The sequence below is a fragment of the Gorillibacterium sp. CAU 1737 genome (assembly GCF_039888655.1).
Lineage (GTDB): Bacteria > Bacillota > Bacilli > Paenibacillales > NBRC-103111 > Gorillibacterium.
In genome coordinates, this window is the sequence record NZ_JBDQQO010000001.1 from 230,687 (window position 1) to 287,495 (window position 56,809).

Annotated in this window: 53 protein-coding genes, 4 tRNA genes and 1 riboswitch (2 of these 58 cut by a window edge); of the genes, 44 read left to right on the forward strand and 13 right to left on the reverse strand. The window is 54.9% G+C overall.

All coding sequences use genetic code 11. From position 1 onward, the window contains the following. From AAFN83_RS01050 to icd, 8 genes are all read left to right on the forward strand, one after another. Positions 1 to 594: the 3' end of a DNA polymerase III subunit alpha gene (locus AAFN83_RS01050; RefSeq protein WP_347766483.1), read on the forward strand. It extends 3,165 nt beyond the left edge of the window; only the last 594 of its 3,759 coding nucleotides appear in the window; the start codon falls outside the window, past its left edge; the stop codon is at positions 592 to 594. A gap of 182 nt (positions 595 to 776) precedes the next feature. After that, complete coding sequence (locus AAFN83_RS01055; RefSeq protein ID WP_347766485.1) at positions 777 to 965, forward strand: glutamate decarboxylase; 189 nt, start codon at positions 777 to 779, stop codon at positions 963 to 965. A 55-nt stretch (positions 966 to 1,020) separates the two neighbouring features. Continuing rightward, a complete protein-coding gene (accD, locus tag AAFN83_RS01060; protein WP_347766487.1) occupies positions 1,021 to 1,878 on the forward strand; it encodes an acetyl-CoA carboxylase, carboxyltransferase subunit beta in 858 nt (285 codons plus the stop codon). Then, positions 1,868 to 2,836, forward strand: a complete 969-nt coding sequence (locus tag AAFN83_RS01065) for an acetyl-CoA carboxylase carboxyltransferase subunit alpha (RefSeq protein WP_347766488.1) — start codon at positions 1,868 to 1,870, stop codon at positions 2,834 to 2,836. Before accD ends, AAFN83_RS01065 begins: the two co-directional genes overlap by 11 nt. Positions 2,837 to 3,024: 188 nt before the next feature. After that, positions 3,025 to 4,779, forward strand: coding sequence for a pyruvate kinase (gene pyk, locus AAFN83_RS01070; RefSeq protein ID WP_347766489.1), 1,755 nt, complete (start codon positions 3,025 to 3,027; stop codon positions 4,777 to 4,779). Between the two features lie 101 nt (positions 4,780 to 4,880). Further along, a complete protein-coding gene (locus AAFN83_RS01075) occupies positions 4,881 to 5,273 on the forward strand; it encodes an FxsA family protein (RefSeq protein ID WP_347766490.1) in 393 nt (130 codons plus the stop codon). Between the two features lie 226 nt (positions 5,274 to 5,499). After that, on the forward strand, positions 5,500 to 6,612 hold the full coding sequence (gene citZ, locus AAFN83_RS01080; RefSeq protein ID WP_347766491.1) for a citrate synthase: 1,113 nt from the start codon (positions 5,500 to 5,502) through the stop codon (positions 6,610 to 6,612). A 75-nt stretch (positions 6,613 to 6,687) separates the two neighbouring features. Continuing rightward, a complete protein-coding gene (gene icd / locus AAFN83_RS01085) occupies positions 6,688 to 7,995 on the forward strand; it encodes an NADP-dependent isocitrate dehydrogenase (protein WP_347766492.1) in 1,308 nt (435 codons plus the stop codon). 277 nt (positions 7,996 to 8,272) lie between these two features. Here icd and AAFN83_RS01090 read toward each other — a convergent pair whose 3' ends face one another. After that, a complete protein-coding gene (locus AAFN83_RS01090) occupies positions 8,273 to 9,154 on the reverse strand; it encodes a MerR family transcriptional regulator (RefSeq protein ID WP_347766494.1) in 882 nt (293 codons plus the stop codon). 142 nt (positions 9,155 to 9,296) lie between these two features. Between AAFN83_RS01090 and AAFN83_RS01095 the strand changes: the two genes are divergently transcribed. The 4 genes from AAFN83_RS01095 to AAFN83_RS01110 all read left to right on the forward strand — a co-directional run bounded on the left by AAFN83_RS01095 (position 9,297) and on the right by AAFN83_RS01110 (position 13,246). Further along, positions 9,297 to 10,238: a polysaccharide deacetylase family protein gene (locus AAFN83_RS01095; RefSeq protein WP_347766495.1), complete on the forward strand. Its 942-nt coding sequence runs from the start codon at positions 9,297 to 9,299 to the stop codon at positions 10,236 to 10,238. 395 nt (positions 10,239 to 10,633) lie between these two features. Then, positions 10,634 to 11,662 (forward strand): ABC transporter ATP-binding protein, encoded by a 1,029-nt coding sequence (locus AAFN83_RS01100; RefSeq protein ID WP_347766496.1) that lies wholly within the window; start codon positions 10,634 to 10,636, stop codon positions 11,660 to 11,662. After that, positions 11,659 to 12,465, forward strand: a complete 807-nt coding sequence (locus AAFN83_RS01105) for an ABC transporter permease (RefSeq protein WP_347766498.1) — start codon at positions 11,659 to 11,661, stop codon at positions 12,463 to 12,465. The genes AAFN83_RS01100 and AAFN83_RS01105 overlap by 4 nt, the downstream gene beginning before the upstream one ends. Beyond that, positions 12,449 to 13,246 carry an ABC transporter permease gene (locus AAFN83_RS01110; RefSeq protein ID WP_347766500.1) on the forward strand — a complete coding sequence of 266 codons (798 nt, stop codon included), beginning with the start codon at positions 12,449 to 12,451 and terminating at the stop codon, positions 13,244 to 13,246. The genes AAFN83_RS01105 and AAFN83_RS01110 overlap by 17 nt, the downstream gene beginning before the upstream one ends. A 79-nt stretch (positions 13,247 to 13,325) precedes the next feature. On the opposite strand, the gene AAFN83_RS01115 is transcribed toward AAFN83_RS01110, so the two are convergent. Beyond that, entirely contained in the window at positions 13,326 to 14,180 is an 855-nt protein-coding gene (locus AAFN83_RS01115; protein WP_347766501.1) for a polysaccharide deacetylase family protein, read from the reverse strand. 208 nt (positions 14,181 to 14,388) lie between these two features. Between AAFN83_RS01115 and pnpS the strand changes: the two genes are divergently transcribed. From pnpS to AAFN83_RS01130, 3 genes are all read left to right on the forward strand, one after another. Beyond that, complete coding sequence (gene pnpS / locus AAFN83_RS01120; RefSeq protein WP_347766502.1) at positions 14,389 to 16,185, forward strand: two-component system histidine kinase PnpS; 1,797 nt, start codon at positions 14,389 to 14,391, stop codon at positions 16,183 to 16,185. Between the two features lie 70 nt (positions 16,186 to 16,255). Next, positions 16,256 to 16,966 carry a response regulator transcription factor gene (locus AAFN83_RS01125; protein ID WP_347766503.1) on the forward strand — a complete coding sequence of 237 codons (711 nt, stop codon included), beginning with the start codon at positions 16,256 to 16,258 and terminating at the stop codon, positions 16,964 to 16,966. Positions 16,967 to 17,064: 98 nt separating this feature from the next. After that, positions 17,065 to 17,832 carry a class I SAM-dependent methyltransferase gene (locus tag AAFN83_RS01130; protein WP_347766504.1) on the forward strand — a complete coding sequence of 256 codons (768 nt, stop codon included), beginning with the start codon at positions 17,065 to 17,067 and terminating at the stop codon, positions 17,830 to 17,832. Between the two features lie 23 nt (positions 17,833 to 17,855). Here the strand turns inward: AAFN83_RS01130 and AAFN83_RS01135 are convergent, their stop codons facing one another. Continuing rightward, positions 17,856 to 19,094, reverse strand: coding sequence for an MFS transporter (locus AAFN83_RS01135; RefSeq protein ID WP_347766506.1), 1,239 nt, complete (start codon positions 19,092 to 19,094; stop codon positions 17,856 to 17,858). A 162-nt stretch (positions 19,095 to 19,256) separates the two neighbouring features. Between AAFN83_RS01135 and AAFN83_RS01140 the strand changes: the two genes are divergently transcribed. Continuing rightward, positions 19,257 to 20,150, forward strand: a complete 894-nt coding sequence (locus AAFN83_RS01140; RefSeq protein WP_347766507.1) for a LysR family transcriptional regulator — start codon at positions 19,257 to 19,259, stop codon at positions 20,148 to 20,150. 72 nt (positions 20,151 to 20,222) lie between these two features. Here AAFN83_RS01140 and AAFN83_RS01145 read toward each other — a convergent pair whose 3' ends face one another. After that, the gene (locus tag AAFN83_RS01145) at positions 20,223 to 21,089 is read right to left on the reverse strand and encodes a helix-turn-helix domain-containing protein (RefSeq protein ID WP_347766508.1); all 867 of its coding nucleotides are present in this window, start codon (positions 21,087 to 21,089) and stop codon (positions 20,223 to 20,225) included. A gap of 142 nt (positions 21,090 to 21,231) precedes the next feature. On the opposite strand from AAFN83_RS01145, the gene AAFN83_RS01150 reads away from it, so the two are divergent. The 3 genes from AAFN83_RS01150 (at position 21,232) to AAFN83_RS01160 (ending at position 25,363) form a co-directional block, all read left to right on the forward strand. Next, positions 21,232 to 22,320, forward strand: a complete 1,089-nt coding sequence (locus AAFN83_RS01150; protein ID WP_347766510.1) for a Gfo/Idh/MocA family protein — start codon at positions 21,232 to 21,234, stop codon at positions 22,318 to 22,320. Between the two features lie 209 nt (positions 22,321 to 22,529). Beyond that, positions 22,530 to 23,600 carry an undecaprenyldiphospho-muramoylpentapeptide beta-N-acetylglucosaminyltransferase gene (locus tag AAFN83_RS01155; RefSeq protein ID WP_347766511.1) on the forward strand — a complete coding sequence of 357 codons (1,071 nt, stop codon included), beginning with the start codon at positions 22,530 to 22,532 and terminating at the stop codon, positions 23,598 to 23,600. A gap of 38 nt (positions 23,601 to 23,638) precedes the next feature. Beyond that, positions 23,639 to 25,363, forward strand: coding sequence for an ABC transporter ATP-binding protein (locus tag AAFN83_RS01160; protein WP_347766513.1), 1,725 nt, complete (start codon positions 23,639 to 23,641; stop codon positions 25,361 to 25,363). 16 nt (positions 25,364 to 25,379) lie between these two features. Here the strand turns inward: AAFN83_RS01160 and AAFN83_RS01165 are convergent, their stop codons facing one another. Genes AAFN83_RS01165 through AAFN83_RS01180 form a run of 4 tightly spaced genes read right to left on the reverse strand, consistent with a single transcriptional unit; the run spans position 25,380 to position 30,952 of the window. Next, entirely contained in the window at positions 25,380 to 26,555 is a 1,176-nt protein-coding gene (locus AAFN83_RS01165; protein WP_347766514.1) for a Ger(x)C family spore germination protein, read from the reverse strand. After that, positions 26,552 to 27,655, reverse strand: coding sequence for a GerAB/ArcD/ProY family transporter (locus AAFN83_RS01170; RefSeq protein WP_347766516.1), 1,104 nt, complete (start codon positions 27,653 to 27,655; stop codon positions 26,552 to 26,554). The genes AAFN83_RS01165 and AAFN83_RS01170 overlap by 4 nt, the downstream gene beginning before the upstream one ends. Further along, a complete protein-coding gene (locus AAFN83_RS01175; protein ID WP_347766518.1) occupies positions 27,652 to 29,157 on the reverse strand; it encodes a spore germination protein in 1,506 nt (501 codons plus the stop codon). The genes AAFN83_RS01170 and AAFN83_RS01175 overlap by 4 nt, the downstream gene beginning before the upstream one ends. 55 nt (positions 29,158 to 29,212) lie before the next feature. Then, on the reverse strand, positions 29,213 to 30,952 hold the full coding sequence (locus AAFN83_RS01180) for a methyl-accepting chemotaxis protein (RefSeq protein WP_347766519.1): 1,740 nt from the start codon (positions 30,950 to 30,952) through the stop codon (positions 29,213 to 29,215). A gap of 220 nt (positions 30,953 to 31,172) precedes the next feature. Between AAFN83_RS01180 and AAFN83_RS01185 the strand changes: the two genes are divergently transcribed. The 5 genes from AAFN83_RS01185 to phoU all read left to right on the forward strand — a co-directional run bounded on the left by AAFN83_RS01185 (position 31,173) and on the right by phoU (position 35,583). After that, positions 31,173 to 32,072 (forward strand): phosphate ABC transporter substrate-binding protein, encoded by a 900-nt coding sequence (locus AAFN83_RS01185; RefSeq protein WP_347766520.1) that lies wholly within the window; start codon positions 31,173 to 31,175, stop codon positions 32,070 to 32,072. Between the two features lie 357 nt (positions 32,073 to 32,429). Beyond that, a complete protein-coding gene (pstC, locus tag AAFN83_RS01190) occupies positions 32,430 to 33,281 on the forward strand; it encodes a phosphate ABC transporter permease subunit PstC (RefSeq protein WP_481810468.1) in 852 nt (283 codons plus the stop codon). Then, entirely contained in the window at positions 33,278 to 34,144 is an 867-nt protein-coding gene (pstA, locus tag AAFN83_RS01195) for a phosphate ABC transporter permease PstA (protein WP_347766522.1), read from the forward strand. Before pstC ends, pstA begins: the two co-directional genes overlap by 4 nt. Before the next feature lie 3 nt (positions 34,145 to 34,147). Next, complete coding sequence (gene pstB, locus AAFN83_RS01200) at positions 34,148 to 34,909, forward strand: phosphate ABC transporter ATP-binding protein PstB (RefSeq protein WP_347766523.1); 762 nt, start codon at positions 34,148 to 34,150, stop codon at positions 34,907 to 34,909. 14 nt (positions 34,910 to 34,923) lie between these two features. Then, a complete protein-coding gene (gene phoU, locus AAFN83_RS01205; protein WP_347766525.1) occupies positions 34,924 to 35,583 on the forward strand; it encodes a phosphate signaling complex protein PhoU in 660 nt (219 codons plus the stop codon). Between the two features lie 288 nt (positions 35,584 to 35,871). Here phoU and AAFN83_RS01210 read toward each other — a convergent pair whose 3' ends face one another. After that, positions 35,872 to 36,636, reverse strand: a complete 765-nt coding sequence (locus AAFN83_RS01210) for an HAD family hydrolase (RefSeq protein ID WP_347766526.1) — start codon at positions 36,634 to 36,636, stop codon at positions 35,872 to 35,874. A gap of 135 nt (positions 36,637 to 36,771) precedes the next feature. On the opposite strand from AAFN83_RS01210, the gene polA reads away from it, so the two are divergent. The 5 genes from polA (at position 36,772) to AAFN83_RS01235 (ending at position 42,397) form a co-directional block, all read left to right on the forward strand. Continuing rightward, entirely contained in the window at positions 36,772 to 39,456 is a 2,685-nt protein-coding gene (gene polA / locus AAFN83_RS01215; RefSeq protein WP_347766527.1) for a DNA polymerase I, read from the forward strand. 105 nt (positions 39,457 to 39,561) lie between these two features. Beyond that, positions 39,562 to 40,395, forward strand: coding sequence for a DNA-formamidopyrimidine glycosylase (gene mutM, locus AAFN83_RS01220; RefSeq protein ID WP_347766529.1), 834 nt, complete (start codon positions 39,562 to 39,564; stop codon positions 40,393 to 40,395). Between the two features lie 144 nt (positions 40,396 to 40,539). After that, positions 40,540 to 41,229 (forward strand): sporulation membrane protein YtaF, encoded by a 690-nt coding sequence (gene ytaF, locus AAFN83_RS01225; RefSeq protein ID WP_347766530.1) that lies wholly within the window; start codon positions 40,540 to 40,542, stop codon positions 41,227 to 41,229. A 20-nt stretch (positions 41,230 to 41,249) separates the two neighbouring features. Then, the gene (gene coaE, locus AAFN83_RS01230) at positions 41,250 to 41,840 is read left to right on the forward strand and encodes a dephospho-CoA kinase (RefSeq protein WP_347767352.1); all 591 of its coding nucleotides are present in this window, start codon (positions 41,250 to 41,252) and stop codon (positions 41,838 to 41,840) included. Next, positions 41,837 to 42,397, forward strand: a complete 561-nt coding sequence (locus tag AAFN83_RS01235) for a lytic transglycosylase domain-containing protein (RefSeq protein WP_347766531.1) — start codon at positions 41,837 to 41,839, stop codon at positions 42,395 to 42,397. Before coaE ends, AAFN83_RS01235 begins: the two co-directional genes overlap by 4 nt. 68 nt (positions 42,398 to 42,465) lie before the next feature. On the opposite strand, the gene AAFN83_RS01240 is transcribed toward AAFN83_RS01235, so the two are convergent. Next, complete coding sequence (locus AAFN83_RS01240) at positions 42,466 to 42,681, reverse strand: alpha/beta-type small acid-soluble spore protein (RefSeq protein WP_347766532.1); 216 nt, start codon at positions 42,679 to 42,681, stop codon at positions 42,466 to 42,468. Between the two features lie 140 nt (positions 42,682 to 42,821). Between AAFN83_RS01240 and nrdR the strand changes: the two genes are divergently transcribed. The 3 genes from nrdR to AAFN83_RS01255 all read left to right on the forward strand — a co-directional run bounded on the left by nrdR (position 42,822) and on the right by AAFN83_RS01255 (position 44,365). Next, complete coding sequence (gene nrdR, locus AAFN83_RS01245) at positions 42,822 to 43,313, forward strand: transcriptional regulator NrdR (RefSeq protein ID WP_347766533.1); 492 nt, start codon at positions 42,822 to 42,824, stop codon at positions 43,311 to 43,313. 105 nt (positions 43,314 to 43,418) lie between these two features. Continuing rightward, positions 43,419 to 43,820, forward strand: a complete 402-nt coding sequence (locus AAFN83_RS01250) for a DUF6508 domain-containing protein (protein WP_347766534.1) — start codon at positions 43,419 to 43,421, stop codon at positions 43,818 to 43,820. After that, positions 43,817 to 44,365 (forward strand): AAA family ATPase, encoded by a 549-nt coding sequence (locus tag AAFN83_RS01255; RefSeq protein ID WP_347766535.1) that lies wholly within the window; start codon positions 43,817 to 43,819, stop codon positions 44,363 to 44,365. Before AAFN83_RS01250 ends, AAFN83_RS01255 begins: the two co-directional genes overlap by 4 nt. A gap of 85 nt (positions 44,366 to 44,450) precedes the next feature. On the opposite strand, the gene AAFN83_RS01260 is transcribed toward AAFN83_RS01255, so the two are convergent. Then, the gene (locus AAFN83_RS01260; RefSeq protein ID WP_347766536.1) at positions 44,451 to 45,380 is read right to left on the reverse strand and encodes a hypothetical protein; all 930 of its coding nucleotides are present in this window, start codon (positions 45,378 to 45,380) and stop codon (positions 44,451 to 44,453) included. A gap of 181 nt (positions 45,381 to 45,561) precedes the next feature. Between AAFN83_RS01260 and AAFN83_RS01265 the strand changes: the two genes are divergently transcribed. From AAFN83_RS01265 to AAFN83_RS01315, 11 genes are all read left to right on the forward strand, one after another. Continuing rightward, positions 45,562 to 46,368 (forward strand): HAD family hydrolase, encoded by an 807-nt coding sequence (locus AAFN83_RS01265; protein ID WP_347766537.1) that lies wholly within the window; start codon positions 45,562 to 45,564, stop codon positions 46,366 to 46,368. Between the two features lie 2 nt (positions 46,369 to 46,370). Next, positions 46,371 to 47,204, forward strand: a complete 834-nt coding sequence (locus AAFN83_RS01270; protein ID WP_347766538.1) for a GNAT family N-acetyltransferase — start codon at positions 46,371 to 46,373, stop codon at positions 47,202 to 47,204. Continuing rightward, positions 47,188 to 47,751 carry a hypothetical protein gene (locus tag AAFN83_RS01275; protein WP_347766539.1) on the forward strand — a complete coding sequence of 188 codons (564 nt, stop codon included), beginning with the start codon at positions 47,188 to 47,190 and terminating at the stop codon, positions 47,749 to 47,751. The genes AAFN83_RS01270 and AAFN83_RS01275 overlap by 17 nt, the downstream gene beginning before the upstream one ends. 105 nt (positions 47,752 to 47,856) lie before the next feature. After that, positions 47,857 to 47,932 (forward strand) — tRNA-Ala (locus tag AAFN83_RS01280). A gap of 15 nt (positions 47,933 to 47,947) precedes the next feature. Further along, positions 47,948 to 48,020 (forward strand) — tRNA-Lys (locus AAFN83_RS01285). Between the two features lie 248 nt (positions 48,021 to 48,268). Then, the gene (locus AAFN83_RS01290; RefSeq protein WP_347766540.1) at positions 48,269 to 48,508 is read left to right on the forward strand and encodes a hypothetical protein; all 240 of its coding nucleotides are present in this window, start codon (positions 48,269 to 48,271) and stop codon (positions 48,506 to 48,508) included. Between the two features lie 357 nt (positions 48,509 to 48,865). Further along, positions 48,866 to 48,950: riboswitch (cyclic di-GMP riboswitch) on the forward strand. Positions 48,951 to 49,032: 82 nt separating this feature from the next. Then, a complete protein-coding gene (locus AAFN83_RS01295; RefSeq protein ID WP_481810461.1) occupies positions 49,033 to 50,706 on the forward strand; it encodes a pyridoxal phosphate-dependent decarboxylase family protein in 1,674 nt (557 codons plus the stop codon). 2 nt (positions 50,707 to 50,708) lie between these two features. Continuing rightward, the gene (locus AAFN83_RS01300; protein WP_347766542.1) at positions 50,709 to 52,445 is read left to right on the forward strand and encodes a methyl-accepting chemotaxis protein; all 1,737 of its coding nucleotides are present in this window, start codon (positions 50,709 to 50,711) and stop codon (positions 52,443 to 52,445) included. A gap of 188 nt (positions 52,446 to 52,633) precedes the next feature. Next, positions 52,634 to 52,709, forward strand: a tRNA-Ala gene (locus AAFN83_RS01305). 15 nt (positions 52,710 to 52,724) lie between these two features. Then, a tRNA-Lys gene (locus AAFN83_RS01310) sits at positions 52,725 to 52,797 on the forward strand. A 162-nt stretch (positions 52,798 to 52,959) separates the two neighbouring features. After that, the gene (locus tag AAFN83_RS01315; RefSeq protein WP_347766543.1) at positions 52,960 to 53,787 is read left to right on the forward strand and encodes a methyl-accepting chemotaxis protein; all 828 of its coding nucleotides are present in this window, start codon (positions 52,960 to 52,962) and stop codon (positions 53,785 to 53,787) included. 134 nt (positions 53,788 to 53,921) lie between these two features. Here the strand turns inward: AAFN83_RS01315 and AAFN83_RS01320 are convergent, their stop codons facing one another. Then, positions 53,922 to 54,500, reverse strand: a complete 579-nt coding sequence (locus AAFN83_RS01320) for a TetR/AcrR family transcriptional regulator (RefSeq protein ID WP_347766544.1) — start codon at positions 54,498 to 54,500, stop codon at positions 53,922 to 53,924. A gap of 195 nt (positions 54,501 to 54,695) precedes the next feature. On the opposite strand from AAFN83_RS01320, the gene AAFN83_RS01325 reads away from it, so the two are divergent. Next, positions 54,696 to 55,883, forward strand: coding sequence for an MFS transporter (locus tag AAFN83_RS01325; protein WP_347767354.1), 1,188 nt, complete (start codon positions 54,696 to 54,698; stop codon positions 55,881 to 55,883). An 85-nt stretch (positions 55,884 to 55,968) separates the two neighbouring features. Here the strand turns inward: AAFN83_RS01325 and AAFN83_RS01330 are convergent, their stop codons facing one another. After that, positions 55,969 to 56,809 carry the 3' portion of a fructose bisphosphate aldolase gene (locus AAFN83_RS01330; RefSeq protein WP_347766545.1) on the reverse strand. The gene runs 47 nt beyond the window's last position, so only the last 841 of its 888 coding nucleotides appear in the window; its start codon lies off the right edge, out of view; its stop codon occupies positions 55,969 to 55,971.

A 56,809-nucleotide genomic window follows, 5' to 3' on the forward strand; every position in this document is an offset into this window, starting at 1 on the left:
CAGCTGGTGAAGATCGACGAAAGTGTCGATCCCCGAGAGCTTCGCTTCCTTCGTCGGGCGAGCAACCGAAGCGCTGTTTCGGCATCCGGCGGAGCTTTGAGTGCAGGCAGGGGCTCGGCAGCAAGCCGAGGCGGCGAGCCATCTCCGGCTTCTCAGGCAGCCGGACGAACGGTTCCCCCGACTGGACGCACCCAGACGCAGGCTCCGCTACGAACGGAGCCTTCCCGAGGCGGCGTTCGCCAGACGGCGGCCGCTGCCCAGACGGCTGCTGCGGGAGAGCGCTCCTCACAGAGCGAGCCGCGCAAGCCGGTACAGCCAGCCGCCGGAGCTTCATCCCTGCGGACGACCTCTCCAAAGCCCGCGCGCAGCCAGAAGGTGTTCATCAAGATCAGGCTGGATCGGGAAGAGCCGGATCGCCTCGTGCAGCTGCAGGAGCTTTTGCAGGCCAACAGCGGTCCTCTGCCGGTGGTGCTCTTCTACGAGCGGCAGCAGAAAACGATGGCCTTGAACGACAAGTACAACGTTAAACCGTCGCCGGAACTGATCTTGGCGATCGAGAGGCTGATGGGAGAAGAATCTGCGAGAGTCAATTAAGAAAGTTTCCTCCACGCAAGAAAAACCCGAAAAAACCATGCGAATAGACCCCATACGGGATCACACCCGCTGAACAGAGGCTCCCTCTGCCGTTTTGTTTTCTTGCGGCTGAAATAGCGGTTGTGCTATGATGACTCTATTGTACAGGCTTACGAAGCAGGGTTCGGGGAGGTTATATACGCATGTGGACGGTCATTTACATCGCTCAGACCGCCAAGATTGCCGAGCGTATCAAAACCAAATTGACGGAGGAAGGGTTCCTGGTCAAGGTGAATGCCATCAACCTGACCAAGACACAGTTTGAAATTCTCGTGCCCGAAGGAGAAGTCTTGGAGGTACAGGAAGTGCTCGGCACGATCCTGCACCGATGATTTCTTGCGGTTGAAATAAGCCTTGCGAGGTGTCTTTGTGCTAAAGGTAAAGGACTTGTTACAGAAAAAACGCAAGTACGCAACGATCCCTTCAGAGAAGACCCGGCGCGAGATTCCGGAAGGGCTCATGAACAAGTGCCCCAAGTGCGGGGCCATTCAATTCAATATGGAGCTCATGAAGAATTACAAGGTGTGCTCCAGCTGCGGCTATCATTTCGTCCTCAATGCCATGGAGCGGGTAGATATGCTGCTCGACGGCGGAAGGATCTTCGAATATGATGAAGACATGATATCAAAGGATCCGCTGTCTTTTCCTGGATATCCGCAAAAGACGGAACAGATGATGGAGAAGACCGGCATGCGGGACGCCGTCATCACCGGAGAAGGGACCATCGGGGGTTTCCCTGTCGTGGTTTGCATCATGAGTTTTGAGTTTTTCAGCGGAACGCTGGGCAGTGTGGTCGGCGAGAAGATCGTCCGGGCTGCCGAAGCCGCCATGCAGAAGCAGTATCCCTTGATCATCTTCTCTACCTCTGGTGGAGCACGCATGCAGGAGAGCATTCTCTCCCTCATGCAGATGGCCAAGACGAGTGCAGCGCTTGGCCGGTTCAGCGAGTCGGGGGGGCTCTACATATCCATCCTGACCGATCCTACCCTGGGAGGCGTCAGCGCGAGCTTTGCCACCTTGGGCGATATTATCTTGGCGGAGCCGGGAGCCGTTATCGGGTTCGCGGGACGGCGGGTCATCGAACAGACGATTCGTCAAAAGCTGCCGGATAATTTCCAAACATCGGAATTCAATCTTCAGCACGGCCATCTGGACAAGGTTGTGCATCGGAAGGACCTTCGTGCCACGTTGATCAAGCTCCTCGACTTCCACACGGTGAAGGAGGTTCCGATCCATGGCCGGTGAACTGCCCTTTGAGCAGCCGATTGCGGAGCTTCGCGGCAAGATCGACGAACTGGTCAAGTTCGGAGCCGAGAAGCAGATCGATTTTTCCGACGAAATCGCCCGTCTCGAAGAGAGATACAAGGCTTTGGAAGAAGAAATCTACTCCAGCTTAAGCGTCAAGCAGAAGATTCAGATCGTCAAGAGTCCACAGCGTCCTACGACGCTTGACTATATCCAATCCGTCTTCACTGATTTTATTGAGCTTCACGGCGATCGACTGTTCGGCGACGACCAGGCGATCGTAGGCGGCATCGCCAAACTGGGGGAAATCCCCGTCACGGTGATGGGCCATCAGAAGGGCAGGGACACGAAGGACAACCTCGCCCGTAACTTCGGCATGCCTCACCCAGAGGGCTTCCGCAAGGCTCTGCGCCTGATGAAGCAAGCGGACAAGTTCCGTCGGCCGATTGTTACCTTCATTGACGTAACAGGCGCCTATCCCGGCTCATCGGCGGAGGAGCGCGGCCAATCGGAAGCAATCGCCCGCAATCTGTTGGAGATGTCGCTTCTTCGCGTGCCCGTGATCTGCGTGGTGATCGGGGAGGGCGGAAGCGGCGGAGCGCTGGCGCTGGGCGTCGGCAACCGGGTGCTCATGCTCGAGCATGCGATCTATTCCGTCATCTCGCCCGAGGGGGCTGCTTCCATCCTGTACAAGGATTCGAGTCGCGCTATGGAGGCGGCGGAATCGATGAAGATCACGGCTCAGGATATTCTCGAGCTAGGTGTGATCGACGACATCGTTCCCGAGCCTCGCGGCGGAGCTCATCGCGATTTGAAGAAGCAGGCAGAGCTCTTAAGAGGCAAGCTGCTGGAGCATTTACAAGTGCTCTCGCAGATGAGCCCCGACGAGCTGAAGGAGGACCGCTACCGGAAATTCCGGCAGATCGGGGCCTACGACTTCCTGCAAGCCCCCCTGTAATCCCATAGGAAATGCTCCGAAGGTCCCCTCTGCGAAGACCCCGGAGCTTCAGCAGAACGGACGAGTCTCCCGCATGACGGGGGACGCGGACCGTTTGTTCTGCGGTAAGCCTGCTCGATATTTTCGCTCCCCCAAGCGTAAAATATATATTATGCCCGTGTAAGTGCAAACTTTAGGAGGAAACCTACATGCGAAAAACAAAGATCGTCTGCACCATCGGTCCGTCCAGCGAATCCGAAGAAATGCTTACCAAGCTGCTCCAAGCCGGCATGAACGTCATGCGCCTCAACTTCTCCCACGGAGACTTTGAAGAGCACGGCAACCGGATCATTAACCTTCGCAAGGCATGCGCTAAGCTCAACAAGAGCGCTTCGATCCTGCTCGACACGAAGGGACCGGAAATCCGGACCGGTAAGCTGAAGGAAGAGCCGATTGAACTCGTGACCGGCGAAACCCTGACCCTCACCACCGAAGAAATTCTGGGTGACAAGAACCGCATCACCGTGACCTACACCGACCTGCCGAAGGACGTTGAAGTTGGATCCACGATCCTGATCGACGACGGCCTGATCGGTCTGGAAGTTACCGACGTTCAAGGCACCGAAATCGTTTGCCGCATTGCCAACGGCGGTACGATCAAGAGCAAGAAGGGCGTCAACGTTCCGAACGTGAAGATCTCCCTGCCGGGGATCACCGAGAAGGACGCGAACGACATCATCTTCGGGATCGAACAAGGCATCGACTTTATCGCAGCTTCCTTCGTTCGTAAGGCAAGCGACGTTCTCGAAATCCGCGAGCTGCTCGAAAAGCACAACGCGACTCATATTCAAATCATCTCCAAGATCGAAAGCCAAGAAGGCGTAGACAACCTCGACGAAATCATCGAAGTGTCCGACGGCATCATGGTTGCTCGCGGCGACCTCGGCGTAGAAATTCCGGCTGAAGAAGTTCCGCACGTTCAAAAGGAAATCATCCGCAAGTGTAACGCACTGGGCAAGCCGGTTATCACCGCTACCCAAATGCTCGACTCCATGCAACGCAACCCGCGCCCGACGCGCGCCGAAGCCAACGACGTGGCCAATGCCATCCTCGACGGAACCGACGCCGTTATGCTGTCCGGGGAATCCGCTGCTGGGAAATACCCGATCGAATCCGTCACCACGATGGCTCGCATCGCAGAGCGCGCTGAACAAGCTCTCGAGCACCGTGAGATCTTCCTGAAACGTGCCGGTCAACAACAAACGACCGTAACCGAAGCCATCAGCCAAGCCGTTGCCAACTCCGCGATCGACCTCGATGCCAAGGCTATCGTGACGATCACCGAGACCGGCTACACCGCTCGCATGGTCTCCAAATATCGTCCGGCTGCTCCGATCATCGCTTACACGACGAGCGATAAGATCGCTCGCCGCCTGAACCTCGTATGGGGCGTGTTCCCGGTTCTCGGCGAACTGTCCGGTTCCTCCGACGAAATGGTCGAAACCGCTCTGGACGCAGCTCGCAAGCTCGGACATGTCAACCTGGGTGACCTCGTCATCGTCGCTGCCGGTGTACCGGTAGGCGGATCGGGCTCCACGAACCTGATCAAGGTCAACCATGTCGGCGAACTGATCGCCAAGGCTCAAGGCATCGGAAGCCAATCCGCTACGGGTAAAGTAGTGGTGGCCAACAACGCCAAGGAAGCGATTGAGAAAGTAACCGAAGGCTCCATCCTGGTTGCTCCGGGTACGGACAAGGACTACATGCCTGCTTTTGAAAAGGCAGCCGGTGTCATCACAGTAGCTGGAGGCATTACCTCCCACGCAGCTGTCGTTGGCCTGAACCTGAGCAAGCCGGTTATCATCGGAGTTGAAAACGCACTGTCCCTGTTCAAGGATGGACAAGAAGTATCCATCTACGCAGAACAAGGCTTCATCTACTCCGGCAAAGCAAACGTTCTTTAATTCAACACCATAAGCTTTCCCTATGAGTGAAAACCGACCGGCAGAATACCGCTGCCGGTCGGTTTTTTATCCACAGGCCGGAAGCGGCAAGGAGGACGGTTATGATTCGATTGCTGCCCGCTCTGTTCATCGTCGTTCCCGCTGTAGAAGTGTGGGGCCTCGTTACGGTTGGCCGCTGGCTAGGTGGCTGGCAGACGCTGCTCCTGCTCTTGCTCATGGCAGTGGCGGGCCTTTACATGGCAAAGAGAGAAGGGTCCTACGTCTGGAAGGAGCTCTCTCAGGATTTGGCACAGGGTCGGGTTCCAGCGGATAAACTGCTGGACGGTATGTGTGTCATTATCGGGGGAATCCTTCTCGTGGTTCCTGGATTTTTGAGCGATGTGATCGGCCTTGTTTTGCTGCTTCCGCTTACCCGACCGCTCGCCAAACGCCTGTTTGTGCTATACCTGAATCACCTCATTCGCAAAGGACGCATGAAATTCGACCGCTGGTAACAGCGGTCGTTCCTATATACCCGATTCAAAATCAGCTCGTTCGGGGTAAGAAGGTAGAATGAGCAAGAAAACGTTCACAGTTTTGAAACAATTTTCTTTTATCACGCGATAATGAAGTTTTATGTTCGTTTCATTCACAAGATTGTAAAAATCCTTTATGATGAGTAGTGAGCTACCGTTCGTTCATGCTGCTCCAGCATGAGACCAGGGAAAAGGAGTGAGAAGGATGACAGCCACGAAAGGGTTGGAAGGAATCGTTGCCGCGACTACGTCGGTTAGCTCCATTGTGGACGGTGTGTTAACCTATCGCGGATACGACATCGACGATTTGGCGGATCACGCCACCTTCGAGGAAGTAATATACCTCCTCTGGTACGGCAAGCTGCCCAGTCACTCCGAATTGATTCAACTGAAGGCGGAGTTGAGTGCCAGTGCGGCCGTCCCGGCTCCCGTTATCGACATTCTAAAGCTGGTTCCGCGGAATACTACCCCCATGGCCGTTCTTCGCACGGCGGTTTCTTCGCTTGCCATCTATGACCCCGAGGCAGAGGACATGAGCCCGGAAGCAAACTATCGCAAAGCCGCACGGCTGCAGGCTCAAATTCCGACAATCGTAGCCGCCTATGCTAGATTACGCAACCAGGATGACCCTATATCTCCAAAAGAAGGCGCTTCCATTGCAGAGAATTTCCTGTACATGCTGACGGGCTCCGAACCCGATGCCGTAGCGATCAAGGCGCTGGATAAAGCCCTTGTCCTGCACGCGGACCATGAATTAAATGCTTCTACCTTTGCCAGCCGGGTGACGGTCGCGACATTGTCCGATATCTATTCCGGCGTGACCTCGGCCATCGGTACCTTGAAGGGTCCTCTGCACGGGGGTGCCAATGAAGGAGTCATGGCGATGCTGGAGGAGATCGGCTCCATCGATCAGATCGATGACTATGTTCGGGGCAAGCTGGAGCGCCGGGAGAAGCTGATGGGGTTTGGGCATCGGGTGTACAAGGGAGGCGACCCTCGGGCCAAGCATCTCCAGCGGATGTCCTATGAATTGGGCAAGCGGACGGAGAACCTGAAATGGTACGACATGTCCGTGAAGATTGAAGGCCTGGTATTCGGGCTCAAAGGATTGAGGCCGAATGTGGACTTCTATTCGGCATCTGTCTATACCATTCTCGGTATTCCGCGTGATTTGTTCACGCCGATCTTTGCCATCAGCCGTTGCTCCGGTTGGACCGCACATATTTTAGAGCAATATGAGAATAATCGCATCATTCGTCCCCGAGCCGAATACGTCGGGAAGGCGGACCAGAAGTACGTTCCAGTCGACTACCGGTAAAGTGCCGCCGAGCGCTGCTTGCTCCCATGATACATAGGGGCGGGACCTGCCGATTTTCAAGGAGGATAAGTGGAGATGCCGCAATTTGAAAAGTACGCCCTTCCAACGGAAGGAGAACGCATTACGATTGAGTCCGGCAAGCTGAAGGTGCCGAATCATCCGATCATTCCGTTCATCGAAGGGGATGGAACGGGGCGCGACATTTGGAAAGCTTCTCGCCGTGTACTCGATGCAGCCGTTGACATCGCTTACGGCGGGCAAAAGAAGATCGCCTGGTACGAAGTATTTGCCGGTGAGAAAGCATTCAACGAGTTTGGAGAATGGCTGCCTAAGGATACGCTGACGGCCATTGATGAGTACATTGTCGCGATTAAGGGACCGCTCACAACACCGATCGGAGGCGGGATTCGCTCGCTGAACGTGGCCCTGCGCCAAGAGCTGGATCTCTATGTCTGCCTGCGTCCCGTCCGGTACTTTGATGGAGTTCCATCTCCGGTCAAACATCCGGAGCATGTCGATATGGTCATCTTCCGGGAGAACACGGAAGATATCTACGCCGGGATCGAATACAAGGAAGGCTCCGAAGAAGTGAAGAAAGTCATTCGCTTCCTTCAGGAAGAGATGGGCGTGAACAAGATTCGCTTCCCGGAGACGTCCGGCATCGGCATCAAGCCGGTTTCGCGAGAAGGCTCCGAGCGGCTTGTGCGCGCAGCCATTGAGTATGCGATCAAGCATGACCGCAAGAGCGTGACCCTTGTCCACAAGGGGAACATCATGAAGTTCACGGAAGGCGCCTTCAAGAACTGGGGCTACGAGTTGGCCGAGAAGGAATTCGGCGACAAGACCTTCACCTGGAACGAATATGACCGCATCAAGGCGGAATCGGGTACGGAAGCGGCGGATCAAGCGCAAAAGGCCGCGGAAGACGCCGGCAAGGTCATCATCAAGGATGCGATCGCCGACATAACCCTCCAACAGGTGCTTACCAGGCCAAAGGATTTCGATGTCATCGCCACGTTGAATCTGAACGGCGATTACTTGTCCGATGCCCTGGCTGCACAGGTGGGCGGGATCGGAATTGCCCCCGGCGCAAACATTAACTACGTGACGGGGCACGCCATCTTCGAAGCGACGCATGGTACGGCGCCGAAATACGCGGATCAAGACGTGGTGAATCCGGGTTCGGTTATCCTGTCAGGCGTCATGATGCTGGAGCATCTGGGCTGGCAGGAAGCAGCGGACTTGATCTACAAGGGGCTGGAGAAGTCCATTGATGCCAAGACCGTAACCTATGATTTTGCTCGCTTGATGGAAGGGGCGACGAAGGTGAAGACCTCTGAATTCGCCGATGCCGTCATCCATCATATGCAGCAAGGCAAGTAACGCTAAGACTACAGGGAAGATAAGACGGAAGGGACGCATGCCCTTGATAAGAATAGCGGTGCCGCAGCATCCGACCGGGTAAGCTGGGGGAGCGGCCCGGGTCGGCCATGCGGCTCGATCGGGAAAAGAACAAGACGCGTTCACCGCGTCTTATTCTTCATCTGGATGCAAGAGTTATTCTTATTTAATAATCAAAGTGATGAATAACGAAAGCCCTTGCCTCTCCGGAATTACGGAGAAGCGAGGGCTTTCGTTGTCTGGAACCGGTAGGGTATTCTCAAATCAGGTTCTTCGCCTCCGGGTACATCTCCAACAGCTTCTCATTGGCCGCAGCCATCTGTTCACAGAAAACCTGATAGGAGGGACTCAGTATGCACAGGTTGGCGAGGAAACGCTCTTTATAGCCGGTCGCTTGCTGGAAGGCGGTGAGCTGCTGCTGGAGGCGGTAAGCTGGACTGGATCGAAACTCCTCTGTTTGTTGATAGGCGATATAGGCGGACAAGTCTGGCCCTGTTTCCTGCAGGAAGGTATCCACATGTTCGATTTGCCGATTGCGATTCTCCATGATGGCTTTGAGGTCATCCTCCGTTAACCCCTCGAATGCAGCCTCCAGCTCACGGGCCAAGTCCTCTGGAAACCCGGCAGCTTCCACCTGATCCAGATACGAAACGATCTCGGTATAGGCTTGCTTTTGTTGGTCGGTACGGAGCGGCTCCAGCAGGAAGGAGCCGAAGTGAAAACGGAGGAGAAGGCCATAGCTTCCGGGAAAAGCAAGCGTAAGGCGCTGACCTACGCTGAGCGACTCATCCAGTGTCTCCTCGGCATAGCGGCGGGCTCTCTCGATATCATCCGGATGATCGAGCCAAAACGCAATCACCTCTTCTTGCGCTTTTCGCCGAGCGAATTCGCTGACGACCTGTTCGCGGAACCCCCGCAGCGCTTGCTCCTTGTTCTCTGCGTCGAGGATCTGCCGAATGATCGGAATGCCGGCTCCCAGCTTGCGGAGGAGGGCCACCTCTCTCAATCGTATCGCGTCCTCGGTTGTAAACCGGTAGTAGCCGCTCTCATCCTTTTCCGCGCTCAATAAGCCTTGCTCCAGGTAATAGTGAATGGCTTTCTTGGTCAGTCCGCACTCCTTGCACAGCTCGTGCATCAACATGGGATCATCACCTCTGAAGCCATTGTAGGGTGAACCCTTGGGGGCCAGTCAAGCCATTTTGTGCTAAACTGAAGAGCGGCTGGAACCGTAGTTTCAAGTATGAGCATGAGCACGGGTAACAGCTCAAGAGAGGATGATCGGCATGAAGGTAGGAGAAGCGTTGGGGTATGGACCGGAGGACCGTCTCCTCCTGGTCAATGCAGACGATTTCGGCATGTGCCGGGCCGGCAATGAAGCCATCAAGCAGCTTCTGGAGGAGAAAGCGATCTCCTCCACGACCCTCATGATGCCTTGTCCCTGGGCAAAGGAAGCGGCGCTCTGGAGCGCATCCCATCCGAATATCGACGTGGGCGTGCATCTTACGTTGACGAGTGAGTGGGCCGCCTACAAGTGGGGACCGGTCACACGGGATGCCGCAACAGATTCCCTTGTTACACAAGAAGGGTATTTTCCTGAATCTGTTCTGCCTATCGAGCAAAACGCCGAAGATGGCCAGCTTGCCCGGGAATTGCGCAATCAAATCGAGCTTGCGCTGCGGATGGGCGTTGATGTGACGCACCTGGATAATCACATGCTGAGTGTATACGGGCCGGCTACCGGCCGTCATTTCCTGCATCCGGTGCTTGATCTGTGCCGCGAATACGGGCTGCCGTTTCGGATGTCCCGCCATCCGCGTGTTTCTCCCGGTGAGCTCCCTTCGCCGGAGCTGGTGGAACGAACCCGGGAGCAGGCCGGGATGGCGGATGAGAGGGGAGTCGTAATCGTCGACTATATACGGGCTTTGCCGTTCTCAACCGAACCCGAAGAAGCATACGAGTCCTTTCGGAATCAGATGGTGGAGCTGATCCGCTCCATGCAGCCGGGGGTGAGTGAGATCATCCTTCATCCGGCAAGAGCGACGGAGGAGCTTGCCGCGATTCACGAGCATGCAGCAAGACGCGAGATGGAATTCCATGTCTTTCGCGATCCGCTGGTCCAAGCTGTCCTCCAGGAGGAGAACATCCGCTTGATCCAGTGGCGCGACCTTCGGAACCTTCAGCGCGGGAAAGGCGCTGGACGAGCAGAGGCTCACAGCGACTCATAGCGGCTTATAGCTGCAGAGTATGAGAGAGCACACGGGCTGGCTGTCCATAGGCTCAAGAAGATCAGGCTTGCGAAGATCATGCAGCGAGCGTTATCTATTGAATCTGTCTTCTCTGGAAGGACGATTGTAATACCTGACAAGACATGTAAAAAATCGTTGCTCCTCTGGAAAAAACATGATAGTATGTTGAACAATCAAAGGGGAAGGGCTTCTAGGGCCGCGCAGCTTGCTGCAGGCGGACCGAGCGAAGCCAGGCGCCGCCGCGATACGCTGGCGCTACACCGTAGGGATAAAAGACCTTCGGCAAGTTCCGCCATACCGGGCGGAACGGCCGGAGGTCTTTTTGACTTTAGTGCAAGAAAGTGGATTTGGAACCAAAATAAGGGGGGCATCACATGGCAGTCATTCAAGTGGAAGGATTAACGAAGACGTTTCGCGTCAAGGACAAGGAACCGGGTTTATCGGGCAGCGTTCGGTCGCTCTTTCATCCGCGGTTCCAGGAGAAACAGGCGGTTCATTCCATCGGCTTTGAGGTGAATCGGGGAGAGACGCTTGCCTTTCTAGGCCCGAACGGGGCTGGCAAGTCAACGACCATCAAGATGCTGTCGGGGATTCTCCACCCTTCCGCCGGTACAGCCGATGTGCTGGGGTTCTGTCCGTGGAAAGACCGAAAGCAGCTCGCCTACAAGATCGGCTGCGTCTTCGGGCAGAAGTCTCAGCTGTGGTACCACCTGCCGCCGGAGGATACGTTCGAGCTCATGGGCCGCATCTATGACCTTCCGCGGGCGGACTTCTTGGCGAGGCGCCAGCTCCTTGTCGATCGCTTTGAGCTGGGACCTTATCTGAAGACGCCGGTCCGCAAGCTTTCACTCGGCGAGCGCATGCGTTGCGAAATTGCATCCTCACTGCTTCACCGACCGGAGGTCCTGTTCCTCGACGAGCCGACGATCGGCCTCGACGTCGTAGTCAAGCAGCGCATTCGGGAACTGATCCGGGAGCTGAATCGCGAGGAGGGAACCACGGTGTTTCTAACCTCTCACGATCCGGGCGATGTGGAACAGCTGTGCAAGCGGGTCATCGTCATCAACCACGGAACGGTCATTCTGGACGATTCGGTCGGGAACATGAAGCGCGATTTTCTCGGGAAGAAGACCCTTCACCTGAAGCTGCGAGAAGAAGCACCCGATCTCCAACTGCCCGGCGTTGAGGTCGTGAAGCGCAAAGGCACGGGCATCCGGTTATCGGTTGACACCACTTTGATCTCCATGGATGAACTCCTTGGGCGAATGGTACAGGATTGGCGCATTGTCGACATCACCATCGAAGACCCGGCGATGGAGGAGATCATCACCTTCATCTATTCGCGGGATTCGCAGAACGATGAGCTAAAAGAACGATGTAGGAGAGAGGGGGAGCTGGCATGAGAGCCGCCGTCCAATCGGCTTTTGGCAAATACACCGCCATCGGCAAAGTAACCATCAAGAATCAGGTCGCGTATATCATGGACTTCCTCATGCGGACCTCCTTTCTGGTCATCATCATCTACGTCTTCATGCAGCTCTGGGGAGCCACCTACAGCGGGGAAGGACGAACGATCGCCGGATACACCTTCACTCAAATGATCTGGTATCTGATCATCTCCGAGTCGATCACCTTGGCGACACCGAGCCTGTCTGGCCGTATCGAGGAGGAGGTCAAATCCGGCGATGTAGGGTACCGGTTAATCCGGCCCGTTCATTACATCGGCTATCATTACTCGGCTTATTTGGGCGAAGTGTACTTCCGCCTTGGAGTAAACCTGCTTGTCGGGTTTGTGCTCGGGCTTGTCGTACTCGGGTTTCCCTCCTTCGGCATGGGCTGGCTCGGTCTACTGGCGGTTTCCCTCGGCTCCTTCACCGTCAATTTCCTGCTGAACCTGATGATTGCCTTGTGCGCCTTCTGGATCGAGGAGACGAGAGGCCTGGAGTTCGTTTACCGGAAGCTGCTGTTCACCATCGGGGGAATGATGATGCCGCTCGACATCTTCCCGCCGCTGCTTCGCCGGGTGAGCGAATGGCTTCCTTTTCAGACAGTCTTGTACTATCCGGCGAAGATGGCCGTGGCGTTGGATGCTTCCGAGCTGCCGCGTATGCTCGCCACTCAGCTCGGGTGGATCCTCCTGCTGGGCGCTCTGGCACTGCTTCTGTATGGGAAAGGAGTGAAAAAGCTTCATGTCAACGGCGGCTAAAACCCTCTCCTTCATCAAGCTCTGCTGGAAGCTCAATCTGGCGGGTGCCATGGAGTTTCGCTTCAGCTTCCTGATCACGGTGGGCACGATGATGATCAACAACGCGGTCTGGCTGTTCTTCTGGTGGGTTTATTTCGACCGGTTTCAGCTCGTGAATGGCTGGGGCCTGAACGATGTCATGCTCATGTGGGCGATCAGCGCCGGCGGCTTCGGCCTTCTGGCAACCTTCTTCGGCAACGTGCTTCGGCTCCCTAACCTGATTGCAACTGGGCAAGTGGATGCCTATCTCACGCAGCCCAAGCCGGTTCTGCTGAACGTGTTGGCCTCCCGTATGCACGTGAGTGCGGTAGGCGACCTGCTTTTCTCTTTCCTGGTCTATTTCTGGGCGGGAGATGTGAGCTTGCTGGGCTTCGCGAAATTCATGCTTGCTCTGCTCATCTCCTTCCTGATCTTCTTCGGGGTGATGCTTCTTCTCGGGTCGCTTGCGTTCTATCTGGGGAATACGGAAGGGCTTTCCGGCATGCTCTTTGACTCGCTGGTTACGTTCACGGTTTACCCGACCGATATCTTCAAGGGGTTGGGCAAAGCGCTTCTCTTCACGCTTATTCCTGCGGGCTTCGTAAGCTTTTTGCCGTTGAAGCTGCTTAAGGCTTCTGTGGATGTTCCGTTCCTGCTGGGAGCACTCGGCTTCGCAATAGGCATTTCCGGGTTTGCGGTTTGGTTCTTCTACCGGGGACTTGGGAAGTACACATCGGGAAATATGACAGGGATGAGAATGTAGTTGTTGCTCTCGTGTAAGTTGTAAAAAAAGCTGACGATCCAAGGGTCCATCCGAGTGGCTCCTGGTTCGTCAGCTTTTTTCATTTGTTGAGAGGAAGCACGATGCGGTTCTGAATGAGCTTGTCCAGCTTCTCCGGGGTGATATCGGGACTCCCTGCGTTGATGCGGGGAAGCTGATAGGGCTTGCTCGATTGGGTTACCATGCCGGGTGCTATGGTAAAGCCATACTCAATCCCGCTTTCTTGTATGAGGCGAAGGGAGTTCTGATCAAAGACGCCGTACGGATAAGCCATGACATTCTGGGTTCTTGAATTGACCTGCTGCAGCGCTTCGTGCGAAGCCTTGAGATCGGAGCGGATGCGCTCCTCGTACTTCGCTTCCGTCTCCTTCGTTCCGTCCTCTTGCTTGAGGCGTGCGATCAAGAGCGGCTTGCCATCCGCCTGCTTGTGCAGGTTGTCCGTATGAGACCCGACCTCGGCCAGCTCGGTTTCAGCGAGCATCGTGCGGATGGTCTCCGCACGGAGGGCGGGAATGCCGGAGGTTTGCTTTTGCCGGAGATGCGAAGTGATGATAAAGTTAATGGAGGGAATGTTCATTTCCTTCATGATGGGCAGCCCGAGCCGGTAGTAGCTGTCATAGCCGTCGTCGAACGTGACGAGCACCGCTTTGTCCGGAAGGGAAGCACCGTTCAGGAAATCCTCCACCTGCTGCATGGAGACGAATTGATAGCCCTCTTGCTTCAGGTAAGCAAGCTGCTCGCGGAACAGCTGAGTGGTGATGGTGGAGGAGCTCGTATTGTCATCCGCGATATGATGGTACATCAGGACAGCCACTTGATTGCGATAGGTGGATTTGGCACCCAGTAGCTTGGGGTGGGCCAGCAGCAGGCTTGTGAGCACAAGACCCGCCAAAATACCGAGAGCGACGCGCTTCATGGGAGAACTCCCTTCTCGATGGAAATTCCAAATGCTTATTCATTATAAAAGACGGGCCTTCCTTTGACAAACGAGGGGGCTCCAGTTTTTACGCACCGTTTACAATCACTTAACAATGACGGAATGAGTATCCGTTATACTGGTGCAGACGGCCTGCGGCAAAAGCCGCTACAGGCTTCCAGATGAATGATAAAAGGGGGGCCGCCTCATGCGGTACCGGACGAGGTTGACTCTCGTATTCCTGCTCCTCATCGGAGTATCCGTGCTTACAGCCGGCTTGTTCTCCGCCCAGCTCTTGCGCAACAGCTACATGGCTTCCCTCGAAACCAACATGGACCGGGAAATTCGCGTTCTCCTGGCTACCTCTGACTGGGCGCGGACCGGTACCGAAGCGGAGACGGAGGCGTATTACACGTCGAAGATCCAGGAGCTTCGAGAGTCTGCCGGCTCACGGGTCACGTATATTCGAGCGGACGGCAAGGTGCTCGGCGACTCGGACCACAACGTCCATGATATGGGCAATCACCTGGATCGCGAGGAAATTCGCGAGGCTGGCATCGGTAAGACCGGCTACGCGGTCCGCCACAGCGCCACCTTGAAGCAGAACATGATGTACGCCTCCGAAGCGGTGGCCGATCCATCCGGGAAGGTGGTCGGCTATATCCGGCTGGCCATGAGCTTGAAGGACGTCGAAGAGTCTCTTCGCCGATTCTGGCTCTTCCTGCTGGCTGGGCTTGCGGCCCTCGTCTTGATCGCCGGGATCATCAGCTACCGCATTGCGCGGAGCTTGACCCGGCCGCTTGAGAAGATCACCCGTGTGGCGCAGCAGATCACCAACCTCGATTACCGCTCGCGGGTGGAGATCCGTGGACGCGACGAGGTGGGCCAGCTCGGCCACGCCATCAATACGATGGCGGAGAGCCTGCAGACGCAGCTCGGCCGAATCGTGGAGAACGAGAGCCGTCTGCAGAGCGTCATGGACAGCATGCAGAGCGGCATCATCATGATTGACCGCGAGGAGCGGATCATGCTGTTGAACCGGAAGGCGGAGGAATTCCTCGGCTTCACGGCCGAGGAGTTGTTGAATCATGCCTATACGGCCGCGAACCAGCAGTATGAGTTCTCTCGCCTCATCCAGACCTGCCTGTCCACGGGAGAGACGCTTCGGGATGAGATGGTGTTCTACTTCCCGGAGGAGCGAATCATGGAGGTCAACATGACGCCGGTGTTGGACGGAGAGGGCGGGATGGCCGCGGCGCTTGTTGTCTTGCACGACATTACCGCTTTCCGCCGCTTGGAGAAGATGAGAAGCGAATTTGTGGCGAATGTTTCCCACGAATTGAAGACGCCTATCGCTGCCGTCAAGGGCTTTGCAGAGACGCTGCTGAATGGAGCGCTTGACGACGAAGAGACCGCTCATGCCTTTGTGAAGATCATCTATGACGAGAGTGAACGGCTCAATCGGCTGATCGGGGATATTCTGGAGCTGTCCAAGATCGAGTCCCGTCGCGTTCCGCTTGCCTTCTCGCCGATCGATCTGAACGACTTCCTGCATTCCTCGTTGAGAATGGTGCAGAAGGAGGCGGACAAGAAGCGGATTCATCTGGATCTCCGATTGAATGAGCCGCTCTACCTGGAGGCAGATGAGGATCGCCTCCGTCAAATTCTGCTCAACCTGTTCTCCAACGGGATCAGCTACACACCGGAGGGCGGCGAGCTTCACGTACGTGCGGAGCATTTGCCGGGTGCAATCGACGAGCAGGATGACCGTGTGCGGATTACGGTATCCGATACCGGAATCGGCATCCCGAAGAAGGACCTGCCGCGCATCTTCGAGCGCTTTTACCGGGTGGACAAAGCACGCTCCCGCAGCTCAGGCGGGACCGGCCTCGGTCTCTCCATCGTCAAGCATCTGGTGGAGCTGCACCGGGGAACCATTCGCGTGGAAAGCACGGTCGGCGTGGGCTCGTCCTTCATCATCGAGCTGCCTGTTATCCATCAATAATCATGCACCCTGTTGTATGGTACAATAAGGGGATGAATCCCGAAGAATGCCAGTGATCGGAGGATCGGTCATGTCTCATGAAATTTTGGTTGTGGAGGACGAGCCCACGCTGTCTCGCCTCCTCACGTACAATCTCAAGCAGGAAGGCTACCAGGTGCAAGCGGTGGATCACGGCGGAGAGGGGCTTCAGCTCGCCCTTCGCCATTCCTTTGACCTCATCATCCTTGATATCATGCTGCCCGGAATGAACGGCTTTGAGGTGCTGAGCCAGCTTCGTCGGCAGAGCTGCACGACGCCGGTCATCATCCTGACCGCCCGCAATGCCGAAGAGGAAGTGGTGCAGGGATTGCGCCATGGCGCAGACGATTACATCACAAAGCCGTTTGGTGTCGCCGAGCTTCTGGCTCGCGTTGCAGCCGTACTTCGGCGCGTCCATCCCGATGATGGATTGAATGCGGAGGAGAACGACGAGAAGGTAATCCAGGTCGGAGACCTGCAGATCTACCCCGAGAAATACGAGGTTCACCTTCATGGGGAAGCCATTCCGCTTCGGCCGAAGGAATTCGAGGTTCTGCTCTACCTCGTGCAAAGGCCGGGGGTCGTGATCACGAGAGACGACTTGATGAACGTGGTGTGGGGCTTCGATTATATCGGGGGTCAGCGAACGGTCGATGTTCACGTAAGCTCTCTTCGCAAGAAGCTGGAGATGAATCAGGAGTCGGTGCAGATCGACTCGATCCGCGGGGTCGGCTACAAGCTAATCGGCACGGTGAAGAAATAAGAGAAAGCCGGGCGAAATCCGCCCGGTTTTTTTCAGTTCCTGTTCCTATGCGAAAGGCGTGTACCGTATCCAAAACTAATTTTTGAGGGGTGTATGGAATGGATCTGCGATTAACATTTAATGAGGATGTGAAGAATTACGACAGATGGAGACCGACATATTGTGATGAATTATTCATAGATATTATGGAGTATTCTCAAATGGAGCAAGACAAAAAAGCAATTGAAATTGGTGTTGGAACAGGTCAAGCTACAAGACCTTTTTTGGAAACAGGCTGTCAGTTAACAGCAATTGAATTAGGAAAAAACCTTGCAGAATATTCAAAAGTAAAGTTTCAAGAGTATGAAAATTTTGCGGTGTGCAATACTCCATTTGAAGAATTTGAATGTCCAGATGAAAGTATCGATATCATTTATTCAGCTACTGCATTTCATTGGATTTCAGATGAAATAGGTTATCCTAAAGTCTATCGATTACTAAAAACCGATGGAACACTAGCATTATTTTGGAACAAACCATTTGTAGCACGAGAAAATGACGAGTTACATCAGAAGATTCAAGGCATTTATCAAAAATATAGACCTTCAACTACCAAAATGATAGAAGCTGACACTGAAAGATATACCACTATTTCCAAGACTATTCAAACTTATGGATTTCGAGATGTCGTGGTCAAGTTTTATCATTTGACTAGAACATTTTCTTCGAATGACTATATTGCATTACTAAATACATATTCAGACCATAGAAGCATGCCCTCGACCCTAAAAGAATCGGTTGAAAATGAAATTAAAGAAGCCATTATACAATTTGGTGATGTACTATTTGTTTATGATACGATTGATTTGTACTTAGCAAGAAAATAATTTGCTCTCGTTACGCTAACGGGTTATGCATGTCCGATCTTGCGCGGGAGCGGTTTGCGCGAAAGCGGCTTTGCGGCGGACGGTCTCGCGGTGCCGGAACGGTAGGCCAGCAGGAAGATGAGCGCAATCAGCCCGCACAGATAATAGACGAGCCCGCTCCAATGGTACTCGCTCAGGAAGGAGCCGCTCGACCAGCCGATAAGGCTGGAGCCGCCGTAATAGAACAACAGGTACCAGGAGGAGGCATGCGCCTTGCAGCCCTGGTCGGAGAGGAGACCGACCCAGCCGCTCGTCACAGAGTGGGCAGCGAAGAAGCCGAAGGCAACGAGCGCCACGCCGACGATCTTGAGGGCGAGCAGCGGGTGAAGGGTCAACAGCACGCCGGTGGTCAGAATCGCGAGGGCGATGCTGATCACGTGTGCCCGCGGAAGGCGATCCGCGAGCCGTCCGAACAGGAGCGAGCTGTACGTTCCGCCCAGGTTCACGACGAACAGGAAGCCGAACACCGTCTGACTCAGGTTGTAGGGAGCATGCATGAGCGGGTAACCGATGTAGTTCAATACGGAGATATAAGCACCCATCAGGAGAAATCCGATTCCGAACAGGCGAAGCAGCCTGCGGTTGGTCAGCGTGGTGAGCATTTCCTTCCACCATGAAGAGAATGAAATTTCCTTGGGCACGAAGTTGCGCGAAGCCGGAAGGTACAGCCAGAACCATAGGCTGCACAAGAGGCTGATAAGCCCGAGTATGATGAGGGCGATCTGCCAGGAGAAGAGGTCAGTCAGCGCGCCGATGACGATCCGGCCGACGAAGCCGCCGATCGAGGTTCCGGCTACGTAGATGCCCATCACCTTGCCGATGGCTTTGGGGGAAAACTCCTCATTCAAATACGCCATGGCGACAGCAGGGAAGCCGGCCACGCTGACCCCCTGAAGGAAGCGCAGCACGAGGAACAGATGGAAGTCATGCACGAACGCGGAGGCGATGGCCAGAATGGAAGTGGACAGAAGCGATACGCTCATGATCGTCTTGCGACCCCAACGTCCCGATAGAATGGAGACGAACAGCAGGCTGACCGCCAGCGCCATCGTCGTAACGGAGACCGAGAGGCCTGCCGTTCCCGGTGAGATGCCGTACTCCTTTGAGAAGAGACTGATCAGAGGCTGAGGGCTGTACATGATCGCAAAGCTGACGATGCTGCCGAGCAGCATACCGGTTGCGGCTCGCCGGTGAGTCCGGCTGCCTAGTTCCACATAATCCATCTGGATGATCTCCTTTGGTCCGACACAGAGCAGGTAGGTGCTGGGATTGGATTTGATTGGATATCGATTGACAATGCTCAGTATAGTGCCGCTATAATGGAAGCGTCCAATGCATGTTTTACATGAAAATGATAGCGTTCAGGTTATGAATGGAGGCGCCCCATGGAGTGGCAGCAGCTTGAATATTTCGAGACCGTCGCCCGTTTGCAGCACATGACGATGGCGGCGGAGGCGTTGTCCATCTCACAGCCTGCGTTGAGCCGTTCTATTGCACGATTGGAGCATGAGCTCGGCGTTCCGCTCTTTGAACGCAGCGGCCGTTCCATTCAGCTGAACCGGTACGGCAAGCTGTTCCTGGATCGGGTGCACCGCATCATGCGGGAGTATCAGGAGGGAGTGAAGGAGCTGGAGGGGCTTGTGCATCCCGATCACGGCGAGGTCTCGCTCGGGTTCCTGCATACGCTTGGCTATGAGCATATTCCTTGGCTGATTGCCGAGTTTCAACGGGAAAACCCGTATATTCAATTCCAACTGCACGAGCACAGCACCCCGCGGCTTTTGCAGCAGCTGGAGGACGGGATCATTGACCTGTGCATGGCTTCTCCGCGAGATAATGCCGCGCATGTTCGTTGGGAGGAGCTGTGGCAGGACGAGCTCTGCGTCATCGTGCCGAAGGGTCATCCACTGGCCCGTAAAGAGAATATCCTGCTGAGCGACATCAAGAACGAACCGTTCATTCCGTTTAAGAAAGGCTTCGGGATGCGCCACATCACCGATGAATTGTGCCGGCAGGCGGGCTTCGAGCCAACGATCGCCTTTCAGGGTGACGAGGTGACGACCATTGAAGGGTTTGTAGCTGCCGGCCTCGGTGTGGCAATTGTCCCCAATCAGAAGAGCTTGAACCGGGAAGCGGTGGCGGTTCTCCCGGTAAAACATCCCGTCTGCCGCCGTCGGATCGGAATCGCTTGGGTGGAGGGCCGGTACTTGCCCCCTGCGGCGGAGAAGTTCCTTCGCTTTGTGATCCACCGCTCCCGAAATGCCTCGTCTCCTTCTTAACAGCACGTCAAAAAAGGCTGCCTCCGAATCCCGCATGAGCGGGTACCCGAGAGCAGCCTCTTCTTCTTGCAATTACTTGGACCATTCCAGCATCTTCTTACGGTATTCATTGGGAGAGCAGCCGTTGTACTTTCGGAACAGCTTGTAGAAGTGAGCCATGTTGGGCATGCCGACGGTCTCCCCGACCTCTGCAATGCTGATGTCCTCGGTGAGCAGGTAGCGTTCCGCTCGTTTGATCTTTTTCATGTTCACGTATTCGAGGAACGACATGCCGAGCACCTTCTTGAAATACTTCACGAAGTAATAATAGCTGATGTTGGCGATCTGACTTGCTTCCTTCACCTGAATCTTGTCCTCGATATGCTCCTCAATGTAATCGAGCACTGGCTTCAGCCGCATCAGTTCGGCACTCTCCGGGTGGCTGAGCAGCTTCTGCGAATCATTGCGCAGCAAGGCGAGAAGAATTTTTTTGATGAGCAGGCTTACGGCGATTTCATACCCGGCTTCCTTACGGCGAGCCTCCCGATAGATCTCCTGAACACAAGCTTGCACGATCTCCCGCGCTTCCGGGCTCTCCTGAAAAATATAGTTCAGACGGCTGAACGGGAACTGCTGCTCCAGGAACAACCGATGGTAAGGCAGAATACTCGGATCCATGTAATAGGAAAGGTCGAATTGGAAAACATAATAGCGGGCATTTTCCGCCAAAATTCGATCGCGGTGGAGCTGATAAGCGCCGATGATCAGGACGTCCCCGTCCGTCAGGCGCGTGTAGCCGTCCTCGGTGTGAATCTCGAATTCGCCCGTGAGGACGACGAGGATCTCCATCTCCTTGTGATAATGCCAGTTCCCCAGCGTGCTGACTCCACGGTCGGCCTCGAAGATTTTCATGCAGAGAAACGGGTTCTCGTATTCGATATTTTCCTTGGTGATCTCCATAACCCCACCCCCGCATGCCAAAAATACATACAAGATCGACCAGATCAAGCATTTTCGCTTGTGTGAGCGCTTGCTATACTTGATTGTAGTATGAACTGTACTTGAAATAAAGCCGTTTTACTCAAAAGGAGGACTCAAGTCCATGTCGAAAAAGCTAAAAATCGCCATTATCGGTTGCGGTGGAATTGCAAACGGCAAACATCTGCCCAGCCTGACGAAACTGAATGAGAAAATTGAACTGGTTGCCTTTTGCGATATTATCATCGAGCGTGCCGAGAAGGCCAAGGAGCAGTACGGAACGCCGGAATCCAAAGTATACACCGATTATAAAGAGCTGCTGAAGGACGCCAGCATCGATGTCGTTCACGTCTGCACCCCGAATGATTCCCATGCGCCGATCACGATCGCCTCGCTTGAAGCAGACAAGCACGTCATGTGTGAAAAGCCGATGGCCAAGACAGCGGCAGACGCTCGTCTCATGCTGGAAGCGGCGAAGCGTACCGGCAAGAAGCTGACGGTTGGCTACAACAACCGCTTCCGTCCCGACAGCCTGCACCTGAAAAGAACGTCGGAATCCGGCAAGCTGGGCGAGGTGTACTTCGCCAAAGCACACGCCGTTCGCCGTCGTGCCGTGCCGACCTGGGGCGTTTTCCTCGACGGGGAAAAGCAAGGCGGAGGACCGCTTATCGATATCGGAACGCATGCGCTTGATCTCACGCTGTGGACGATGAACAACTACAAGCCTGTAGCCGTGCTGGGCTCGGTCTACCACAAGCTGTCCGGCCGCGAGAACGCAGCCAATGCTTTCGGTCCTTGGGACCCGGCCCAGTTCACCGTTGAAGACTCGGCCTTCGGCATGATCACGTTCGAGAACGGAGCCAGCGTCATGCTGGAAGCCTCGTGGGCTCTGAATACCCTCGACGTGAAGGAAGCGCGCGTGACCCTCTGCGGCACAGAAGGCGGAGCGGACATGGAAGACGGGCTGCGCCTGAACGGTGAAGAATTCGGCCGCCTGTGGGAGACGAAGGTCGATACCCAGGCTGGAGGCGTTGCCTTCTTCTCGGGTACGACGGAATCCGATGCCGATCTGGAAGCCCGCCTGTGGATTGAAGCCATTCAGGAGGGCAAGGATCCGATCGTTCTGCCGGAGCAAGCGCTCGTCGTATCCGAAATCCTGGAAGCCATCTACGAATCGGCCAACACCGGCAAGACGGTTTACTTGAATCGCTAAATTCCATATAAAGGCCGTACAGGGCTTAGAATGATGAACTGCCGCTTCCCGACCCTGGGAAGCGGCGGCTTTTTTGCATTCAGTTGCGAGGGAAGCCTGGAAACAGGTCCGCAAACGGGAGGAATTGTGATAAAATCACGAAAGTGGCGATCCCTCTCGTGATGAGATGGATCGACAACTTTGTTGACCAGCATGAGGGAGTCCAGATCATGAAGCCTCTTATCGTTTTTACCGGCGGCGGTTCGGCCGGTCACGTATCCGTTAATCTCGCGCTCATCCCCTGCTTTCTGCGAGAGGGCTGGGATGTTCATTACATTGGCTCCGCAAGCGGCATCGAGAGGGAGCTTATCGCCCGCCTGCCGGAGGTGAGCTACAATCCGATCTCTACCGGCAAGCTGCGCCGGTACCGCTCCTGGGAGAACCTGAAGGACCCGTTCCGCACCCTCAAAGGGATCGGACAAGCTTTCTCCCTGCTGAGAAAGCTCAAGCCCAAGGTCATCTTCTCCAAGGGCGGCTTTGTGTCCGTTCCGGTCGTGCTCGCCGCCAGGCTCTGCGGCATTCCCGTCATCATCCACGAATCGGATTTGACACCGGGGCTCGCCAATCGGATCTCGATTCCATTTGCCGCAAAGGTGTGTACGACGTTCCCTGAAACCCTGCGGCATCTTCCAGAGAACAAGAGCCTCTGCGTGGGTGCTATTGTCCGACCCGAGCTGTTTCAAGGAAAGGCGGAGCGCGGATTCGCTTTGTCCGGCCTGGCCCCCCAGCTTCCCGTGATGCTGGTCATGGGCGGCAGCCTGGGCTCCAAGGCGATCAATCAAGCGGTTCGGGACGCGCTGCCTGATCTGCTGGAGCGGTTCCAAGTGATTCATTTGACGGGCAAGGGCCAGGTGGACCCGTCCCTTCATCAACAGGGCTATGTCCAGTTCGAGTTCATCAACGAAGAGCTTCCCGATGTGCTCGCGATGGCCGATCTCATCGTGTCCCGCTCGGGCTCGAATTCGATCTTCGAGTTTCTTGCGCTTCGCAAGCCCATGCTCCTCATCCCGCTTCCGAAGGGAGCGAGCCGCGGGGACCAGCTGCTGAACGCAGAGTCATTCCGGACGGCGGGCTATGCAGCCGTTCTTCCCGAGGATGAGCTGTCCCGCGAGACGCTCATGGGCGAGCTGGAGGCGCTCTGGTCCAGCCGCGGCGTCTATCGCGATCGGATGGAAGCCTATAACGCCGTATCCGCTCTTGAGACGGTAGAGAACCTGCTCAAGCAAGCAGCCAAACCGTAGAGAGAAATGAAGAGTACTTTTTCAGATAGGAGTGAATCATGAACACGCTGCGCCGCTTTTTCTCGTATTACAAGCCCTATAAGGGGTTATTCGTGTTGGACTTTACCTGCGCGGTCGTCGCCGGGCTTCTGGAGCTGGCCTTCCCGCTTGCTGTCAACCAATTCGTGGACAAGCTGCTGCCTGGCGGCGATTGGTCGCTGATCGTCCTCGCATGCGTCGGCTTGCTCGGGGTATACCTGCTGAATACGCTGCTGCAATTTATCGTTACCTATTGGGGACACATGCTCGGGGTCAACATCGAGACCGACATGCGCAAGAAGCTGTTTGAGAAGCTGCAAAAGCTTTCCTTCCGTTACTTCGACAATACGAAGACGGGTCACCTCGTCGGTCGCATCACCAACGACTTGAATGACATCGGGGAAATGGCTCACCACGGGCCCGAGGACGTGTTCATTGCGATCATGACCTTAATCGGGTCGTTCGCGCTCATGTTCTCGATTCATCCCACGCTCACGCTGCTCACCTTCGTGGTCATTCCGTTCATGGTTTGGATCGCCTACCACTTCAGCCGGAAAATGACCGGCACTTACCGCAACCTGTTCCACAAAGTGGGGGATTTCAACGCTCGCGTGGAAGAAGCCGTCGGCGGCATTCGCGTCGTGCAGGCTTTCGCCAACGAAGCCCATGAAAACAAGCTGTTTGCGGTGAACAACGGCCAATACCGAATCACCAAGCTGCTCGCCTATAAGATTATGGCCAAGAGCTCGTCCATCACGTATATGATGATGCGTCTCGTCTCGATGTTCGTGATGATCGCCGGTACGTGGTTCGTTCTGCGCGGAGAACTGACGAACGGACAATTCGTCGGGTTCCTGCTGCTCACGAACGTCTTCTTCCGCCCGATCGAGAAAATCAACAACGTAATCGAGAGTTACCCGAAGGGAGTGGCGGGCTTCAAGCGCTACCTGGAGGTGCTCGACACGGAATCGGATGTGGCGGATGCCCCGGATGCGGTGGCCGTGTCCTCGCTTAAGGGAGACATTCGGTTCCGCGACGTTTCCTTTGGCTATGAACAGGACAAGCGAATTCTCGACGGCATCCAGCTGTCCATCCATGCCGGAGAAACAGTGGCCTTCGTTGGCCCATCCGGGGCCGGGAAGACGACTTTGTGCAGCCTTCTTCCCCGATTCTACGATGTCACAGATGGAGCGATCACCATCGATGGGCTGGATATTCGCCAGATGACGCTGGAATCGCTCCGCAGACAGATCGGGATCGTGCAGCAGGACGTGTTCCTGTTCTCCGGCTCGATTCGGGACAACATCGCTTACGGCGATCTGGACGCATCGACGGAGGCAATCTGGGAAGCCGCGCGCCGAGCCAAGCTCGATGACATGATTCGGGAACTTCCCGATCAGATGGAGACCGAAATCGGGGAGAGAGGCGTGAAGCTGTCCGGCGGGCAAAAGCAGCGGATGGCCATTGCTCGCATGTTCCTGAAGAACCCGCCGATCCTCATTCTGGACGAAGCGACGTCGGCGCTCGATACGGAGACGGAAGCGGCCATTCAGCAGTCCCTTGCCGAATTGTCGGAGGGCCGCACCACGCTCGTGATCGCACACCGCCTTGCGACGATTCGCAATGCAGACCGCATTGTGGTTGTAACGGAAGAGGGCATCGCAGAAGAAGGACCTCATCGGGAGCTCGTGGAAGCCGGGGGCATCTACGCCCGCCTGCATACCGCCCAATTTGGTCCTTCCTGAGTCGCTTCCGTTCCCGTTACGTATTCGTATACATGCCTGTCCGAGCGATGCGGCATTCCGCTTTTGCGGTGATTTTAATGGTGGGGAACACCTTATCCCATTGTTTTTGAACCTTGTTGAATTCCTTCGGGTACTTCCGATGGAACATTTGAGCGACCTGTAGAGCATCCACGTTGAGCTCCTGCAGGTCGCTCATTGTTTTCTCCACGTCTCGAATGATGAGCTTGTTCGCGTCCCTCTCCACTCTTTTGATGACATGGGGATCATCAAGCGTCAAGGCCGATGCATTTTGAAGAACAACCAACTCTGCGCGAATTTCGACCTCCAGCTTCCACACGCCTTTTTCAATGCTCGGTTCAAACCCGGCAGTGCTGCGCAAGGGTTGAAGGTTGACAAACTCTCCTTCTCCGACCGAAACTGGCATTTTGATCCACCGACTGTGATTTTCAGCCCACAACATCCCCCGCGTTTTCTCCGTGTCCAGCGTGCTCTTCATGAAGCCGTTATGAATAAGGGCGCAGCCCTGTAAGGATTTGATGTCTTCTCTTCCATTGACCCCTCCTTCAAAGTGCAGAAGGGGAAGCGCGACGGCATGGGATTCCCCGAGAAGGCCTTCCGCCAAATCCTTCAGGTTGCGATCGATGCCATACTGCTGTTCAACAAGCACCATAATCCCTAGTGCGGAAGTGGCTTCAACCAAGGGTCTTGCCTCCAAGTAAGACCTTGCTGTTCCCTTACCAACCAGGACTCTCGTTCTCTCCCTTGTCTGAGAAAAGCGCAGGAAGAAATCCATATCCATTTTAATGCCTTTCTTGGCGGCCTGTTCTCCAAAGATGATGGTTTTGCTGTGTCCCCAAAACAGCGTCCTTGACAGCTTGCGCTGCAGGTGATTGACTGCATCATAAGTGGTCGTCCCTGAGGCGCTGATTACCATCGTTTGTCCGGTGGAGCTTTGGATTTTCCCTCCTCCGCTTCCTTCTCCTTGATTGCCGCTGTTTCCACCTGGGCCGGATGTTGTGGAATTGTATAACTGGACCGTGACCTCCACTCGATTATCCGAAAGACGATCAATCCCGACACCTAACACGATCATGATGGTATTGACTTCTTTGCGGTTCCAGCAGCCTCCCGTGCAGAGGGCCATGGTGATGACGAGGAACGACAGCAGCAGCCTACGGATAGCTTTTCTCATGAGGGAGCCGCCTTTTTGGAGGACAAGCGGGACCGGAGTGCCACAAACCACCAGACCAGAGTGGGAACGGCAAGGAAGAACACGAGGAACAGGAACGGAACCGCGGTAGCCAGCACGCGAGCAAGCGTTTCCTGGTTGGGAACCATGAAGATGGAGGTAACGAGAACGATGCCTCCGAGGGGGACGATGAGGGGGCGGTAATCCTTCATTCCGAACCAGTCCGACACATTGGTTACGACAATGTAATAGAAGACAGACAGCTTGACAATTAACGTAGAGACCCAGATGACCATACCTGCCGCTTCCAGGTGCTCGAAGAAATTCGCATAGCTGATGAAGCGGAGCGCGACGAGGAAGGGGAAATTTAGCTCTTTGTTTAGGACACTGAATAGAAACAAGGAGAGGGTATTCACGACAATGAGTGTAATAATCACCATCAAGATCGAACCGACCATAGGCTTCAACGGCTTGCTGTTGGTCGGGAGCATGGGCAGGAAGTTGGACACGAAAGCAAATTCGGCTAGCCAGCCTTGGGCTACATAAGAGGCGCGTATGGAAGGCATGATCCCAAATTCCAGCATGGGCAGCGCGTTTCGTGGTTCCATGACAGGATAAAGCAAGATCACGGCGAGCAGGAGCAACCCCACAAAGGGGAAGATGAAGAGGAGGGACATCCGGCCGAGCACAACGGGGCCCTTGTAGATGGCGTAGGCACAGACGGCCATGACCGTGCCGGTTACGACCAGAATAGGGGTCTGGTCAAGAAAAGGACCGGTGATGAATTCGGAATACTCCCGGGCAACCAAGGAGCACATGAAGAAGAGGATCAGCAGATAGGGGATTCCGACCAATTTGCCCATGAATTTGCCCATGATCTTCGGAAAGTACTGCACCGGTGTTAAACCGGGGAAGTAGCAGTGTGTGCGGTATGCGGCATAGAAGGACAGGAGACCGGAAGGCAGCGCCCAGAGCGGGGAAAACCACATGTCCGTTCCCGCGGCGGCTGCCGTGTTCGCGGGCACGACCAAAATCGCGGTGGTGACGATGGTAAAGTACATCATCACCATAAGCTGCACCGTGGAGAGGGTGCCTCGATTCATCGTCCATTCTCCTTTTTGCCAGCGTTATTGGATGAACGGTTTTTTTCGAACATCGACTGATGCTTTTCCAGCCGTCCGCTGAGAAACGTGCGATTCTGGACCCTGTTTAGCCGTGTGCGCAGGAGGGTGTCCTCCAGTTCGGCTGTCCGCTGCAAGCTGAAATACGGTAGCCCGAACGAGGTCAAGCTCAACATGTGAATGATCACCACAGCGAAGGCGAGGACAAAGCCGACCAACCCCAGGATACCGGATATGATCATGATGGGGAATCGAAGCATCCTTAGCGGAATGCTCATGGCATAATGAGGCACCATGAACGAGGCGATCCCGGTGATCGCAACGACCATTACCATGGGAGGAGAAACGAGGCCGGCCGAGATGGCGGCTTGTCCGATGACGAGGGCTCCGACAATGCTGACCGCAGACCCCACCTGCTTGGGCAGACGGAGTCCGGCTTCCCGGAGCGCTTCGAACATGATCTCCATGAGCAGGGCTTCCACCAAGACAGGGAAGGGAATCTGCTCCCTCGTGTTGGCAATGGTCAGAAGCAGGCTCGTCGGGATCATCTCTTGATGGAAGGTAACGATCGCCACATAGGCAGCCGGCATCAAGAGGGCGATGATGAGGAACAAGTACCGAATGAGGCGGCTTACCGTCCCCTTCCACGCATTGTCATAATCCTCGGGGGACTGCATGAAGCTGAAGAAATTACCCGGAGCGATCAGGACAAAGGGCGTTCCCTCCGTAAAAATAGCGACCCGGCCCTCCAGCAGGTGGGCCGTTACCACATCGGGTCGTTCTGTGGAGAGCAACTGAGGAAAGGGGGAATAGGGGTTGTCCTGGATCAACTCCTCTACCATGCCGCTCTCCAGCAAAGAATCGAACCGGATGGCTTGAAGCCTTCGCATGACTTCATCCACCAACTCGGGCGTAGCTGTATGCTGCAAATAGGCAATGGCTAAAGACGTCTCCGCCAGAAGACCGGTCGTAACCGTCGGCGTCTTCAGATTGGGAGTTCGCAGCCGTCTGCGGAGAATAGACAGATTGGTTGCCAATGTTTCGACGAAGGATTCCTGAGAGCCGCGTACCACGTTCTCCCCTGAGGATTGTTCAATGGAGCGCTGGTTCCACGAAGCGAGCCCGAGGGTCAGCGCATAAGGAAGCCCGTCAACGAATAACACGGGGTTTCCGCTCAGGATGCTCATCACCGCTTCTTTTTGCTTGGTCACCGCTTGAACCTTGCCGATCGGAAGATTGGCTTCGAGGAAGCCTTCGGTGAGGACTTCCTCACGGGTAAGTCCGCGTAACGGCTGAAGAACGCCTCGTTCGAGGCGTTCCATGTCCGAGAGATTTTCCACATAGACAAGCAGCCCGTCAAGGGATCGATCCACCCGAAACGGGTGGATGACGACGTCGGAGCTGTCTGCGAACAGCACCTTCAGCTTGGGCAGGGTAACCGATAACTTGGGATCAATTGGGATGTCTTGTGGATTGGGCTCCATAGTTCCTCCAGAATTCGGGAAAGAATGGAGTTAGTGTGTTCCTCTAGTGGCAGTTTTATGAAGCAGACGTGTTCTGGAATCGGCTGATCTCCAGAAGGAGCTCGCCTGCGGCTTCATGGAGGCCTTCTGATTCCCGCGCTACCTGATCGACGGATTCCCGCTGCCGCCCAACAAGCGCGGTGGTTTCCTCAATCCCCGCAGCCGTTTCCTGGGCAGCTGCTGCAGAGTCGTGGAGGATGGACGAGATGGAGACCGTCTCCCCTTCAGCGCGCTTGACCTGTTCTCGGATTTGACGGATCAAGCTGCCGAGTTCGCCCACCTCGGCTCCAATCCCGTCAAAGTTGCGAATGGCAGCATCTGCGCGATGGTTCTGTTCCTGAAGGCGATCTTGGGCGAAGAGAAGGGATTGCTCCGTTTGACTTGTCTGCTCGGAGAGGCCTTGGGCCAAATCCCCAATGTGCATGGCGGTTTTTCCCGTTTCCGCCGCAAGCTTGCGAACTTCGTCCGCGATGACCAGGAAGCCCTTGCCATGCTCGCCTGCCCGTGCGGCCTCGATGGAAGCGTTCAAGGCCAGGATCCGGGTCTGCTTGCTAATCTCTCCGATCGATTGGACCATTTCCCCGATCCGACCCGACCCGTTGGACAGCTGTCGCATCGCGTCCACCGCCTTGCGAATCGTAACGTCGGACTCACGGGAAGCGGCTTGAAGGGAGCGCGAAGTCTCGCGCGATTGCTCCGCCCCGTGTTCCGCCCGCTTTCCGGTCTCCTCCATGAACGCAGAGGTGGATACCATTCCCCGCATGTTTGTTTTGAGTCCCTCGATCGCATGGACGATCGATTCCGCTCCTTCCGCCTGCTTGCTGCTTGCTGTGGAAATTTCAGCAATCACCTGGTTCAATTCTTCACTTTCTACGGAAGTCGATTCCGTGAACTGCTTAAGGTCGTAGGCATACCCCGTCAATCGGCTCGCGACGCGTTCCGTTGAAGCCACCATGGTGCTCATTTCTTGCGTCATCCGATCAAATCCTTTACTCAGTTGCCCGAGCTCATCCCGGGAGCGGGAGTTGATGCGGTGGCTCAAATCGCCTGCGGCAACCGCACGGACGGCCACCTCCAGCTTTCGTACCGGCCGGATGAAGGCGCGAATAAGGAAAATCGCCATGACCAAGGTGAAGAGGGTGGTCAAGACCGGGGCGATGAGCATGACCCGCGAGGTGCTTTCCATCCGCACTTCCGATTCTTTCGCGGCAGCAAGCTCTGCGGCGCTGTATTCTTGATAAGCGGCATCCAGCCATTGAAAGACCACATCTCGTCCATCTTGAGATTCGGTGTACACCATTTGCAGGTTGCGGGCGATGTCGGCTTCTGCCATTCCGCTCTCTTTTACAACAAACACCGCGCGATCGAAGGATTCCAGGAAGCTGCTGGTCGACAGATTCAGCTTGCCGCGTCTCATCCGGCCCTCCTCGGTCACGGAGCCGCTCCCCACCTGCTTGATGAGCGCATCGAGCTGCGGTCTTTTTTCATTAAAGGCTTCTATGTATTTTTCTTCTCGGGACAGCATGTAGCCAGAAGAGAGGTCCATCAATTGCTGAACTGTTGCCTTCGCCTCCAAAGCCGCCAGCTTCAAAGCCGCTTTTTCATCTTCGACCTGGTAATGCTCATGAACGGCGCGCACTTGGATTCGCGTAAAAGTTGAGGATAAAGTAAAGCTAAGCATGACCGCCAGAAAGCCGAGAGCATAGCGGGCCATTAACGAATGGCGCAGTCCGTGAACCCAAGTTGTTTTTTTCATAGATCCCATTTCTCCTCCGTCGGTACCTTTTTGTTCATTATAAAAAGCGTGAATAAAAGCACATGTCGATTCCTGTAAAACGAGTGTTAAATTCTGGACGCCCACAAAATTTACATTCGGTTAACGATGTGCATGCTTGCGGTTAACATACGGGCAGTAAGATGAGTTTGTAAGCAAGACAGAGAGAAAATCCGAATAGCGAGAAGGAGGACATGGATTCATGTCGAAAAAATGGTGGAGTCTTACGGTCGTGTTCGTACTGGTAATGGGATTGCTGGCAGGTTGCAGCACGAAGAAAGAAGGAGAAGCTTCTACCTCGCCTTCAGCTTCGGCGGCAGCAACGGAATCGGCAGCACCGGCCACGGATGATAAAGTAGAAGGAACGGTAACGGCATCGGGTTCGACGGCTCTGCAACCGCTCGTCGCATTGGCAGGAGACAAGTTCATGGCTGCTCACAGCGGCGCAGACGTAAAAGTAACCGGCGGTGGTTCCGGTACTGGCGTGAAGAACGTAGCAGGCGGCGTATCCGACATCGGGAACTCCGACGTGGAAGCCGACGATCAATACAAGGCTGATCTGGTTGACCACATTGTTGCCATCGCTCCTTTCGTCCTGATCGTGAGCAACGACGTGAAGGTGGACGACCTGACGAAGCAACAAGCGGCTGACATCTTCAGCGGCAAGATCACCAACTGGAAAGAAGTTGGCGGCGAAGACAAAGCCATCAACCTCATCCATCGTCAAGAGAGCTCCGGCTCCCGCAAGCTCGTGAAGAAAATCATCCTCGACGGCGGCGAATTCGCTACCGCTGGCGTAACGCAAGAATCCAGCAAGACGGTTGCTCAAGCGGTCTCTCAAGGCACGGGTGCGATCGGGTATGTCGACGCTCCTTATGTAACGGATACGGTAAAGGCCCTGAAACTGGATGGATCGGCTTTCTCCAAGGAAACGATCGCAAGCGGCAAGTATGTTCTGTACGGTATCGAGCACATGTACACGAAGGGTGAGCCGAAGGGCGCTGTAAAAGCCTTCCTGGACTACATCATGAGCAAGGAATTCATCGAAAGCGCAGAAGTCGAAAAGATGGGCTTCCTGCCGGCCGACCTGATTCAAAAATAAGAAGCGGGTTCGGGAAGAGGTGCGCCGATTCCCGCTCGTGAACAAAAAGAGCCTCCGAGGAGGCTCTTTTTTTCTCAGGACGGTGCGGCCTTTACATAAGCTTAATGTTTACGTGGAGTTAACAAATGCCTGCGATTCTATTAACACTCATTTATTATCCTAGAGGGAGTAGGGAATGCATTTTCCCTGTCTTGGCTCGCGCCTTCAGACAGGGGACGCCATCCGGCGTAATCCTGGATTATTCGATTCGGAGGTTATAACATGTCCGTCATCACGGAAAGGAACAGCAATGCGAATCAGGACGGGAAGGAACAAGCAACGTCCTGGGCGAAGAGGCAAGCCCGTGCAGACCGTATCATGCGCTACCTGTTTGTAGGCGGGGCGATTCTGGTCTCGGTCGTGATCTTCTCGATTATTCTGTTCGTCGGCTTTCAAGGGAGCAAAACCTTCCGCGATGTGTCGTTTGCCGAGTTTTTCTTCAGCACCAAATGGAGTCCGTCCGCGGATAATCCCAGCTTCGGCGTATTTCCATTCTTGTACAGTACGATTCTGCTCGCGGGCATCTCGATTCTGCTCGCCGTTCCTTTGGCGCTGTCCGGCGCCGTATTCATGGCGAAGATCGCCCCGAAGTGGATGCGTGAAATCATGCGCCCCGCGGCAGATCTGTTCGTCGGCATTCCTTCCGTTGTCTATGGCTTGATCGGCTTGACGGTCATCGTGCCCTTTCTGGGCCGAACCTTTAACGGCTCCTCAAGCGCAGGCTACGGCATTTTGCCGGCTGCGATCGTGCTCGCCATCATGATCCTGCCGACCATTCTCTCGGTTTCGGAGGATGCGCTTCGCTCCCTTCCGGGCCGTCTGGAAGAAGCCTCGCTCGCTCTCGGCGCCACCCGGTGGCAGACGATCTGGCGGGTGCTCCTGCCGGCCGCTCGTCCCGGCATCCTGACCGGGGTTATTCTCGGCATGGGCCGCGCGATCGGGGAGACGATGGCCGTGTTCATGGTCATCGGGAACGCTCCGGTGATCCCGAAGTCCCTTCTCGACTCCACGACGGTGCTGACCACGGCCATCGTGAAGGATATGGCCAATACCTTCTTTAACACGACATGGAACAACTCGCTTTACCTGATGGCGCTCGTGCTTCTTCTCCTGTCGCTGTCCCTCATCTTACTGATCCGCGTCGTGGCGGGAAGGAGCGAAGTGAAGTGAACAAGACCCATTCCAAACTTACAGACCGTGTGGCCACGCTTTATTTCTGGCTCTCCGGTATTCTCATCGTCGGCATCCTCGCCTGGTTTCTCTTCGATATTCTGAGCAAGGGCTTGCCTAACATCTCCTGGAAGTTTATCACCGGAATGCCTTCCGAGGTAGCCGCAGGCGGCGGTGTGGCCCCGATGCTGTTCAACTCGTTCTACATTCTGTTCCTGTCGCTCGTTGTCTCCTTGCCAATCGGCGTCGGTGCCGGGATCTACCTCGCGGTGTATGCCAAGAAGAACAAGTTCACCGATCTGATCCGACTCTCCGTCGAAGCGCTCGCTTCGGTTCCGTCCATCGTGTTCGGTCTGTTCGGCGCTCTGCTCTTCGTGAGCTGGTTTGGCTGGAAAATCTCGATCATCAGCGGCGCGGCGACCTTGTCGCTCCTCAACCTTCCGGTTCTGGTGCGCGTAACCGAGGAATCGCTGCGCACGGTTCCTGCGTCGTACTGGGAAGCCTCGCTCGCGCTGGGCTCCAGCCGCTGGCAGGCGATCCGCAAGGTGCTGCTGCCTTCCGCCTTGCCCGGCCTCATCACCGGGATTACCCTTGTAGCAGGCCGTGCTCTCGGCGAGACGGCGGTTCTGATCTACACCGCCGGTACGGCATCCTCGCGGGCCTTCCCCGATTTCGGGCTGAAGGAAATGGGCTCGACGCTGGCCGTTCACCTCTGGTACTCGGGCTCGTCCTCGCTTGCCCCTGACGCTGATCAGATCGCCAAGGGAAGCGCCGCCTTGCTCATCCTGATTGTCCTCATCTTTAATCTGGCCATTGCACTGCCGGGCCGAATCATTTCAAAACGACACAACGGAGGGAACTAATCCATGAACTCCACGCATAAAATCCATGTTGAGGGCTTGAACCTGTTCTATGGGGACAATCAAGCGCTGTATGACATCGGCCTTGATATGCCGGCCAACTCCATTACCGCGCTCATCGGTCCTTCGGGCTGCGGAAAGTCTACCTTCCTCCGGACATTGAACCGGATGAACGATCTGATCGACAGCGTGCGCATCACGGGCAAGGTTTTGGTGGAAGGAACCGATATCTATGCGCCGGACACCGATGTCGTCTCGCTGCGTAAACGCGTCGGGATGGTCTTCCAGCGTCCGAACCCGTTCCCGATGTCCATCTATGACAACATTGCTTATGGGCCGCGCATCCACGGCATCAAGAAAAAGGCGCAGCTGGACGAAATCGTCGAGCGCAGCCTGAAGCAAGCGGCTCTCTGGGATGAAGCGAAGGACCGGCTGAACAAGTCGGCCCTCGGGCTGTCCGGCGGCCAGCAGCAGCGGTTGTGCATTGCCCGGCTGCTTGCTGTGGAACCGGATGTGCTTCTGATGGACGAACCGACGTCGGCGCTTGACCCGATCTCCACCTTGAAGGTGGAGGAATTGACGGGACAACTGAAGGAACGGTATACCATTATCATCGTTACGCACAACATGCAGCAGGCTGCACGGATTTCGGACACCACGGCGTTCTTCCTGAACGGGGTGCTGGTCGAAGCAAGCGATACGGAGAAGATGTTCCAGACGCCCAGTGACAAACGGACAGAAGATTACATTACGGGACGATTCGGCTAAGGAGGAAACCCCACATGGATACGAGATCAAGCTATCATCAATCGTTGGATGAGTTGCAGCTGGAGCTGCTCGCCATGGGCAGACTGGTAGAAGAGCAAATTCGGCAATCGGTGGAGTCGCTCAAGACGATCGACGACAAGATGGCTCGCGAAATTGTCGAGGTGGATGACACCATCGACGAAATGCTGAAGAAGATTGAGGAGCGCAGCCTGAAGCTGATCGCGCTCCAGCAGCCGCTCGCGAGCGACCTTCGCATTATCGGCATGGCCATGAAGATCGCCGTCGACCTGGAGCGGATCGCGGACCATGCGGTGGATATCGCCAAGGTTACCCTGCGGATGTCCGGCGATTCACTCGTGAAGCCGCTCGTCGATATCCCGTATATGGCCGAGCTCGCCATTGAGATGCTGCGCGAATGCATCCGCTCGTACACCGAGCGTGACATTCAACGGGCAGCAGCCCTTGCGGACAAGGACGACCAAGTCGACAGCCTGTACAGCAAGGTACTGACTGAGCTGACCGGCATGATGGGCAGCGATCTGCGCGTCAACCGCCAGCTGACCCACTTGATGCTCGTCTCCCACTACATCGAGCGGGTAGCCGATCACACGACGAACATCGGCGAAGGCGTTATTTACATGGTGACGGGCAAGCGCAAGGACCTGAATATTTGACGGAAAATCGGCGCAACTTACGCTGGTTGATGGGGATGCTATAATGGAATGGTCCACGAAATCGTGGGCCATTTTTGCATTCAACATTCTCTTTGGAGGCTAACCATGACGAAAGCGACAGCTGCTGATCGCGTGAAGCTCGCGCCAGGATTCTGGTCCAGCTTGCGCCAATTAGGGATCTCTCCTGAAGAGTCAAAGGCTCGCCAATCCGAATGGATGGCGGACTGGTCCCGACCATCTATTAATCCATGACGCTAGTCTAATCCAGGCGCCTTCTACAGTTGCGCACTATTCCAATACATGCGCAAGCTGCTGCAGGCTGCCCGCTTGCAGCAGCCAGCCGCCTGGGCGGCGCACCGCCGTGACCGTGGAGAGCTTTCCCGGGCGAAACCAGCAGGCATCCATGCCTACGCGGAGCGCGCCTGCGGTGTCCTTGGTGCGGGAGTCGCCGACCATCATCGCGTCGGAGGGAGACAGGGACAACGTCTCCAACGCCTGTTGAAACAGGTCGGGATGCGGCTTGCCCCGTTGCCCGGCTCCCGCGGTGAACAGTCGTGCAGGCGGGAAGAACGCCTCAAGCCTCGCTCGTTTCACCCTCCCTTCCAGCCGCAGTCGGCTCCCGTTGCTGATGAGGGCGATCTTTCGCCCCCTCCCAATCGCCTCCAAAGCCTGGAGAGTCCCCGCATACAGGCGCGGGTCGCTCTCCAGGCTTTCTTTGATTGCGCGGTCCAGCTTGAGAAGGAAGGCAGAGGAACGCGGAACGGGCAGCGCACTCACAGCTTTCGCAAGGCAAGCTCTGCGCAGGAGCGCCTTCGCTTCAACGGTTCGCCGGGCGGTTGGCCCCGCGGTCAAGCGCTGCCTTTCCTTGCGATACTGCGCAAGCGCCTCGCGCTCCCATTCGGAGCGGTCCGCTGCGCTGGAGCGCGCCGCCAGCTCCCGAATCTCCCGGGCGAGCGCGGCTTCATAGCTTGCCTCCGGATCGATCAGCGTCCCGTTCAGATCGAAGAATACTGCCTTCTTGGGACCGTTCCGCTTCCATTCCTCGATGCTCATTCGTTATCCTCCCGTAGGGCACATCCGCGATAAGCCCCGCTGTCTTTGTTTCATGCGTATGCGCACGAGTTGGATTTTATCCGATTCTCCCAGTATGCTATGATGACAATAGATCTGTTAACGAAGAGGTGTTCCATGGACAAGCTCGTATTGATTGATGGGAACAGCATCGCCAGCCGGGCGTTCTATGCTCTCCCGCTGCTCAGCAATTCCTCCGGTTTTCATACAAACGCCGTATACGGCTTTACGACCATGCTTCTCCGGTTGATCGAGGAAGAGAAGCCGACTCATTTTCTTGTCGCCTTTGATGCCGGCAAGGTTACGTTCCGCCATACTGACTATAAGGAATACAAGGGAGGCCGAGCCAAAACGCCCCCGGAGCTGTCGGAGCAATTCCCGCTTCTCAAGGAACTGATGCAGGCGTTCGGCATCGCTCAATTTGAGCTGGAAGGCTACGAAGCGGATGACATCATCGGCACGATGAGCCGCGTGGGCGAAGAAGCGGGCATGGAGGTGGTCATTGTCTCCGGTGACAAGGACATGCTTCAGTTGGCGTCCGAACGAGTCACCGTCGCGCTTACCCGCAAGGGAATCAGCGAGACCGAACGCTTCGATCCGGCGCACATCCGCGAAGTATACGATCTCACACCCGATCAGATTCGCGACCTGAAGGGACTGATGGGAGACAGCTCGGATAACATTCCCGGAATTCCGGGGGTAGGCGAGAAGACGGCCCTCAAGCTGCTTCATGAGCATCCGACTGTGGAAGAGGTCCTTGCTGCGGCAGACGGGATCAAGGGGAAGCTGGGTGAGAAGGTTCGCGCCCACGCCGAAGATGCGCGCATGAGCAAGGAGCTGGCGACGATCTATCGGGAAGTCCCGATGGATGTCAGTTGGGAAGACAAGCGATTCACCGGCTACGAAGGTCCCAAGCTGGCCGCCATGTTCCGTAAGCTGGAATTCAAGTCGCTCCTGGAGAAGATGGATTTCTCGGGAGGCTCTGCTTCCGAGGATGGAGAAACCGATAGGGCCGTATTGGGCGAAGAAGCACCAGAAGCGGTCTTGTTGAAGACTCTTTCGATTCATGCCGACAACCTGGGTGAGCTTCTTGAGCAGCTGCCGGCCATCGAGACGGTGCATGTGGAGACGATCGGCGACAACCCGCATACGGCCGAGCTGGCGGGGGTGGTTCTCTATGCACACGAAACTGGCTATTTTCTGACCGAAGAGATTCTTGCCTCGGAACCCGCGCAACCGATCCGGGAGTGGCTGAGCGACCCTTCTACGGATAAGACGGTCTTCGATCTTCATCGCGCCAAGGTTACCTTGGCTTGGTGGGGAATTGTCCTCCAAGGCTGTTCTTTTGACGTTGTGCTTGCAGCATACCTGCTTGACCCGACTGAGTCCACACTCACGCTGCATGCCATGCTGAACAAATACGGCTTGCCGGGGATTCTCGACGATGTAGATGTCTACGGCAAGGGAGCCAAGTTCAAGCTTCCGGAAGCCGCGGAGCTGGGCGAGCATCTGGTGCGGAAGGCAGCCGCAATCGCGCGGATTGCTTCCTTACAGAAGAAGGAGTTGGCCGAGAAGGAAATGACCGGCCTCTACTTCGACCTGGAGCATCCGCTTGCAAGCGTCCTGGCCGATATGGAGCTGCAGGGGATGAAGATCGCGCCTGAGGTACTGAGCGCCATCGGGCAAGAGCTGAAGGAGCGCATCGAAGCGCTGGTGGCGGACATCTACCATCATGCGGGCATGGAATTCAACCTGAACTCGCCCAAGCAGCTCGGAGACGTGCTCTTCAACAAGCTCGGCCTCCCCATCGTCAAGAAGACGAAGACCGGGCCGTCTACGGACGTCGAGGTGCTGGAACGGCTCCGTAGCCGCCATGAGGTCGTGGCTCACATCCTTGATTATCGATCGCTGGCCAAGCTTCAGTCGACCTATATCGAAGGACTGCTGAAGGAAGTGCGTTCGGATACCGGCAAGATTCATACCTTTTACCGGCAGACGATCACCGCTACCGGTCGTCTCAGCAGCCAGTTCCCCAACCTGCAGAACATTCCGATTCGGCTGGAGGAGGGCCGCAAGATCCGTAAAGCCTTCGTGCCGTCCGAGCCGGGCTGGCAAATTCTGTCCGCGGACTATTCCCAGATCGAGCTGCGCGTTCTAGCGCACATCTCCCAGGATGAGCGGCTGGTCGACGCGTTCTATCACAACATGGACATTCACACGAAAACCGCGATGGACGTGTTTGGCGTAAGCGAGGCAGACGTCGACCGCAATATGCGCCGTCAAGCAAAGGCCGTCAACTTCGGGATCGTCTATGGGATCAGCGATTATGGATTGTCTCAAAACCTGGACATTTCCCGGGCGGATGCCGCGCGTTTCATCGAACAATATTTTGCCGTCTTCCAAGGGGTTCGCAAGTACATGGACGACATCGTACTGAGCGCGCGTCGCGACGGCTATGTGACGACGCTCCTGCATCGCCGCCGCTACTTGCCGGAGATCAACGCGTCCAACTACAACCTGCGCTCGTTCGCCGAGAGAACCGCGATGAACACGCCGATTCAGGGTACGGCCGCGGATATCATCAAGCTCGCCATGGTCCAAATGGCAGACAGGCTGAAGAGCGAAGGGCTGCAGAGCCGCATGCTGCTGCAGGTGCACGATGAACTCGTCTTCGAGGTTCCGGTGGAGGAGATGGAACGGATGGAGAAGCTTGTGCCCGAAGTGATGGAGGGAGCGCTTAAGCTGAATGTGCCGCTCAAGGTGGAAGTCGAGAGCGGAGCGGATTGGTACGAAGCGAAGTAGGCTCTCCGACGCACAGGAAATGAGCGGAAACGGGTGGTCACTCTATCCCGGATGCGGTATGCTTAAGGGTGTACAAGAAACCTGCATCAGAAAAGGATGGTGACCATGCCGGAACTTCCAGAGGTAGAAACGGTCGTTCGCACATTAAACCGGCTTGTTGCCGGTAAAACCATAGAGCGTGTTCAAGTATTGCTCCCGCGGATTATTCAGCGTCCCGCGGAGCCGGAGCTGTTTGAGGCGGCTCTCGTTCAGCAAACCATTCATCGGCTGGAGCGCAGAGGGAAATTCATTCGATTTGTCCTGGATGATCTGACCCTCATCTCCCATCTGCGTATGGAAGGGCGATATGGGGTGAATGTGGCGGGAGAGCCGATTGAGAAACACACCCATGTGATCTTTGCGATGACAGACGGCACCGAGCTGCGCTACCGAGATGTTCGTCAATTCGGCACGATGCATATTTTCCGTCAGGGAGAGGAATGGTCGCTTCCTCCCTTGCATAAACTGGGCTTGGAACCGCTTGATCCCGCCTTCACCCCGGAGGCTCTCCGGAAGCGAATCGGGGACAAGCCGACCAAGCTGAAGCCTCTTCTGCTTAATCAGGAGGCGATTGCGGGTCTCGGTAACATCTATGTTGATGAAGCGCTGCACCGAGCCGGCCTCCACCCAGAGAGACCAGCTAACTCGCTTTCCCAGAAGGAGATGGATTTTCTTCACCGCTCCATTACCGAAGTGCTGCAGGAGGCGGTGGACGCAGGAGGGTCTTCCATTAAGTCCTACGTCAACGGTCAGGGGGAGATGGGAATGTTCCAGCAGCAGCTCCACGCCTACGGGATGACCGGGCAGCCCTGCCGCCATTGCGGCCATCCGATCGAGAAGACTCGGCTTGGCGGACGAGGCACCCACTTTTGTCCTCATTGCCAAGTCCTGCGCGCCTAAAAAAGAAGTGCACGATTCGGTGGGCACTGCCATATCCTGAGATGGGGTCGCAAGCCGACCCGGAGGGAGCTCCCGGCCATCGTTGAACCGGAAAGCTTCTTCCATTTCGCCGGGTTTCCGCCGGTGTCAAGGGAGGGCATTGCATTGCCGCCGATCGTGTCCCTGTTGATCTTGGCTTTTGCCGTGAGCTTGGATGGATTCGGAGTAGGAGCCATGTATGGCCTGAGGAAGATCCGCATCCCGATCCTATCGCTGATCATCATCTCGCTTTGTTCCGCCCTCGTGATCCTGCTCTCGATGAAGCTGGGCGTTTGGCTCCTGCAGTTCATCCCGGAGCAGGCAGCTCGAGATGTCGGTGCCGTGATTCTCATCGGCATTGGCCTTTGGACCATCTACCAAGTCACCACGCAGAAGGATGACGGTCCTGGGGAAGTTGCCGATGCTTCGGTTCAAGCCGTGACAGGCCCTCACCCGGAAGCGGGACCCGCGACGAAGCCGCTCTTCACCCTCGAGTGGAAGCGGATGGGCATCGTGATTCAAATCCTGCGTACGCCTTCGATGGCGGACGTCGACCGTTCCGGAATTATTTCCCCCGCAGAAGCGGGCCTGCTCGGGATTGCCCTGTCGTTCGATGCCTTTGGTGCTGGCATCGGAGCGGCGCTGATCGGCTACCCGCCCTATGCGACCGCTGCACTGATTGCAGGCGTAAGCGGCTTGTTTCTGGCCAGCGGCTTAAAGGTAGGCTTCCGCTTTTCCGAGCTCGCCTGGATCCGCCGCCTGTCTGCGCTGCCTGGTTGTATCTTGATCCTCATGGGGATCATGAAGATGTTGTAAAGGAGAGAACCGCCTTGAACATGGGCCTCACCGGAGGAATTGCATGCGGCAAAAGCGTCGTGGCGGCCATGCTGGCCGACCGCGGCGCGCGGCTCATCGATGCGGATAAGATCGCCCGCTTCGTTGTGGAGCCGGGCCATCCGGGGCTCGACCGGGTGGTGGACCGCTTCGGCCCGGAAATTCTCCAGCTGGACGGTACTTTAAACCGGCAGGAGCTGGGCCGTCGTATTTTTGCTTCCGCAGAGGAGCGGGAAGCGCTCGACGGCATCCTCCATCCGCTCATCATTCAGGAAATCCGCGAGCGGATGGAGCGTTCGGCTCTTGAAGCGCCGGACAAGCTGGTCGTAGCGGATGTTCCTCTCCTCTATGAAAGCGGCATGGTGCCGCTGTTTGACCAGGTCATGGTCGTCTATGCTTCGCCGGAGGTGCAGGTGACCAGGCTGATGAAGCGCAACGGCCTCTCCCGAGAGGAAGCGCTTCAGCGGATCGCTTCCCAGATGCCCGTTGAGGAGAAGGCGAGAAGAGCGGATCGGTTAATTCGAAATGACGGAGATCTGGATGATACCGAGCGCCAGGTAGAGGCTTTCTGGCGGGAAATGGGGCTGCCATGAGCCGTTTTCGAAAAAAACGGGTCTTTGCCCTGCTTTTGCTTGCCATGATCCTCCTGCTTTTTTACAATAATACATGGATAGGCCGTTTGATCTACCCGATCTCCTATCGCGAGGAGATCGAGGCAGCCGCCGTCGCGAACCAGGTGGACCCGCTTCTGATCGCCGCCATCATTCGAGTGGAAAGCAATTATCGAACGTCCTCCGAATCGCACAAAGGGGCTGTCGGCATCATGCAGCTGATGCCCGATACCGCCAGTTGGCTGATCGACCGGGATAGTTCTCTGTCCTCTCTGCGGAACAAAGACCTGCGTGACCCAGCCGTTAACATCGAGCTGGGCGCTCGCTACCTTCAGTATTTGAATGAGCGCTTTGGAGGCAACCGCGCCGCGATGGCAGCCGCCTACAATGCCGGGCACGGAAAGGTCGCCCGCTGGCTGGAAGAGAACACGTGGGATGGAACGCTCGAGCAGGCTGACCGGATTCCCATCGGAGAGACCCGCAAATATGTAAAATCGGTTCAGTATTATTACGCAAAATATGTACAAGTGTACCGATAAAGAAAGAAGTGCCGGACAAGCGGATTCGCTCGCCCGACACTTCGTTTCCTTCAAGGTATTACGAATCATTATTTACCAGCCAGTTGTTGCTCGGCGATTTCGACAAGACGGCGGGTGATATGACCACCAATCGCACCCGTATCGCGGGATGCCATATAGCCATAGTAACCGTCTTGCGGAATTTGGATGCCAAGCTCTTGAGCAACTTCATACTTCAGTTGATCCAGAGCTTGATTGGCTTGAGGAACAACCAAAACGTTGTTACTTCTCGATCCTGCTCCCATGTGTTGTCACCTCCTCGTCAGTTGGTACCTGTATTATGTGCCGGAACCCGGACTTCATTCAGTTCAAGGCTTCCAATTCCCACCACTGATATTGAGAAAGACTTCACCACTCACATCACTCACGAGGGAAGGTGCCCTTGATGAAATGCCCTTACTGCGATCATGTCGGAACCAAAGTGCTGGATTCCCGTGCCGCCAATGAAAACAAATCGATCCGCCGCCGTCGGGAGTGCGAAGCTTGCCTGCGTCGATTCACCACGTTTGAGATGGTGGAAGAAACCCCGCTCATGGTCATCAAGAAGGACGGAAGCCGCGAGGAATTCAGCCGTGACAAAATCTTGCGGGGCTTGATGCGCGCATGTGAAAAACGGCCGGTTCCGGTGGAAACGATGGAGGCCATTGTCTCCGAGGTGGAACGCAAGATCCGCGAAACCGCTCTGTCTGAGGTGGAAAGCCGTGAGATCGGCGAGCTGCTGATGGATGAGCTGTACCCGGTGGATGAAGTGGCGTTTGTCCGCTTCGCATCCGTCTATCGTCAATTTAAGGATATCAATGTGTTCATGAAGGAGCTGTCCTCGCTGCTTTTGAAAAACCAAGGGACAGCGCCGGACGAGGGCAAAGGCAACGCTTGAGCATTGAAGCGGCGGCTGTTCGTTCTTTAGGAAGGGAGGAAGAGGAGATCCGCGGCAGACGAGGGTCTCTTTTTTCCGTTTGGTAACCAAAAAGGAGGGTCTGTCATGGCCTATGATGCCCATCTGACGCCAGAGGATTTAGCACGAATCATCCCCTACTTGGATTACTTCGAGAATCCCGAAAGCGTGTTTTACACGGAAAAGAATGGCTATTACCTGCAAAGTCAGGAAGTAAGCCGGTTTCGCAAGGAGTTAGACGACATTGGATTTCTTCAGGTATTCGACTGGAGAAGCTGGCTCGACGAAAACGAGGAATACCGGGATTTGGACAACCCCCTCCGCGATAAGATCATGGGGGAAGACTTGGACGGACTCCGTAAGCTGATGACCAGTTATATCCGGGGAGATCGGTTTGTCGAGGGTCTCTTTCTTCACGCCGTCCAGAATGGGCATGTTGCGGCTGTTCTAAATAGGGTAAAAGGCCTGTTGGAGCAGAAAAGTCCATGATCAACCGAATCCATCTACTCGGCGCATCCGGTTCCGGTACAAGCACCTTGGCAAGAGAGTTGGCGAGGACGTATGGCCTCCGTCATCTCGATACGGACGATTATTACTGGCTGCCGACGGAAGAGCCTTTTACACAATGTAGAGAAGTGGAGGAGCGGCAGCGTCTGTTGGCAGAGGATCTGTTGGCTGCTCCCAAGTGGGTGTTATCGGGTTCCTTGTGCGGATGGGGCGATCGCTTTATCCCCCTGTTTGATTTGGTCATCTTCCTGTGGCTTCCTGAAGAGATCCGCATGACGAGGTTACGGGAGAGGGAAGCTGGCCGATACGGGCAAGAGGTGGAGCCGAACGGCAAGAGGTACTCCGCCTATTTGAAATTTCTGGAGTGGGCGTCCCACTACGATGGAGCTGGAGTGGAGATGAGAAGCCGAGCGCTTCATGAAGAGTGGTTGATGGGATTGCCCTGTCCGGTTCTCCGCTTGGAAGGCGATCTATCGATGGAGGAAAAGCTGGCAACGATCGGAAGGTTCCTGGACCATAATCGCTGAACGGAGAAGGCGGATCGTCTTTTCATGAAAAAGGTTCTCCCGCTTGGGGACAACCTTTTTTTGTGATTTGAATGGTTGGGTGGAGTTAGGAAAGCCGATGAAATGCCTTCAACAGGAGGACATTGCGAACCGCCCAGTACCCTTGCCACCAGCGCTCGCTGATCGCGAACTCCCGCTCACAATCCGCCCATGTCCACATAATAGCCCAGACCGCTCCCTCACGGCGGCTGCGCAGGAGGTAGGAGAGCTCTTCCTCGACGAGGGCTTCGTTTCCCGGATAGAAGGGGCTATTCGGGGAGTCGATGTACATAGTGGGACGCATGGAGTAGGAGGGCCACTTGGCGGGATCGCGCTCGATGGCCTCATTAACCAAGGCATGCAATCGCTTTGCGAGCCACTCGCTCTCGAATCGATCCGTCAGTTCGGCTGCCTGGATATCCTTCAATAGGGTACAGTAAGCACCGATTTCATGTTGTTCCAGCTTGTCCTGTTCGCGGAGTTTCTCCATCATACCATCGGCAATCCCGAGTGCTTTCGAGTACAGGCCACTCCCCTTGTCTCCACAGCGTAGAATAAACCCAACCAGTCCTCCGGTGGCATGGTACCCGTTCTCCTCATTGTTTTGCTCGCTGTACGTCCACCAGGGGGCGTGAGGATAGTCGCTGTTGGAGGGGATGGTGAAGGGCCACCCCTTTTCGGTCAAGAACTCAGTGTGGGTCAGATAGGCCAGCGTCTTCTCAACCAGAGGATGAGAGGGATCGTAGAGGTTCAGCTCGCGATACACCTCAATGGCGATTCCTGCATTGTAGGGGGTCGAGTTCGGGTTCCAATTGTCGCCGTCAAGGGCGTGGCCGAATCCCCCGTCTTCGTTCTGGAAGGCGGCGAGTGCTCGCAGCACGTTCTCGGCACTCCCGTCTTCAAAATGGTACTGCCACCTGGCTAATTCCAGAGGCCGGGCATTCCGATACAGCCATCGGCGTACTTCCTCGAAGGCAGTCAAGCTTAGGGTTTTCATAGGACAGTCCTCCTAAACTCCTTATGGGTCTTTTCTCCATTATACGTAACATTTTGGCCCTGGAATAGAAAATATGGGCAATTGGCTCTGATTGATCTTTTTCAAAAAGGAATAGCCCCCCTTTCCGGTGAATCCTTAACCAAAGATCGATTCAGAGGTCAGAATGATGGAGAGGGAAATAATGAAGTACAAAGCCTGTATTGTCGACTTGGATGGGACTCTGCTTTGTTCGGAGAAGACGGTCTCGGAACGGACCTGCAGCGCCTTATTGGATGTGCACCGTTCGGGAATCAAGATTATGGTGGCGACAGCACGTCCGCCAAGGGCGGTTCGGAAGCTCTTGCCGGAAGCCATCCATCGGATAAGCTCCTTCGTCTACTACAACGGGGCCCTGGTGGTTAGTCCGGAGCTTACCTATTCCCATCATCATGCCATCGAAGCGACCCTCTCAAAGGAAGTCATCGAGTTTTGCCTCCTGCACGAACCCAACGTTGATCTGAGCTTGGAGGTAGAAGATCGATGGTGCAGCCTTAAGGAGTACGATGAGGAAGTTCTAAAGCAGGTTAGAGGCAAGCCCGAAGTGATATCCATTGCAGAGTTATGTAAAATGAGTCCATCGAAAATCATCCTTGCTGGAACCCAACTAGCTGAATCATTGATCCAAACCTATGGATCGAGCCTTCATATCCTCGCGACGGACAGAGGGATGCTTACGCAAATCTCTAGCATGCAAGCATCCAAAGAGAATGGGATCAAGAAGCTGTGCGAGCTCTATGGAATTTCGACGGAGGATACGATCTGTTTTGGGGATGACAGCAACGACATCGGTATGTTTCAACTCTGTGGTCGTTCCGTTGCCATGGGCAATGCGATAGAGGAATTGAAAAGCATCGCAACCGAAGTTACGGCGAGCAACGATGAGGACGGAGTGGCTTTCGTGTTAGAGATGATGCTGCAAAATAACGAGAGAACCCAAGCGGAGGGATAGAGATGATTGTCCAGTTGAACAAAGGTGATTTTGACAAGATCAAACCGCTAACCGATGCCTGCATGAATCTTGAAGTGAAGGCTGTGGTAGGCGGACAACATCCAGGGGAAGTTTATGTGGATGATTCGGAGAAGCCTACAGCTGCTCTTATCTGGATTCCGGGCCAGCAAGGCTTTCAATTGGTTGGCGATGAGAATAGCCAGTCTTTTCGGGTTGAGTTGGACGATTACATGAGAACCGCTATTGAACCCCGGTTGGCGAAGCTTTCGGTAGGTGCTGTGGAGATCGGTGGAGACAAGGAAACGTGGGGAAAGGCACTCCCTTCCATATTCCCCTCGCGAAGCGTATCCAGCGACCTTCAACATGTCCTTCGATTTAAGCACAGGTCTCCGTTTGAGTTTCATGAGGAGGGTATCGCGATTCACAGAATCGATCGAGAGTTATGGAAGTCCAGACGACTGGAGAATCATTCTTTCCTGGAGAAAAAGATTCATCGTTTCTGGGAGACGACCGACGCCTTCCTCGACCAGGGGTATGGGTACTATGCGGAATCTGACAACCAACTGGTAAGTCTCTGCTTTTCTGCATTTGTAGCAGGAAATACACATGCCATTGATATCGAGACGCTTGAGGGGTTTCGGAAGCGTGCCCTCGGTACGGCAGTCGCTAGCCGCTACGTCGAAGAAGCAATCCAGCGCGGACTCGCTCCCTATTGGGACTGCACCCCCAGCAACACAGGCTCGCTTCGAATCGCCAAAGCTGTGGGGATGGAGCATGATTTTGACTACACGATTTGTTGGTTTGATAGGGAGGGAGATCATGAAGAAGCTCAATAAGCAAGTATTCGTCATCACGGGAGTCGTGATTCTCTTAGCAGGGGGGTACTATTATAACCGGAACTTCACCGCCAAGGCGATTTTTCAGAACGTCATCGGCCTCGACGGATATTCTCTGACTCTCGTCAAGGAGCAGGTTCCTTTCGAATGCTTTGTGAAGCCCGAATGGATCGCCTTCAAACCGGATGAGAAGAAGGATCTGACCCTTTCCATGCAAAACAACAACCAAACCCATATCTCCCTTGCCCAAGTAATCAATCGTGGACATGATATCTATTTTAACTTTCATACTACTTTTGATCTGGATTACAGGAATGGAGCGTTTTTATACAACGCGATTTTTCATGAGGACGGAACGGCCAGCAGTCCAACAGGGGCAATTCGTGTCTTCGAGCCGGATGGAACGGTTATTCCCGTTGGACAGCAGGGCTCCGGACCGGGAGCTGACTTTGGATTCGGAATTGATCAAGAGCACCTGGACCAGCTGAAGAACGGAATCGTCATCCAATACGATGGTTATGTTTTGTACCATTATGCTAAAGATTAACGCTTAAAAAAGTTTTTTCGAAAAACACTTGCACAATTCCCGATTGTTCGCTATAATCTTTTCTTGTGGCCGGTCGTTACGAAGTGATCGGTGCTCACGAAAAGCGGGGCCTTAGCTCAGCTGGGAGAGCGCATCGCTGGCAGCGATGAGGTCAGGGGTTCGATCCCCCTAGGCTCCACCAAACAACTTCATACGTGGGTTCTTAGCTCAGTTGGTAGAGCAATTGACTCTTAATCAATCGGTCCAGGGTTCGAGCCCCTGAGAACCCACTTCCAAAAAGAACGGCAGAGATGCCGTTCTTTTTGTTTGTATTCATAAACCATTATCGGAACTGAAAAATGAGGTATGATGGATTATTTAGGAAACTAGGTAGAAGCCTCTTGCGATAGAATTACTGCCCCGTATGAAGAATCTTTGATAATGTTTGATTTTCCTGTATGAGGAATAAATACAAAGATATACATTCCATTATTTTTTAAAAAAGTTGGACAGTTTTAAAGAACAGATGATACTTTCAATGTTTATTATTTTTAACGAGGGAAAGGGAGACTCGTTTTCAGTTTCAGACATTCAATTTATCCTGACTGATATATTCGGGTTACCTGCATCAATTGATCAGATTAATGGTGTTTTCAAACACAATAAAAACTGGTTTAAGTCAGAACAAGACCCAGTCAATAAGAAGGCTCTGAGAAAAAAGTTGCTTGAAGGCGCTAAGGATTATGCGATTGGAATAATTGATAAAGGTGTCAAGTGAAATACAAGGTATAGAACCATGTTTGCTAAAAAAGGCATAATAAATATAACATATTCATTACTAAAGATTGCTAGCGCTTCGCAAAGACAAAAGTTGATTCAATTGACTTTTTATAAGAACGTGTTTACATAAAGTGTGAGGATAATTATTCCAAAAAGAACGGCAGTGATGCCGCTCTTTTTGCTTTCTTCCCCTCCATACGAGCCTGCCAATAGGACTCCCTCTCTAGTTCATAATATCTACATCTCATAGGATGTTAGATTTGATTGCCATACTTCCAAATATAGACTATAATAAGAACCGGAATTGCAAACTTATTTTGTCATTTCATGGATATATATGTCTATTTGGTGAAATTGAATAGTTCGGCAAACCTATTGAAAAGTAGGGACGCAAAGCTATAGGGGCTACATCCTCGTGGATAGGCCAGCCAGTTGCACATTCTGTAATTGGTGAAGTATGGGCATTTTTACCCGTATTCACCTTTTTTATTTGGTTTTGGCCAGATGAGAGGAGAGAGAGCTGTGTCGGAGCGTATGCAGTCATCGGTACCGTCATTTTTTCCAAGTGAGGATGGGAATGAACCAGATCGTATCAGGTTTGTGAAGCTCATGGAACAGATTGTCAACGGGGTGGACCAACTCAAGAATCCGGACGGGGTGAACCTGAAAGGGGAGAAAGAGCGTACCGATCTGTTCTACAAGGATCTGATTCAAACCAGCGAAATTCCATCAAGCAGCACTCCCCTTGAGCAAGTGAATGAGGATCTTGTCAAGCTGCTGCATAACCATCCGTACCACACCAAGTATTTCTTGACGAATATTCTGCCGATGGCAAGCATCCCGGGAATCCTGGGAATGCTGACGGCCTTTCTCGTAAACGGCAATAACTTGTGGGATGTCTATGGCCCTGCGGGAGCGGAGGCCGAGGTTCGCGTGATCAGCATGATGTCCAAGCTGATCGGATATGTGCCTGAGCGGAGCGGAGGCTATACCACTTGGGGAGGGCAAGGAGCGGTGTTCTCCGGTCTTCGGATGGCCATCGCGAAATTCGCTCCGGATGCTCCTCGCCTGGGGGTCCCTTCCCACTTCTATACGTTTTGCTCGGAAGCCGCCCATTACAGCCTGTTCAAGTCGATGGAGGCTACCGGATTGGGCAGCAGTCGTCTCGTCAAGGTTCGTACGATGCCGGACAGCTCCATGGATGTCGAAGACCTGCGGTCGAAGCTGGAAGAGGTGATCGCGAACGGTGGCATTCCCATCTATATCGTTGCTACAACCGGAACGACCGATGCGATGGGCATTGACGATGTGGAGGAAATATCACGCGTTTCTTCAGAGATTGCGGCAAAGCATGGTCTGCGCCGTCCGCATCTACATGCCGATTCCGCTTTGGGCGGCTTTTTCGCCTTCTTTAACGAGTACGATTTCGCAGCCAACCCGCTTGCGTTCAAGCCGGAGGTTTGTGAAGCGCTGCTTGGTATCCAGCGGAAAATGAACCATTTGCGTCTCGCCGATTCACTCTGCTTTGATTTTCAAAAGCTGGGTCAAACGCCTTACCTGACCAGCTTGTTCCTGATCCAGGATGCGGCAGATTTGAATCTGGTCGATTTGAAGGAGGAGGAGACCCCATATGTCGGCCATCGGGGGTACGGGCAATATCATACCGGTTATACGCTGGAATGCTCGCGAATGGCCAGTTCGATCAGCATCTACAGCGCCTTGCTTGCTTTTGGAATGGAGGGGTATCAGCGCCTGTTGGCCCAGTTTGTCGAGGTGAATCTGGCGTTCCGGGCTGCTATTCGCGACGAGCTGCCGCAGGCGGAGATCGTAAACCCGGACAATCCGGGGATCGTTACGCTCTTCCGCATTTATCCTGAAGGGGCACACGACTTCCGGGACGAATGCTCCGGCCAATGCACGCTGGCGGACATCGAGCGCACGAACCGGTTCAACGAACGTCTGTTTGAAGTGCTGGGCGAACAGCGCGACCGAATCTTTTTCGGCGATACCAAAAAGCATTTGGTGGTTCCCACCAAGGACGGCAGCAGCACAGCCTTGTATGCGACCAAGATCTTCGTCATCTCCCCCTACACGGAGATCGGCCATGTTCCAGAGATTGTCCGGTACTTGAAAGAGAACGTCGAGCTCGTGTATGAGAAATACTCGGAAACGCCTATGATCAGCGGGAGGTTATAACGGTGGAACAGCCAAAGCAAGCAAATCCTGCGAATTGGTTTCGCGGGAGAATTGCCGTCAAGATGATGAGCAGCATTCTAGCCCTGGTGCTGCTCATGTGCGGCTTGTTTTTAGCTACGGAGTACGTGATCAGCAATCGATTGACCGAAAAGCTGGAGGATCAATTCAACCTGAGGCTCTCCACGAACATTCAAGCGGTCGGGAAATATTTGAACTCCATTCCAGAGCACGCCTATGAAATCGACGGAATCCAACACCCGGCTCATGGAAAGATCAAGGAGCAACTGGAGCAAATCAAGAACGACTACTCCCTTGAAAATGTCTACATCCTTCGAAAGCAGCAAGAGAAGGAGCAGATTGTCATCCTGACCGGAGTAGAGGAAGACTATGGAACGGATTACGGATTCTCGCCCGAAATGAGAGCCGCCATCGAAACCAGCAAGCAGACCTTCAGCTCCATATACAAGGATGAGTACGGAACTCATAAATCGATCTTCCTTCCCCTTAAGGATGACAAAGGAGGCACGTACGGCATTGCCGGCATCGACATTGACGCTTCCGTCGTGCCCCAAACCAAGAACTTCATTTTCTTGGCCTCGATCGGAATCATGGCGGTGTTGATGCTCGTGGGCAGCCTGATCGCCTACTTTATCAGCCGAAGCATCACAAAGCCCCTCACTCGGCTCATGCACGCGACGGAAAAGGTGGCGGCAGGGGACTTGTCCGAAGAAGTGACTCTTCAGCGCTCGGATGAGATCGGCAAGCTGGGTGATTCCTTTGGCCGGATGAGGAGAAACCTGGACGCTTTGATTCGGCAAATCTCCGCCTCCACTCAGGTCATCACGACGACGAGCGAGCAGGTTTACCAAGCGGCGGGCGAGATGAGTGCGAGCTCACAGCAGGTCGCATCGTCCATGAACAGCATGAACGAAGGGGTCACCGAGGTCGTCACCTCGATCTCCGACAGCACGGCTTCGGTTGTGGAAGTGAACGAGGATCTGGCGAAGGTCTCGATCGAGGTTCAAACGATGCAAGAGACGGCTCATACCGTAGGTAGTCAATCGGCAGAGGGTCAGCAGCTGGTGGAGAAGACGCTGCGTCAAATGAACGTCATTCAGAAGGAAATGAAGGAGTCGCAGGAGGCGGCGGCTCAGCTCGGGTCCCGTTCTATGGAGATTGGTGAAATCATTCACATCATCACAGACATCGCTCAGCAGACTAACCTGCTCGCCCTCAATGCATCCATTGAAGCGGCTCGGGTTGGCGAGCAGGGCAAAGGCTTCGCGGTTGTTGCTGGAGAGGTGAAGAAGCTGGCAGAGCAATCGTCCAATGCCGCAAGCTCGATCACGGAGCTAATCTCGGGCACGCAGAATGACAGCCAGCTCGTCCTGAAGAGCATTAAGCAAGGCTCTCAGGCGGTAGAGCAGGGACAAGTCTGGATTCACGACATGTATGAGAACTTCAAGGTGATCTTCATTGGAATCTCCATGTTCTCAGAACAGATCGACCATTTGAAACGCGCGCTCGAGAAAGCTGATAAATCCTTTGAAACCATTACCGGCTCTATGCAAAAGATATCGGGTGTCACGGAGGAGCAATCCGCCGGCTATCAGGAGGTAGGAGCCGCTGTCGAGGAGCAAAGCGCTACGATGCAAGAGGTGACCAGCGCGATCCGTAACCTGTCCGAGATGGCAACCGAGCTGCAGAAGACCGTGCAGCAGTTTAAGATTGCCGAGTAAGCAGTGCAGGGAAATCCAAGGAGGGTTCGTTCGGTTGCGAGCGGGCTCTCTTGTTGGTTTCTCTGAGCAAATGCTAGACAAGAAGGGAAGAGAGAAAAAGATTTAAAAAAACACTTGCATTTGTCGAATACGTCCCGTATAATCTGTACTTGTGACCGACAAAAACAAGCGGCTGTCACGAACGCTGCGGGGCCTTAGCTCAGCTGGGAGAGCGCATCGCTGGCAGCGATGAGGTCAGGGGTTCGATCCCCCTAGGCTCCACCAAACAACTTCATACGTGGGTTCTTAGCTCAGTTGGTAGAGCAATTGACTCTTAATCAATCGGTCCAGGGTTCGAGCCCCTGAGAACCCACTTCCAAAAAGAACAGCAGAGATGCTGTTCTTTTTGTTTTGCTTAAAAGTTCGGATCGGCTTCACATAACGTTCATCAGAAGTCTGCAATCCTTCTATTTCCCTATTCTGGAGTAGCCGATATTAGTAGGATCACGACGATTTCAACGAGAAGGGATGTTTGATGATGACGAAGATTGAAGCACTACTTGAGAGCCTTCCCTATATCCAGCAGCTGTTTCGTGAGGAAGTCTCCTTGTCTTTAAATGATCGTACGCATGTCCTCTATTTTACTCAAACCGAAACGCTGAATTTTGGCCTGGAGGCCGGAAGTCCGCTTTTGCCTGATTATCAAGATTTTAAAGGCTTAGGCGGCAAGCGGGAACGGGTCATCAGCTATATTCCCAAGGAGGTGTTAGGAACTCCTTTTGTGGCTATCCTGATTCCAGTCTTTGAAGGAGATGAGATCGTCGCTCTGCTGGGGATCAACTACTCCATGGAAAAGCAGGCGCAGCTCGAAGCCATTACTCAGCAGGCCAATCACTCCATTTCATCGCTGCTCAGTGCCATCGAACAGGTGGCGGCACAATCGGAGGAACTGTCGGCAACCTCAGAGCAGATCCGAAAGAATACGCAGAGGGCCGTAGAGGATTCGTCTTCGGTAGCAGAGGTCACGAGTATCATTCGCTCGGTGTCGGAGCAGACCAACCTGCTCGGGCTGAATGCCCTCATTGAAGCGGCTCGAATCGGTGAAGCGGGGGCGGGCTTCGGTGTGGTTGCCAAGGAGGTCCGCAAGCTGTCCGAGCATACGAAGGAAGCAGCTGTCCACATTGAGGAATCGGTAAGCCGCGTGCAGCAAGCCATTCGGACGATGGAGGAAGAAGTCAACCAGATCAGCCAAGCGACCTCGGAGCAAGCCCAGATGATCGCGCATTTCGTGGAAAATGTGCAGATGCTGAATGAGACAAGCGAGAAGCTTAAAAGCCTTGTACAGGAAATGTTGATGCAGTAAGGCAACATAAAGAGTTTCTAAGATTGATAAAGGCTGTACCCCAAATGCGGGCAACCGCAGAGACGCACTACAAGCCGGACGAAGCTTCATCCCGGCAGAAGGGTAGCGAACGGGGTACAGCCTTTTTGTTTTCGTTACGAAGTGGCGATTCCATGGAAGGCATAATTGACGATGATGCTCACATCGGCTTTGTCCATCGGCTCTTTCAGGACGAGGAGGCGATAGAAGATTGGACCGTACAGCAGATCAATGCAGCGCTCCAGGTCGAGGGAGTCCTTCAATTGGCCTCGCTGAACCCCTTTGCGTAGCAGCCCGGCGGCTTCCTGTCGGCGCGGCTGGAAGTAGCGGCTAAGGTAGGCATCCGCCAAGCCTGGATCAAACTGGCCCTCGCCGATCAGCTCTCGCAAGACTGCTCCTTCCCGGCTGGTCAGAAACTCGGCGAGGTTGCCGGCGTGAGTACGGATATCCTCGTAGACAGAGCCCGTGTCCGGTACGGGAAGCCGCGCGGCAGCTGCGGAGAGGAAGCCGTCCATGATGACGGCTGCTTTGTTGGGCCACCATTTGTAGATGGTGGCTTTGCTGACCCCGGCGCGATCCGCGATCTTGTCCACCGTGACGGTGGCGAATCCAAGCTCCAGCAGGAGCTCGTAGGCCGAGGTGAGGATCGCTTGCTGGGTTTCCAGGTTGCGGGGGCGTCCCCTTTTGGCTTGCATTTGAGCAGGCCTCCTTTTGAAATACTATACGTCCATTATACAAAAGAAAAAGTGATATTTACAAAGATTATCCGAAGGAAATCCTTGCGAAACAGAAGATTGCCTATTTACAAAACTGAACGTTCAGTATACTATATAATCAATTACTGAACGAAACGTACAGTATATAACTTGGAGGTGTTATCCATGAAAGAAATGGCTCTTCAAAAAGAAGGAGTCTCCACGGTTTCAGGAGGTGTTCTGCTACTGCTTGCCGCCGCCTGCGGGTTCATCGTTGCCAATCTCTACTACGCTCAACCGCTGATCGAACCGATCGCAGCCGCGACCGGGTTGTCTTCCTCGGCGGCCGGCCTTATCGTCACGTTAACGCAGCTTGGGTATGTGCTTGGGCTGCTCTTCCTGGTTCCGCTGAGCGACTTGGTCGAAAACCGCAAGCTGGCGGTTCTCCTGCTGGGCATGGTCACCTTGAGTCTTGCTGCTGCTGCATTTGTCTCGACCGCCGCTCTCTTCCTGATCGCCGCCGCCATGATCGGCCTCGGCTCGGTGGTCGCGCAAATTCTGGTTCCCTATGCGGCTCACTTGGCTTCGGAAGAAGATCGCGGACGCGTTGTCGGAAATGTCATGGCTGGCTTGATGCTCGGCATTCTCTTCGCTCGTCCGGTCGCGAGCTTTCTCGCCAGCAGCTTCAGCTGGCGTACGGTCTTCCTGCTGTCAGCGGGCATCATGGCGGTGCTGATGCTGGTGCTGGCCGTGGCGCTGCCCGCCCGCAAGCCGATTCCGGTACTGCGGTATCCCGCTCTGATTCGTTCCCTCGGCACGTTGTACGTTCGCACGCCGATTCTGCGCCGCCGCGCTCTCTATCAGGCCTGCCTCTTCGGTGCCTTCAGCCTCTTCTGGACCGTTATCCCGCTGCGGCTGTCGCATGACTTTGGCCTGACGCAGCAGGGGATCGCCTGGTTCGCCTTGGCGGGAGTCGGGGGCGCGGTCGCTTCCCCGATCGCCGGCCGATTGGCTGACCGAGGCTGGACTCACGCGCTTACGGGAGCCGCCTTCGTCCTCGCGATCCTGTCCTTGACGGCTTCCTCGCTCATTCGAGGTCACTCGCCGCTTGCACTCGGCCTACTCGTCGCCGTCGCCATCCTGCTCGACATGGCCGTCTCCGGCAACCTTGTGCTCGGGCAGCGGGCCATCTACTCGCTCGGCCAAGAGACGAGAGGCCGGATGAATGGATTGTTCATGGCGACCTTCTTCGTCGGCGGGGCGCTCGGCTCTTCGCTCGGCGCTTGGGCCTATGCGCAAGCCGGCTGGCCGTTCGCTGCCTTGATCGCCATCATCCCCATCACGCTCGCGCTCCTTTACTTCTTGGTGAAGGATCGGGCCTGATCCCGCTCCACACTACCGAAAGCCAAAAGGACCTGATCCTCCCCAGCGGGAAGAGTCAGGTCCTTCTTGTTTAGAAGCCGTTCGATTAGGCGATGGAAGCCTCATAGATGGCTTTGATCGATTTTGCGAGCTTGCCGTTGAACTCCTCATCGCTTTGGCTGTCGCTCAAGTCTTCCGCCAGTGCGCGGGAGAAGCTGGCGATCAGGCTGTGGTTCAAGGCGAGCTTCTCGTTGGCTTCCGCCTGGCTGTAACCACCGGACAAAGCCACTACTCGCACGACATGAGGGTCTTCCGACAGGTCGGCGTAAAAGTCATTCTCGGTCGGGATGGACAGCTTGAGCATCACCTTGACCTCGGAGTCGAGAGCGGCGAGCTGCTTCTTGATCTCTTGCTTCAGAAGCTCCTCAGCCTTGACCTTGTCCGTTGCATGGATGTCCACTTCCGGCTCAATGATCGGCACGAGACCAGCGGCAAAAATCTGCTTGCCCAGCTCAAACTGCTGTTCGACGACCTTGCGGATTCCCTCCGGGTTTGCTTCCTTGATGAGGGAGCGCATTTTGGTTCCGAAAACATGCTTGTCCACGGCGCGCTTCAGGAGATCGTCCAGGCCCGGAATGGGCTTCAAGAGCTGAACCCCGTCTGCCTCAGGGGCGAGTCCTTGGTCTACCTTGAGGAATGGCACGACGCCTTTCTTCTCCCAGAGGTAGTCGGCGGTAAAGAGGCCGTCAATGGTTCGATCCATCGTGTTCTCGAATAGAATCGCGCCCAGGATCGAGTCGGAATCAAAAGCAGGGGCTTTGATGATGCGGGTTCTCATCTCATGCACCAAGGCGAACATCTCGTCTTCATTCGAATAGCGGGATTCCTCGATGCCATACTGCAAGAGTGCCTTCGGGGTGCTTCCTCCGCTCTGATCCAGCGCGGCG

Coding starts and splice junctions, on each gene's coding strand:
- AAFN83_RS01055 (WP_347766485.1), top strand. CDS start 777: ATGTGGACGGTCATTTACATCGCTCAGACCGCCAAGATTGCCGAGCGT.
- AAFN83_RS01065 (WP_347766488.1), top strand. CDS start 1,868: ATGGCCGGTGAACTGCCCTTTGAGCAGCCGATTGCGGAGCTTCGCGGC.
- pyk (WP_347766489.1), top strand. CDS start 3,025: ATGCGAAAAACAAAGATCGTCTGCACCATCGGTCCGTCCAGCGAATCC.
- AAFN83_RS01075 (WP_347766490.1), top strand. CDS start 4,881: ATGATTCGATTGCTGCCCGCTCTGTTCATCGTCGTTCCCGCTGTAGAA.
- citZ (WP_347766491.1), top strand. CDS start 5,500: ATGACAGCCACGAAAGGGTTGGAAGGAATCGTTGCCGCGACTACGTCG.
- icd (WP_347766492.1), top strand. CDS start 6,688: ATGCCGCAATTTGAAAAGTACGCCCTTCCAACGGAAGGAGAACGCATT.
- AAFN83_RS01090 (WP_347766494.1), bottom strand. CDS start 9,154: ATGTTGATGCACGAGCTGTGCAAGGAGTGCGGACTGACCAAGAAAGCC.
- AAFN83_RS01095 (WP_347766495.1), top strand. CDS start 9,297: ATGAAGGTAGGAGAAGCGTTGGGGTATGGACCGGAGGACCGTCTCCTC.
- AAFN83_RS01100 (WP_347766496.1), top strand. CDS start 10,634: ATGGCAGTCATTCAAGTGGAAGGATTAACGAAGACGTTTCGCGTCAAG.
- AAFN83_RS01105 (WP_347766498.1), top strand. CDS start 11,659: ATGAGAGCCGCCGTCCAATCGGCTTTTGGCAAATACACCGCCATCGGC.
- AAFN83_RS01110 (WP_347766500.1), top strand. CDS start 12,449: ATGTCAACGGCGGCTAAAACCCTCTCCTTCATCAAGCTCTGCTGGAAG.
- AAFN83_RS01115 (WP_347766501.1), bottom strand. CDS start 14,180: ATGAAGCGCGTCGCTCTCGGTATTTTGGCGGGTCTTGTGCTCACAAGC.
- pnpS (WP_347766502.1), top strand. CDS start 14,389: ATGCGGTACCGGACGAGGTTGACTCTCGTATTCCTGCTCCTCATCGGA.
- AAFN83_RS01125 (WP_347766503.1), top strand. CDS start 16,256: ATGTCTCATGAAATTTTGGTTGTGGAGGACGAGCCCACGCTGTCTCGC.
- AAFN83_RS01130 (WP_347766504.1), top strand. CDS start 17,065: ATGGATCTGCGATTAACATTTAATGAGGATGTGAAGAATTACGACAGA.
- AAFN83_RS01135 (WP_347766506.1), bottom strand. CDS start 19,094: ATGGATTATGTGGAACTAGGCAGCCGGACTCACCGGCGAGCCGCAACC.
- AAFN83_RS01140 (WP_347766507.1), top strand. CDS start 19,257: ATGGAGTGGCAGCAGCTTGAATATTTCGAGACCGTCGCCCGTTTGCAG.
- AAFN83_RS01145 (WP_347766508.1), bottom strand. CDS start 21,089: ATGGAGATCACCAAGGAAAATATCGAATACGAGAACCCGTTTCTCTGC.
- AAFN83_RS01150 (WP_347766510.1), top strand. CDS start 21,232: ATGTCGAAAAAGCTAAAAATCGCCATTATCGGTTGCGGTGGAATTGCA.
- AAFN83_RS01155 (WP_347766511.1), top strand. CDS start 22,530: ATGAAGCCTCTTATCGTTTTTACCGGCGGCGGTTCGGCCGGTCACGTA.
- AAFN83_RS01160 (WP_347766513.1), top strand. CDS start 23,639: ATGAACACGCTGCGCCGCTTTTTCTCGTATTACAAGCCCTATAAGGGG.
- AAFN83_RS01165 (WP_347766514.1), bottom strand. CDS start 26,555: ATGAGAAAAGCTATCCGTAGGCTGCTGCTGTCGTTCCTCGTCATCACC.
- AAFN83_RS01170 (WP_347766516.1), bottom strand. CDS start 27,655: ATGAATCGAGGCACCCTCTCCACGGTGCAGCTTATGGTGATGATGTAC.
- AAFN83_RS01175 (WP_347766518.1), bottom strand. CDS start 29,157: ATGGAGCCCAATCCACAAGACATCCCAATTGATCCCAAGTTATCGGTT.
- AAFN83_RS01180 (WP_347766519.1), bottom strand. CDS start 30,952: ATGAAAAAAACAACTTGGGTTCACGGACTGCGCCATTCGTTAATGGCC.
- AAFN83_RS01185 (WP_347766520.1), top strand. CDS start 31,173: ATGTCGAAAAAATGGTGGAGTCTTACGGTCGTGTTCGTACTGGTAATG.
- pstC (WP_481810468.1), top strand. CDS start 32,430: ATGCGCTACCTGTTTGTAGGCGGGGCGATTCTGGTCTCGGTCGTGATC.
- pstB (WP_347766523.1), top strand. CDS start 34,148: ATGAACTCCACGCATAAAATCCATGTTGAGGGCTTGAACCTGTTCTAT.
- phoU (WP_347766525.1), top strand. CDS start 34,924: ATGGATACGAGATCAAGCTATCATCAATCGTTGGATGAGTTGCAGCTG.
- AAFN83_RS01210 (WP_347766526.1), bottom strand. CDS start 36,636: ATGAGCATCGAGGAATGGAAGCGGAACGGTCCCAAGAAGGCAGTATTC.
- polA (WP_347766527.1), top strand. CDS start 36,772: ATGGACAAGCTCGTATTGATTGATGGGAACAGCATCGCCAGCCGGGCG.
- mutM (WP_347766529.1), top strand. CDS start 39,562: ATGCCGGAACTTCCAGAGGTAGAAACGGTCGTTCGCACATTAAACCGG.
- coaE (WP_347767352.1), top strand. CDS start 41,250: ATGGGCCTCACCGGAGGAATTGCATGCGGCAAAAGCGTCGTGGCGGCC.
- AAFN83_RS01235 (WP_347766531.1), top strand. CDS start 41,837: ATGAGCCGTTTTCGAAAAAAACGGGTCTTTGCCCTGCTTTTGCTTGCC.
- AAFN83_RS01240 (WP_347766532.1), bottom strand. CDS start 42,681: ATGGGAGCAGGATCGAGAAGTAACAACGTTTTGGTTGTTCCTCAAGCC.
- nrdR (WP_347766533.1), top strand. CDS start 42,822: ATGAAATGCCCTTACTGCGATCATGTCGGAACCAAAGTGCTGGATTCC.
- AAFN83_RS01250 (WP_347766534.1), top strand. CDS start 43,419: ATGGCCTATGATGCCCATCTGACGCCAGAGGATTTAGCACGAATCATC.
- AAFN83_RS01255 (WP_347766535.1), top strand. CDS start 43,817: ATGATCAACCGAATCCATCTACTCGGCGCATCCGGTTCCGGTACAAGC.
- AAFN83_RS01260 (WP_347766536.1), bottom strand. CDS start 45,380: ATGAAAACCCTAAGCTTGACTGCCTTCGAGGAAGTACGCCGATGGCTG.
- AAFN83_RS01265 (WP_347766537.1), top strand. CDS start 45,562: ATGAAGTACAAAGCCTGTATTGTCGACTTGGATGGGACTCTGCTTTGT.
- AAFN83_RS01270 (WP_347766538.1), top strand. CDS start 46,371: ATGATTGTCCAGTTGAACAAAGGTGATTTTGACAAGATCAAACCGCTA.
- AAFN83_RS01275 (WP_347766539.1), top strand. CDS start 47,188: ATGAAGAAGCTCAATAAGCAAGTATTCGTCATCACGGGAGTCGTGATT.
- AAFN83_RS01290 (WP_347766540.1), top strand. CDS start 48,269: ATGTTTATTATTTTTAACGAGGGAAAGGGAGACTCGTTTTCAGTTTCA.
- AAFN83_RS01315 (WP_347766543.1), top strand. CDS start 52,960: ATGATGACGAAGATTGAAGCACTACTTGAGAGCCTTCCCTATATCCAG.
- AAFN83_RS01320 (WP_347766544.1), bottom strand. CDS start 54,500: ATGCAAGCCAAAAGGGGACGCCCCCGCAACCTGGAAACCCAGCAAGCG.
- AAFN83_RS01325 (WP_347767354.1), top strand. CDS start 54,696: ATGGCTCTTCAAAAAGAAGGAGTCTCCACGGTTTCAGGAGGTGTTCTG.